The 57671-nt window shown below is 33.5% G+C and carries 56 protein-coding genes (1 of these 56 only partly in view); 22 read left to right on the top strand and 34 right to left on the bottom strand.

Annotated elements, in window-relative coordinates:
• From ABD745_RS09705 to ABD745_RS09650, 12 genes are all read right to left on the bottom strand, one after another.
• A protein-coding gene (locus ABD745_RS09705) for a four helix bundle protein (RefSeq protein ID WP_344828665.1) crosses the window boundary here: on the bottom strand, positions 1–243 show its 5' portion. It extends 120 nt beyond the left edge of the window; 243 of the gene's 363 nt are visible here — the first part of the coding sequence; it begins with the start codon at positions 241–243; the stop codon falls past the left edge of the window.
• 64 nt (positions 244–307) lie between these two features.
• Complete coding sequence (locus tag ABD745_RS09700; RefSeq protein WP_344828662.1) at positions 308–721, bottom strand: PaaI family thioesterase; 414 nt, start codon at positions 719–721, stop codon at positions 308–310.
• 2 nt (positions 722–723) lie between these two features.
• Complete coding sequence (locus tag ABD745_RS09695) at positions 724–1038, bottom strand: hypothetical protein (protein WP_344828659.1); 315 nt, start codon at positions 1036–1038, stop codon at positions 724–726.
• A 100-nt stretch (positions 1039–1138) separates the two neighbouring features.
• The gene (locus tag ABD745_RS09690; RefSeq protein ID WP_344828656.1) at positions 1139–2269 is read right to left on the bottom strand and encodes a 3-hydroxyacyl-CoA dehydrogenase NAD-binding domain-containing protein; all 1131 of its coding nucleotides are present in this window, start codon (positions 2267–2269) and stop codon (positions 1139–1141) included.
• Between the two features lie 111 nt (positions 2270–2380).
• Positions 2381–3181 carry an enoyl-CoA hydratase/isomerase family protein gene (locus ABD745_RS09685; RefSeq protein WP_344828653.1) on the bottom strand — a complete coding sequence of 267 codons (801 nt, stop codon included), beginning with the start codon at positions 3179–3181 and terminating at the stop codon, positions 2381–2383.
• A 126-nt stretch (positions 3182–3307) separates the two neighbouring features.
• On the bottom strand, positions 3308–3772 hold the full coding sequence (gene paaD / locus ABD745_RS09680; RefSeq protein ID WP_344828650.1) for a 1,2-phenylacetyl-CoA epoxidase subunit PaaD: 465 nt from the start codon (positions 3770–3772) through the stop codon (positions 3308–3310).
• Positions 3773–3980: 208 nt separating this feature from the next.
• On the bottom strand, positions 3981–4730 hold the full coding sequence (paaC, locus tag ABD745_RS09675; protein ID WP_344828647.1) for a 1,2-phenylacetyl-CoA epoxidase subunit PaaC: 750 nt from the start codon (positions 4728–4730) through the stop codon (positions 3981–3983).
• Positions 4730–5011, bottom strand: coding sequence for a 1,2-phenylacetyl-CoA epoxidase subunit PaaB (gene paaB / locus ABD745_RS09670; RefSeq protein WP_034679196.1), 282 nt, complete (start codon positions 5009–5011; stop codon positions 4730–4732). Before paaB ends, paaC begins: the two co-directional genes overlap by 1 nt.
• Before the next feature lie 111 nt (positions 5012–5122).
• Complete coding sequence (paaA, locus tag ABD745_RS09665) at positions 5123–6061, bottom strand: 1,2-phenylacetyl-CoA epoxidase subunit PaaA (RefSeq protein ID WP_034679304.1); 939 nt, start codon at positions 6059–6061, stop codon at positions 5123–5125.
• Between the two features lie 99 nt (positions 6062–6160).
• A complete protein-coding gene (locus ABD745_RS09660) occupies positions 6161–7246 on the bottom strand; it encodes a 2Fe-2S iron-sulfur cluster-binding protein (RefSeq protein WP_344828633.1) in 1086 nt (361 codons plus the stop codon).
• On the bottom strand, positions 7243–8562 hold the full coding sequence (locus ABD745_RS09655; protein WP_344828630.1) for a phenylacetate--CoA ligase family protein: 1320 nt from the start codon (positions 8560–8562) through the stop codon (positions 7243–7245). Before ABD745_RS09655 ends, ABD745_RS09660 begins: the two co-directional genes overlap by 4 nt.
• A gap of 380 nt (positions 8563–8942) precedes the next feature.
• Positions 8943–9521: a TetR/AcrR family transcriptional regulator gene (locus tag ABD745_RS09650; RefSeq protein WP_344828627.1), complete on the bottom strand. Its 579-nt coding sequence runs from the start codon at positions 9519–9521 to the stop codon at positions 8943–8945.
• A 563-nt stretch (positions 9522–10084) separates the two neighbouring features.
• On the opposite strand from ABD745_RS09650, the gene clpB reads away from it, so the two are divergent.
• Positions 10085–12679: an ATP-dependent chaperone ClpB gene (gene clpB / locus ABD745_RS09645; RefSeq protein WP_344828624.1), complete on the top strand. Its 2595-nt coding sequence runs from the start codon at positions 10085–10087 to the stop codon at positions 12677–12679.
• A gap of 132 nt (positions 12680–12811) precedes the next feature.
• Here clpB and bamJ read toward each other — a convergent pair whose 3' ends face one another.
• Entirely contained in the window at positions 12812–13516 is a 705-nt protein-coding gene (gene bamJ, locus ABD745_RS09640; protein ID WP_344828621.1) for a BamJ family beta-barrel-assembly machinery protein, read from the bottom strand.
• A 192-nt stretch (positions 13517–13708) separates the two neighbouring features.
• Here bamJ and ABD745_RS09635 point away from each other — a divergent pair, with 192 nt between their 5' ends.
• Genes ABD745_RS09635 through ABD745_RS09620 form a run of 4 tightly spaced genes read left to right on the top strand, consistent with a single transcriptional unit; the run spans position 13709 to position 16342 of the window.
• On the top strand, positions 13709–14254 hold the full coding sequence (locus tag ABD745_RS09635) for a hypothetical protein (protein WP_344828618.1): 546 nt from the start codon (positions 13709–13711) through the stop codon (positions 14252–14254).
• 38 nt (positions 14255–14292) lie between these two features.
• On the top strand, positions 14293–14940 hold the full coding sequence (locus ABD745_RS09630) for a hypothetical protein (protein WP_344828615.1): 648 nt from the start codon (positions 14293–14295) through the stop codon (positions 14938–14940).
• On the top strand, positions 14919–15704 hold the full coding sequence (locus tag ABD745_RS09625) for a sensor histidine kinase (protein WP_344828613.1): 786 nt from the start codon (positions 14919–14921) through the stop codon (positions 15702–15704). Before ABD745_RS09630 ends, ABD745_RS09625 begins: the two co-directional genes overlap by 22 nt.
• Positions 15701–16342, top strand: coding sequence for a response regulator (locus tag ABD745_RS09620; RefSeq protein ID WP_047401379.1), 642 nt, complete (start codon positions 15701–15703; stop codon positions 16340–16342). Before ABD745_RS09625 ends, ABD745_RS09620 begins: the two co-directional genes overlap by 4 nt.
• A gap of 77 nt (positions 16343–16419) precedes the next feature.
• Here ABD745_RS09620 and gwsS read toward each other — a convergent pair whose 3' ends face one another.
• From gwsS to ABD745_RS09540, 16 genes are all read right to left on the bottom strand, one after another.
• A complete protein-coding gene (gwsS, locus tag ABD745_RS09615; protein ID WP_344828609.1) occupies positions 16420–17490 on the bottom strand; it encodes a grasp-with-spasm system SPASM domain peptide maturase in 1071 nt (356 codons plus the stop codon).
• 163 nt (positions 17491–17653) lie between these two features.
• A complete protein-coding gene (locus tag ABD745_RS09610; protein ID WP_344828606.1) occupies positions 17654–18547 on the bottom strand; it encodes an ATP-grasp domain-containing protein in 894 nt (297 codons plus the stop codon).
• 16 nt (positions 18548–18563) lie between these two features.
• On the bottom strand, positions 18564–19607 hold the full coding sequence (locus ABD745_RS09605; RefSeq protein WP_344828604.1) for a hypothetical protein: 1044 nt from the start codon (positions 19605–19607) through the stop codon (positions 18564–18566).
• A 60-nt stretch (positions 19608–19667) separates the two neighbouring features.
• Positions 19668–19907: a P-loop NTPase family protein gene (locus ABD745_RS09600; protein ID WP_344828601.1), complete on the bottom strand. Its 240-nt coding sequence runs from the start codon at positions 19905–19907 to the stop codon at positions 19668–19670.
• A 338-nt stretch (positions 19908–20245) separates the two neighbouring features.
• Positions 20246–21286: a hypothetical protein gene (locus ABD745_RS09595; RefSeq protein ID WP_344828598.1), complete on the bottom strand. Its 1041-nt coding sequence runs from the start codon at positions 21284–21286 to the stop codon at positions 20246–20248.
• 60 nt (positions 21287–21346) lie between these two features.
• A complete protein-coding gene (locus ABD745_RS09590; RefSeq protein WP_344828595.1) occupies positions 21347–21580 on the bottom strand; it encodes a hypothetical protein in 234 nt (77 codons plus the stop codon).
• A 266-nt stretch (positions 21581–21846) separates the two neighbouring features.
• On the bottom strand, positions 21847–23709 hold the full coding sequence (locus ABD745_RS09585) for a M1 family metallopeptidase (protein ID WP_344828593.1): 1863 nt from the start codon (positions 23707–23709) through the stop codon (positions 21847–21849).
• A gap of 219 nt (positions 23710–23928) precedes the next feature.
• Positions 23929–24756, bottom strand: a complete 828-nt coding sequence (locus ABD745_RS09580; RefSeq protein WP_344828590.1) for an endonuclease/exonuclease/phosphatase family protein — start codon at positions 24754–24756, stop codon at positions 23929–23931.
• A 140-nt stretch (positions 24757–24896) separates the two neighbouring features.
• Entirely contained in the window at positions 24897–27095 is a 2199-nt protein-coding gene (locus ABD745_RS09575; protein ID WP_344828587.1) for a M1 family metallopeptidase, read from the bottom strand.
• Between the two features lie 77 nt (positions 27096–27172).
• Positions 27173–27367 (bottom strand): hypothetical protein, encoded by a 195-nt coding sequence (locus ABD745_RS09570; protein ID WP_344828584.1) that lies wholly within the window; start codon positions 27365–27367, stop codon positions 27173–27175.
• 4 nt (positions 27368–27371) lie between these two features.
• Positions 27372–28628 (bottom strand): S8 family serine peptidase, encoded by a 1257-nt coding sequence (locus tag ABD745_RS09565; protein WP_344828581.1) that lies wholly within the window; start codon positions 28626–28628, stop codon positions 27372–27374.
• Positions 28629–28639: 11 nt separating this feature from the next.
• Positions 28640–29218: a hypothetical protein gene (locus tag ABD745_RS09560; protein ID WP_344828578.1), complete on the bottom strand. Its 579-nt coding sequence runs from the start codon at positions 29216–29218 to the stop codon at positions 28640–28642.
• Positions 29218–29958, bottom strand: coding sequence for a hypothetical protein (locus ABD745_RS09555; RefSeq protein ID WP_344828575.1), 741 nt, complete (start codon positions 29956–29958; stop codon positions 29218–29220). The genes ABD745_RS09560 and ABD745_RS09555 overlap by 1 nt, the downstream gene beginning before the upstream one ends.
• Before the next feature lie 14 nt (positions 29959–29972).
• Positions 29973–30842: a DUF2589 domain-containing protein gene (locus ABD745_RS09550; RefSeq protein ID WP_344828573.1), complete on the bottom strand. Its 870-nt coding sequence runs from the start codon at positions 30840–30842 to the stop codon at positions 29973–29975.
• A gap of 300 nt (positions 30843–31142) precedes the next feature.
• Positions 31143–32024, bottom strand: coding sequence for an SDR family oxidoreductase (locus ABD745_RS09545; protein ID WP_344828569.1), 882 nt, complete (start codon positions 32022–32024; stop codon positions 31143–31145).
• A 155-nt stretch (positions 32025–32179) separates the two neighbouring features.
• Entirely contained in the window at positions 32180–32590 is a 411-nt protein-coding gene (locus ABD745_RS09540) for a DUF1573 domain-containing protein (protein WP_344828566.1), read from the bottom strand.
• Between the two features lie 158 nt (positions 32591–32748).
• Between ABD745_RS09540 and ABD745_RS09535 the strand changes: the two genes are divergently transcribed.
• The 3 genes from ABD745_RS09535 (at position 32749) to ABD745_RS09525 (ending at position 37285) form a co-directional block, all read left to right on the top strand.
• Positions 32749–33999, top strand: a complete 1251-nt coding sequence (locus tag ABD745_RS09535) for an ATP-binding protein (RefSeq protein ID WP_344828563.1) — start codon at positions 32749–32751, stop codon at positions 33997–33999.
• Between the two features lie 13 nt (positions 34000–34012).
• Positions 34013–34693, top strand: coding sequence for a response regulator transcription factor (locus ABD745_RS09530; protein ID WP_344828560.1), 681 nt, complete (start codon positions 34013–34015; stop codon positions 34691–34693).
• Positions 34694–34987: 294 nt separating this feature from the next.
• Positions 34988–37285: a GH92 family glycosyl hydrolase gene (locus ABD745_RS09525; protein WP_344828558.1), complete on the top strand. Its 2298-nt coding sequence runs from the start codon at positions 34988–34990 to the stop codon at positions 37283–37285.
• A gap of 201 nt (positions 37286–37486) precedes the next feature.
• On the opposite strand, the gene ABD745_RS09520 is transcribed toward ABD745_RS09525, so the two are convergent.
• Positions 37487–38824 (bottom strand): dihydroorotase, encoded by a 1338-nt coding sequence (locus ABD745_RS09520; RefSeq protein WP_344828556.1) that lies wholly within the window; start codon positions 38822–38824, stop codon positions 37487–37489.
• Between the two features lie 202 nt (positions 38825–39026).
• Here ABD745_RS09520 and ABD745_RS09515 point away from each other — a divergent pair, with 202 nt between their 5' ends.
• The 8 genes from ABD745_RS09515 (at position 39027) to ribA (ending at position 46073) form a co-directional block, all read left to right on the top strand.
• Complete coding sequence (locus ABD745_RS09515; protein ID WP_344828554.1) at positions 39027–40445, top strand: lipopolysaccharide biosynthesis protein; 1419 nt, start codon at positions 39027–39029, stop codon at positions 40443–40445.
• Positions 40446–40586: 141 nt separating this feature from the next.
• Positions 40587–41603 carry a sugar phosphate nucleotidyltransferase gene (locus tag ABD745_RS09510; protein ID WP_344828552.1) on the top strand — a complete coding sequence of 339 codons (1017 nt, stop codon included), beginning with the start codon at positions 40587–40589 and terminating at the stop codon, positions 41601–41603.
• 111 nt (positions 41604–41714) lie between these two features.
• Entirely contained in the window at positions 41715–42563 is an 849-nt protein-coding gene (lolB1, locus tag ABD745_RS09505; RefSeq protein ID WP_344828550.1) for a lipoprotein insertase outer membrane protein LolB1, read from the top strand.
• Positions 42560–44125 (top strand): peptidoglycan DD-metalloendopeptidase family protein, encoded by a 1566-nt coding sequence (locus tag ABD745_RS09500; RefSeq protein ID WP_344828546.1) that lies wholly within the window; start codon positions 42560–42562, stop codon positions 44123–44125. The genes lolB1 and ABD745_RS09500 overlap by 4 nt, the downstream gene beginning before the upstream one ends.
• A 29-nt stretch (positions 44126–44154) precedes the next feature.
• A complete protein-coding gene (locus ABD745_RS09495; protein ID WP_344828543.1) occupies positions 44155–44370 on the top strand; it encodes a twin-arginine translocase TatA/TatE family subunit in 216 nt (71 codons plus the stop codon).
• 15 nt (positions 44371–44385) lie between these two features.
• Positions 44386–45000, top strand: coding sequence for a DUF4254 domain-containing protein (locus ABD745_RS09490; protein ID WP_344828540.1), 615 nt, complete (start codon positions 44386–44388; stop codon positions 44998–45000).
• Positions 44997–45455, top strand: coding sequence for a hypothetical protein (locus ABD745_RS09485; RefSeq protein WP_344828537.1), 459 nt, complete (start codon positions 44997–44999; stop codon positions 45453–45455). Before ABD745_RS09490 ends, ABD745_RS09485 begins: the two co-directional genes overlap by 4 nt.
• Positions 45456–45476: 21 nt before the next feature.
• Entirely contained in the window at positions 45477–46073 is a 597-nt protein-coding gene (gene ribA, locus ABD745_RS09480; protein WP_344828534.1) for a GTP cyclohydrolase II, read from the top strand.
• Between the two features lie 77 nt (positions 46074–46150).
• Here ribA and ABD745_RS09475 read toward each other — a convergent pair whose 3' ends face one another.
• The gene (locus ABD745_RS09475; protein ID WP_344828532.1) at positions 46151–46675 is read right to left on the bottom strand and encodes a hypothetical protein; all 525 of its coding nucleotides are present in this window, start codon (positions 46673–46675) and stop codon (positions 46151–46153) included.
• Positions 46676–46792: 117 nt separating this feature from the next.
• On the opposite strand from ABD745_RS09475, the gene ABD745_RS09470 reads away from it, so the two are divergent.
• The 5 genes from ABD745_RS09470 (at position 46793) to ABD745_RS09450 (ending at position 51910) form a co-directional block, all read left to right on the top strand.
• Positions 46793–48487, top strand: a complete 1695-nt coding sequence (locus tag ABD745_RS09470) for a glycoside hydrolase family 3 protein (RefSeq protein WP_344828529.1) — start codon at positions 46793–46795, stop codon at positions 48485–48487.
• Between the two features lie 45 nt (positions 48488–48532).
• Positions 48533–49681, top strand: coding sequence for an N-acetyl-alpha-D-glucosaminyl L-malate synthase BshA (bshA, locus tag ABD745_RS09465; protein ID WP_344828526.1), 1149 nt, complete (start codon positions 48533–48535; stop codon positions 49679–49681).
• Positions 49682–49905: 224 nt separating this feature from the next.
• Positions 49906–51171 (top strand): DUF2851 family protein, encoded by a 1266-nt coding sequence (locus ABD745_RS09460; protein WP_344828524.1) that lies wholly within the window; start codon positions 49906–49908, stop codon positions 51169–51171.
• A 2-nt stretch (positions 51172–51173) separates the two neighbouring features.
• The gene (locus ABD745_RS09455; protein ID WP_047401349.1) at positions 51174–51395 is read left to right on the top strand and encodes a PspC family transcriptional regulator; all 222 of its coding nucleotides are present in this window, start codon (positions 51174–51176) and stop codon (positions 51393–51395) included.
• Between the two features lie 2 nt (positions 51396–51397).
• Positions 51398–51910, top strand: a complete 513-nt coding sequence (locus ABD745_RS09450) for a GNAT family N-acetyltransferase (RefSeq protein WP_344828520.1) — start codon at positions 51398–51400, stop codon at positions 51908–51910.
• A 161-nt stretch (positions 51911–52071) separates the two neighbouring features.
• Here the strand turns inward: ABD745_RS09450 and ABD745_RS09445 are convergent, their stop codons facing one another.
• The 3 genes from ABD745_RS09445 to ABD745_RS09435 form a co-directional block, all read right to left on the bottom strand.
• Positions 52072–52806, bottom strand: coding sequence for an SIMPL domain-containing protein (locus ABD745_RS09445; protein WP_344828517.1), 735 nt, complete (start codon positions 52804–52806; stop codon positions 52072–52074).
• A gap of 97 nt (positions 52807–52903) precedes the next feature.
• Positions 52904–53680, bottom strand: coding sequence for a carboxypeptidase-like regulatory domain-containing protein (locus ABD745_RS09440; RefSeq protein WP_344828514.1), 777 nt, complete (start codon positions 53678–53680; stop codon positions 52904–52906).
• A gap of 11 nt (positions 53681–53691) precedes the next feature.
• Positions 53692–54438: a peptidase associated/transthyretin-like domain-containing protein gene (locus ABD745_RS09435; RefSeq protein ID WP_344828511.1), complete on the bottom strand. Its 747-nt coding sequence runs from the start codon at positions 54436–54438 to the stop codon at positions 53692–53694.
• Between the two features lie 182 nt (positions 54439–54620).
• Between ABD745_RS09435 and ABD745_RS09430 the strand changes: the two genes are divergently transcribed.
• On the top strand, positions 54621–57671 hold a 3051-nt coding region (locus tag ABD745_RS09430; protein WP_344828508.1), incomplete at its 3' end, for a UvrD-helicase domain-containing protein.

The raw sequence follows: 57671 nt of genomic DNA, 5'->3' as shown, positions 1-57671 counted from the left end.
ATAAAGCCAATATTTGGTTTCTTCCAATTCTTTAGCTGAAATTTTTATCTTATTGATAAAATCATTTTTACTGTGAGGATTTTGTGCTTCAAATGCATTTGCACCAATGCTTGTTCCGGAGCGTAACAATTGTTTTGCAATAACAAACTTTCTTTTTTCTTCTAACAATTCACAAAACTCAATTATATCTAAAGAAAACTGAACTGTTTTCTGAATCAATGGATTATTTTCAAAATTTATCATTCGTGTTAAGATTATTTATTTCATCATTGTTAGATTGCTATACTGATACATTGTTACATTAAAATTACAATTCTGTAATTTTCTTTCCAATTTTATACACTGTTCCGACAAATTTTGCAATCAGTTCTTGATTTTGATTGGTAATTTTAATGTCGTAAACAGCGGTTTTTCTGGTGTCGTTTACCAAGATACTTTCTGCTCTGAAAATATCGCCTTCTTTTCCGGCTTTGGTAAAATTAATGGTACAGTTTAATGCAACTGCTGCATCTCCGGCGTTGTTGGACGAAAATGCTAATGCAGAATCTGCAAAAGCAAACGTAACCCCTCCGTGAACCGTTTTAAGCCCATTAATCATCTCCTTTTTGATGGGCATTTCCAGTAAACAATAATTTTCTTTGACTTCAATCAGCTTGATATTCATCCATTGGGAAAAATAATCCTGATCGAACATATATTCTGCAACCTGTCTCGGATTCATTTTTAATTAATGCTTGTTATTTCTTCATATAATTCATCAACCAATTTGTCATAAATACTCATGGTTTTACCAAGAATTATTTGCTCGTTTGAAAGATTTCCGGAATTTGACGGATTTTCGGTTTGATAAGAAGCATTTAAATCAATACCGTCTTCATTAGCTAATCTTTTAACCAACTCTTTATACTTTTCATTAAATTTTGCCAATAGCCCAAGTCTTTCCTGATAATCTTCTATCGAAGAAAGTTCCCGAATTATATATTCTTTTTCAATGAGAAGCCTTGTTTCTAATTCGGCTCTGAATCCGTCTATATCCATTTTTAATGTAATAATTTAACAATGTAACAGTTTACCAATGAGATTCTTCGCGTTGCTCAGAATGACAAACAAATTGCTACATTGTTAGATTGGTATATTGTTACATTTTACGAAGTAAAGGGCTTTGTCTGTACCTTTCTTCCTGATATTCTTCGTAAAGATTCTGCAGGGTTTCGGAGATTTTTGAAAAACCGATTTCTTTTCCCCAAGCCAATAATCCTTTTGGATAATTTACGCCTTTTTGCATTGCTAATTCAATATCCTCATCGTTGGCAACGCCTAATCTTTTTGCTTCAACTGCTTCATTAATCAACATTGAAATAATTCTCAAAAATATTTGTTGATACAGAGCATCGTCTTTTTGAGCGACAGGCTTTTCTGTACCTTCAGAATAATCGTAAAACCCTTTTCCTGTTTTTCTGCCGTGAAGTTTTGCTTCGGACATTCTTTGTTGAAGAAGAGACGGTTTATATTTCGGGTCGTAGAAGTAATCTTTGTAAACTGTTGTTGTTACAGAAAAATTTACATCAACACCAATTAAATCCATTAATTCAAAAGGTCCCATTTTGAAGTTTCCTAAAGTCTTCATGGCTTCATCAACCTGTTCGGGAGTAGCAATGTTTTCTTCAACAATTCTCAACCCTTCACCATAGTAAGGACGTGCGATTCTGTTAACGATAAATCCGGGGATATCTTTAGCAATAACAGGAGTTTTGCCCCAATCTTTCATGAGATTGTAGATTTTTTCCGCTAAAGATTTTTCTGTTAATAAAGATGGAATAACCTCAACTAAAGGCATCAAAGGAGCCGGATTGAAAAAATGAATTCCGATGAAACGCTCCGGCTTTTGTAATTCCGCACCGAGAGAAGTGATGGAAATGGATGATGTATTGGAACCAATAACACAGCTTTCTGAAACGTGTTTCTCTAATTCTGTGAAAACTTTGGTTTTAATTTCTTTGTTTTCGATGATGGCTTCAATAATTAATTCACAATCTTTGAAGTCCTTCAATTCTGTAGCAATGGAAATATTCGCTAAAATTTCTGACATTTTTTCTGCCGAAATTTTTTGTTTATCAACCAGTTTGGTCAATGTTTTTTCCAAACCTACGGTTGCCGTTTCTACTTGTTTTGCGTTGGCGTCATAGACCCAAACTTTGCATCCGTTCGTTGCGGCTACCTGTGCGATGCCAATTCCCATAGTTCCGGCACCGATAATTCCTATATTCATAATGTAACAGTGTATCAATGTAACAATGTAACAATTACGTCCTGTCATGCTGAGTCTGTCGAAGCATCTCAATTGGTAAACTGCTACATTGGTACATTGTTATATTAATTCCTATTTTCCTTTATAATTAGGTTTTCTTTTTTGTAAAAAGGCTTGTACACCTTCTTTAAAATCTTCTGTTTCAGCAGCTTCCTGTTGAAGATCACCTTCTAATTCAAGCTGTTCTCTCAATGTGTTGTTGTAAGATTGAGCGAAGGCTTTTTTAGTTAATTTAATAGCTGCAGTCGGCATATTTGCCATTTTCTCAAGAATTTCAATTGATTTTGGAGCAAATTCTTCTTCATTGAAAACTTCTGCAACCAAACCGTAAGATTTTGCTTCTTCAGCAGATAATCTTTTCCCCGTGAAAGCCAAATAATTCGCTAACTGTCTTCCCAATAATTTAGGTAAGAAATATGTTCCGCCAGTATCAGGAATTAAACCAATATTTGAAAATGCCTGAGCAAAATATGATTTATCAACCGCTAAAACGAAATCACAAATCAATGCTAACATCGCACCAGCTCCTACTGCAGGACCATTTACCAATGCAACTACAGGTTTTTTGCAACGTGTAATTTCCGTCACCAAAGGATTGTAATAGTCTACTACAATCTTTCTGATAATATCGTTGTCATGATGTTCGTTGCCTTGTACGAAAGCATCATCCAGGTTTTGACCGGAACAAAAAGCTCTTCCTCTTCCTGAAATGGCAACACATCTTACTGCTTCGTCATCGCTGCATTCTTTAATAAAATCTTTTAGATCTGATAAAGAAGGCTTTGTAAGCGCGTTCATTGTGTCCGGTTGATTCAGATAAGCGATTTTTAACTTTCCGTCAAAATGCGTTTCAATATCGAGTTGTGTATACATAGTATTAATTTTTTAAATTTAATAATGTACTAATTTAATAATAAAAATGTAGCAATGTATCAGTTTACCAATATAACAATATTCTTAGCATTGGTAAATTGTTACATTATTAAATTGCTACATCAATTAGTGGCATTTAAAATAATCAAAAGGCTCTAAACAGTCTAAACATTGATAAGAAGCCTTGCATAATGTAGACCCGAATCTGCTGATCTGTTTTGAATTCATAGAACCGCAACGAGGGCATTTTTTCGGTTTTCCGATGTGATGTTCGTCGGCTCCTTTTTCGGGAGGTGTGATTCCGTACACACGAAGTTTTTCTCTCGCTTCATCTGTCAACCAGTCTGTTGTCCAAATCGGAAACATTTTGGTGACCACTTTCACATCCCAACCGTTTTCTTTCATGATTTTCATGATGTCTTCCTCAATGGTAAACATGGCGGGACAGGCAGAATAAGTTGGCGTAATCGTTACTTCACAAGAATTATCGCTCGTAATTTTCGCTTCTCTTACAATACCCAATTCCACGATATTGATTACCGGAATTTCCGGATCGGGGACTTGAGTTAATATGTTTAATAAATTGTTCAATTTTTTTAATTTAACAATTATTCAATAATTGATTTTCTAATTTTAATTTAACGCAAAGTCCGCTAAGATTTTTTTAACTACTAAACGTTTTTAAGTTCGCAAAGGCATTTCACTTAACTAAGCCAACAAAGAATAAGTAAATTACTACATTGTTACGAACGCTATTTTTAAACCTAACAGGTTTTAAAAACCTGTTAGGTTTGTGTCTCTACCAAGTACAACCCGGATACGCTCTCTGCATATACTGCAATTCGCAAAGGATAAATCCGAAATATTCTGTATGATAACCTGTTCTTGATTTAGGCTGCATGAAAGGATTCGTTGGATATTCTAAACCGAAATCTGCAAAATCTTTTTGTGTAATTGCAAGAAATTCTTCATAAAGAGCATCTGTATTCGGAGCAATATTTAAAGCTACTAAATCATCTTCTCCTTCAGTTTTTGCAAATAAACCTTTGGTATATTCCCAAATATTTTCGATGGCTCTTTCAAGACGCATCTTACTTTCTTCTGTTCCCTGTCCGAAAATTTTCATCCAAGATGCGGCATGCGTGTAATGATATCTTACTTCTTTCAAAGATTTTTGAGCGATGGCAGAAAGTTCTTCGTCAGTTGAATTCGACAAAGCTTCGTACATCAATTTCTGATACACAGAGAAAACATAGACCTTAAGAATCGTCTGAGCATAATCTTCATTCGGAAGTTCAACCCAATGCGCGTTTATGTATTCGTGTTCGTATCTTAAAAATGCTAAATCATCTTCACTTTTACCGTTGTCAATCACTCTTGAAGCGTAAACATAAAAGTTGTTTGCCTGTCCAAGTTCATCCAAAGCAATGTTCGTTAATGCAATATCTTCCTCTAAATAAGGACCTTCACCGCACCACGCAGACAAACGCTGTCCCATGATGAAACTGTCGTCCGCTAGTTTTAATAAATAATTGAATAGTGCGCTCATTACATATTTTTTACATCATTAGGAATATCGTAGAACGTCGGGTGACGGTACAATTTGTCATCAGCCGGATCAAAGAATGCTTCTTTATCAATTCCTTCTGAAGTCACAATATATTTACTTGGAACTACCCAAACAGAAGTTCCTTCTTTTCTTCTTGTATAAACGTCTCTTGCGTTTTGCAAAGCCATTTCTGCTGTTGGTGCCTGTACAATTCCAACGTGTTTGTGAGATAATCCCGGTTTAGTCTGAATAAACACTTCCCACATATCTAAATTTGCCATAGTCAAATTAATTTAACAATGTAGCAATGTAGCAGTTTACCAATGAGATGCTTCGACAAGCTCAGCATGACAGTGATTGTTACATTTTTACATTGGTATATTGTTACATTATTATATTACTTCTTTTTGTTGTTTCTCTGCAAAAGCAATCGCCGCTTCTTTTACCCAAAGGTTTTCCTGTTGCGCTTTTACTTTTGTCTGTAATCTTTTCTTATTACAAGGTCCGTTTCCTTTTAAGATTTCCATGAATTCATCCCAAGGAAGTTCTCCGAAATCGTAATGTTGTCTTTCCTCATTCCATTTAAGATCTTTATCCGGAATGGTTAAACCTAAGAATTCAGCCTGAGAAACCGTAACGTCGATAAATCTCTGACGAAGACTGTCGTTACTTTCTCTTTTTACTCTGTAATTCATAGAGATTTTAGAGTTTGGCGAACTGTCGTCATTCGGGCCAAACATCATTAAAGCCGGCCACCAGAAACGGTTTAACGAAGCCTGAGCCATTTCTTTCTGTTGTTTTGTACCACGACAAAGTGCCATCAGAATCTCATAACCCTGTCTCTGGTGGAAAGATTCTTCTTTACAGATTTTCACCATCGCTCTTGAGTAAGGACCATAAGAATTCCCCATCAACATTACCTGATTCATGATTGCAGCACCATCAACCAACCAACCGATCGCTCCGATATCTGCCCAACTTAACGTCGGATAATTGAAAATACTTGAATATTTTGCTTTTCCTTCCAACATATCGTCGTAAGTTGCATCTCTGTCAGCTCTGATGGTTCCGTTTCCTAAAGTTTCAGTTGCAGAATACAAGTACAAACCGTGACCAGCTTCATCCTGAACTTTAGCCAAAAGAGCCATTTTTCTTCTCAATGAAGGTGCTCTGGAAATCCAGTTGGCTTCCGGCAACATTCCTACAATCTCAGAATGCGCGTGCTGTGAAATCTGACGAACCAATAGTTTTCTGTAATCATCGGGCATTACATCTTTTGGTTCTACTTTATTTTCGTCGTGTACGTATTGTACAAATTTTTCTAAATCCATAATTAAAATTTTTTTAAAAATTTTAAAATATAACAATGTATCAGTTTAACAATGTACCAATGATTGTTACACTGGTAAATTATTACATTGTTACATTAATTATACGTCATAATTAAGCATCACCACATTCGTTGTCGGGTGACATTGACACGTCAGAACGTAACCTCTGGCTACCTCGTCTTCGGTAAGCGCGAAATTTTTCTCCATGAAAACTTCTCCTTCCAAAACTTCCGCTTTACACGTACAACAAACTCCTCCTTTGCAGGCAAAAGGCACAGGAAGATTGTCTTTCAATGCTTTATCTAAGATACTCTCTTTTTTAGAATTAAGATGGAACGAATATTCATCGTCATCGATGATTACCGTTACCATACTTTCTATATTAGCAATTGCTTTGAATTCATCGCTCATTTCCTCAGAATTTTCGTCATCAGGAGCGGTAAAATATTCAAATAAAACCTGAATGGCAGGTACTTTTTTATCTTTCTTTAAATAATCTGCGATCCCTTTAATCATTTCTGCAGGTCCGCAAATGAAGAATGTAGATTCTTTAACATCAATATCTGTATATCTTTCGAACAGTTGATCTAATTTTTCAGGAGAAATTCTTCCTTCAAAAATCGGATCTTCGTGCTGTTCACGACTTACTAAATAAACAACTTTCAGTCTTCCGTTAAAAGTTTCAACCAATTTATCGATTTCAGCCTTTTTCATCACATGATTCATGCTTCTGTTACTGTAAAACAAGTAAGCATTAGAATTTGGCTCTTGGTAAAGACTTTCTTTAATATTTGACAACACTGGAGAAATTCCGCTTCCCGCCGCCAAACCAACGTAAGTTTTCACGTTTGTCGGGTGATAAGACGTATGAAAACCGCCCATCGGAGGCATCACTTCAAGAACTTCATCCATGTGAAGATGCTCGTTGAAATAACCTGAAACTTTCCCGTTTTCTAACAACTTAACCAATACTTCCAGCGTGTTGCTTTTTTCACTTGGAGCATTGCAGATAGAATAAGAACGGCGCTCTTCGTTTCCGTCGATCATCATTCGGAAGTTAAGATACTGCCCCTGCTTGAATCTGAATTTATCTTTCAGTTCCTCAGGAATTTCAACGGCTACATTCACAGCATCGTTGGTATCTTTCTGAACCCTTACAGTTTTTAATTTATAAAATGAATTCATTTTGTTTTTAGTATTCTATTAATTTTTCCACCTTCGCATTTAGGCAAACTGTCCTGAGCATGAATTTTCACTTTTGTGGTGATCCCTACTCGTTTTTTTATTTCGTTTTCTATACTTTTTCCAAAGTTTCCGACAAAAATAGCATAATCATCGGTATTTATTTCAATTTGTTGCGCCTTCACAAATTCATCATCGATTTCCAGATCAATATCCAATGCAACACACATTTGTTCTTTCTCAATCGGTGTTAAATAATAATTCGGAACCACTCCTTCCACATGAGAAAACGCTTCTTCAATCTGACTCGGATACACATTTACGCCTCTTACGATCAGCATATCATCGGCTCTTCCAAGAATCGGCTTCATTTTAACCATTGTTCTTTTTGAGTTTTCCTCATAATAAAGACTTGTGATATCGTTCGTCCAATAACGTAAAAGCGGCATTGCTTTTTTAGTTAAAGTCGTAATCACCAAAACACCTTCTTCACCAAACGGAACAGGTTTTTTTGTAATTGGATCTAAAATCTCAGGATAAAAATGGTCTTCCCAAATGTAAGAACTGCCTTTCTCCTCAAAATCCTCCATCGAAACTCCTGGTCCGATAATTTCACTTAAACCATAAATATTGGTCGCATGAACGCCCAATTTTTCTTCAATATGATGTCTGATCAATTCCGTCCAAGGTTCTGAGCCTAAAACGGCATATTTTAAACTGATTTCATCTGCCGAGATTCCTCTTTTGGCAAATTCATCAGCGATTGTTAAAGCATAAGAAGGTGAACAACAGATCACTTCTGGTTTGAAATCTATAATTAAATCAACTTGTCTCGTTGTCATTCCTCCCGAAATCGGAAGAACGCTCATTCCTAATTTTTCAGCTCCGTAATGAAGTCCAAGTCCGCCTGTGAAAATTCCATATCCATAAGCGTTGTGCAACTGCATTCCCGGTTTTGCACCGGCTGCATTCAACGATCTTGCTACTACTTCACTGAATAAATCAACGTCTTCTTTTGTATATCCTACCACCGTTGGTTTCCCTGTTGTTCCGCTTGAACAGTGAATTCTTTGCAATTCATTCTTCGGAACAGTAAATAAACCAAACGGATAATTATCTCTTAAATCCTGTTTGTAAGTAATCGGCAGTTTTGAAATATCTTCAATTGTCCTTATTTCCTCAGTTGATATTCCTAATTCATCAAATTTTCCTTTATAAAAATCTGATTTCTCCTCAAGATAACCCACCAAGTTCACCAGTCTTTCCGACTGAAGCTGTCTCAATTGGTCGAGCTGTAAGTATTCAACTGAAAAATCCACATTCATTGCTAACTAACATTTGTTAGGTGTAAATTTAAAAAGAATTTGGAACATGACAAAATTTTTATGATTTTCGTCATATTTTGAATGATTCTAAATAATTTCGAGGTTGAGGTTAAGGCCTAGATTGAGGCAAACCTTTGCATCAAGATTGTCATTCTGAAAAGAGTGAAGCAGAGTGAATAATCTATTAATATAAAACTTAAATTAGATTTCTCCTTCGTCGAAATGACAAAGATTCTGTTTATAAATATCCACAAAGTTTGTCATTCAGAGCGAAACGTAGTGGAGCGTCGAATCTAAACATAGTTTTTACAATAACAGTCGAGATTCCTACGGAATGACAAAGATGATCTTATAAAAAGCTTATTAAATAAAAATTACTGTTTATGATTTCCTAAAAGACCAAAAAGTATTTTATCCCTTATTTCATCAGTAATATCGGTAGTTGATTCAACATTTCTTTTGAACCAGAAATAAGAATTATTTAAAGTATGAAGAATGAATCTTGTGGTAAAAGTTGGTGATTTCAGTTCCCAGTTTTCAGCTTGGTAAATTTCAGAAATCAGTTCTTCAACTTCCTGTTGATATTTTTTTCTTAATTCTACAAATTCGGGAAGCCTTTCCTCCAAATGTTTCCATTCATTAGAATAAATATGCGTAACATCACGGTTTCTGAGAACTATAGATAAATGTTTATCGATGAATAAATTCAGTTTATCTTTTGGGTTGATGTCCGTGCTTTTTACAGTTTGAAGTTCGGTAAAGAAATCATTAGCGATTCCGAAGCAGATCCATTCCAGAATTTCTTCCTTTGAACGGATGTGTGCATATAAGGAAGCCGCTTTAATATTGAGTTTTGTTGCCAAATCCCTCACAGAGCTGCCCATATACCCTTTCTCTTTGAAAAGTTCTACGGCAACGTCTAATATTTTCCTTTGTTTTTCTTTAAGTTCCATCAATGAAGGCAAAAGTAACTATTTTGATTTTAATATTTGATTTTGAGGGTATAATTTTTAACGCAATTGACGCAAAGTTTTATTTAAAGTTTTTGTATATCTTCGTTCGCGAAGGCATTTCACTCAGCTAAGAGAGGGTTATCAATAGGAACGGGCTTTAGCCCGTTTTCAAGTTTAATGATATTCAAAAGGCTTTAGCCAAAACTTAGAATCTCTTTTTTAAACCACCCCGTCAAAAATTCTTTGAATTCTCGTCCTCCCTCCAGAGGAGGAGAATTTTCACTCTGCTTGATTTATCTATGCTATGACGACTTTTCCATCATTTTAAATATTTTTTTAATTATCGGAAATTTTGTCAAGTTAATTTTACGTTAAAAATACAATATTCGGAAATTTTGTCCATATTTTTTATAAATTTAATAACTGAACGGTTTTTGCAATAAAGTAATCGAATTAAATGATAAATAATTGATAGCATTAAGAAGCTAAACCTGAAAATTTAGTTTCTTGATGTTTTTTAAAAGAATTAACTAGACTTAATCATTACAAAAAATATACACAATATGAACTTAAACCAATATACAGTAAAATCACAGGAAGCCATCCAGGCAGCACAGCAAGTTGCAATGGAGTTTGGCAATCAAAGTATTGAACCTCAACATATACTTGAAGGAATTTTTCAGGTAGATGAAAATATATCGCCTTTCTTATTAAAAAAATCTGAAGCAGATGCGGCTTTGGTAAGAGAGCGTAACCGTGAAAATTTAGAAAAACTTCCGAAAGTACAAGGTGGAAATATTTATCTTTCTCAATCAGCAAATAAAGTTTTGCTTGACGCTCCCAACATCGCTAAAAAAATGGGTGATGAATTCGTAACGATCGAACATTTATGGTTATCACTTTTAGAGACCAATTCAGAGGTTTCTAAAATGTTGAAAGATATGGGCGTAACCAAAAGTCTTTTGGAAGGCGGAATTAAAGAATTAAGAAAAGGAAGCAAGGCAACCTCTGCAAGCTCAGAAGAGACCTATCAATCCTTAAATAAATATGCTAAAAACTTCAATGAATTAGCAGCCGAAGGAAAATTAGATCCAGTAATCGGTCGTGATGAAGAAATCAGGAGAGTTTTACAGATTCTTTCGAGAAGAACTAAAAACAATCCTATTCTGATCGGTGAACCCGGTGTTGGTAAAACTGCCATCGCGGAAGGAATTGCACATCGTATAATTTCCGGAGATATTCCTGAAAATTTGATAGATAAAACTTTGTATTCATTGGATATGGGAGCTTTGATCGCCGGTGCAAAATATAAAGGTGAATTTGAAGAAAGGTTAAAATCTGTCGTGAATGAGGTTATCAAATCAGACGGACAAATCATTCTTTTCATTGACGAAATCCACACTTTGGTAGGAGCCGGAGGTGGTGAAGGTGCAATGGATGCTGCAAATATTCTAAAACCTGCTTTGGCAAGAGGAGAATTAAGAGCGATTGGTGCGACAACTTTAAATGAATATCAAAAATATTTCGAAAAAGATAAAGCGTTGGAAAGACGTTTCCAGAAAGTAATGGTGGAAGAACCGGATACTGAATCTGCAATCTCAATTCTTCGTGGAATCAAGGATAAATATGAAGCTCACCACAAAGTAAGAATCAAAGACGAAGCGATTATTGCCGCAGTAGAAATGTCTCAGCGATATATTTCGGACCGTTTTTTACCGGACAAAGCGATTGACCTTATCGATGAGGCTTCGGCTAAGTTGAGAATGGAAATCAATTCAAAACCAGAAGAGCTGGATGTTCTCGACAGAAAACTAATGCAGATGGAAATTGAATTGGCAGCCATTTCAAGAGAAGGCAATCAGACAAAAATCGACCATTTAAAAGAAGATATTTCGAAAATTTCTGAAGAAAGAAATGAAATTAATGCTAAATGGCTGAAAGAAAAACAAAAATCTGAGGATTTAACCCAGATTAAAAAAGATATAGAATCTCTGAAATTGGAAGCAGAAAGAGCATCAAGAGCAGGAGATTACGCAAAAGTTGCTGAAATTCAGTACGGAAAAATAAAAGAAAAAGAAGATGCTTTGCAGAAACTCGAATTGGAGATGCAAAACCATCAGAATGAATTGATTAAAGAAGAAGTAACCGCAGATAATATCTCTGAAGTGATTGCAAAATGGACAGGCATCCCTGTTACCAAGCTGCTTCAATCCGAAAGAGAAAAATTATTACATCTTGAAACTGAACTTCATCACAGAGTTGTTGGACAAGACGAAGCCATTCAGGCAGTTGCAGATGCGATCAGAAGAAACAGAGCGGGATTGAGCGACGAGAAAAAACCAATCGGATCATTCTTATTCTTAGGAACGACGGGTGTTGGTAAAACTGAGCTTGCAAAAGCATTGGCAGAATTCTTATTCGACGATGAAAACAATATGACCAGAATTGATATGAGTGAATATCAGGAGCGTCATTCGGTGTCGAGATTGGTGGGAGCACCTCCGGGATATGTTGGATATGATGAAGGTGGTCAATTGACAGAAGCGGTAAGAAGAAGACCTTATTCAGTTGTACTTTTGGATGAAATTGAAAAGGCTCATCCTGATGTTTTCAATACGTTATTACAAGTTTTGGATGACGGTCGTTTGACGGATAATAAAGGCAGAGTCGTGAATTTCAAAAACTCGATTATCATTATGACTTCGAATTTAGGTTCGCATATCATTCAGGAGAATTTTGAAGATATTACCGAAGAAAACCAGGACGAAATTGTTGAGAAAACTAAAATTGAGGTTTTTGATTTGTTGAAACAGACTTTACGTCCGGAATTTTTAAACAGGATTGATGAAACAGTATTGTTCCAGCCTTTAAGAAAAAAAGAAATTGGAAAAATCGTTCAGTATCAATTGAGAGGTTTCAATGATTTATTAGCAAAACGTAATATTATCATGACTGCCACTCAGGATGCTTTGGATTATCTGATGAATAAAGGATATGATCCTGCTTTCGGAGCAAGACCTTTGAAGAGAGTCATTCAACAGGAAGTTCTCAATAAACTATCAAAAGAGATTTTGGCCGGAACCGTGAATGACGGCGACAGAATCACTTTAGATTATTTCGAAGAAACAGGTTTGGTTTTCAGACCTTCTGAAAAATAAGTAGTTTTTTTTCATATATATTATTTTTGAAGAATTTCCGCAGACAAAAAATCTGCGGAAATTTTATTTGTAACACGTCAGCCGTAAAATAAGCAAATTGCATTGTCGCCGACCTTACAATCAGCAAAATTTCTATTTTATATTCACTAATTCTACATCAAAAATGATGGTAGAGCCTCCAGGAATCGCTGGTCCGGCACCGTTATCTCCATAAGCCAGCTCTGAAGGAATGTAAAATCTGTATTTAGATCCTTTGCTCATGAGTTGGATACCTTCTGTCCATCCTTTGATTACCGCGCCCAGATTAATATCCATTGGTGCACCTCCATTTTTGTCAGTAGAGTCGAAAACAGTTCCATCCAGAAGCTTTCCAGTATATTTTACCTGTACAACATCTGACGTTTTTGGTTTTGTTTTACCATCACCTTCCTGCAACACTTCATATTGTAGACCTGAAGCTGTAGTTTTCACTTTAGGATTACTTTTATTTTTTGTAAGAAAATCCAGACCTTTTTTCTTATTTTCATCTGCTTGTAACCCCGCTACAGCTTGCTTTTTTTCATGTTGCTTCTGCATAAACTCCTGCATAAAGGCATCCATTTCTTCAGCCGGCATCAACTTTTTTTTTCCATCCATTTCTTCTTTAATAGCCCGAGCCAAAAGATCTGCATCTACTTTGAAGCCTTCTTGTTTCATATTTTGAGCAATACTTAAACCTATATAATAAGAAGCTTTTTGGTCATCCGTGTATTTGCTATCTACTTTAATCTCATCTTTCTTAGCACATGAAATACTAAATGTTGCTATGCAAAATAATGCGATAGTCTGTCTTTTCATTTGATAATTTTATTGTTTATGATTAATGAATTAAATAATCGTTGCAAATCTATCCAAAATCTTTATAATTTTAATTAAAATTTACAATCCGTAAAAACCCCATAAATAAACAGGAAAAAACCGTGTGGTAAGAACATAATTTTTACCGAGATTTGCAATACCAACTAACATTTTACCTATAAAACTAGCTTTATGAAAACAAAAACTAACTTAGACGTTGAAACATTAGAGTTAAACTCTGTGCCAAACACGATGACTTGCGAGTTTATCCAGACTCTGGTAGACAATTACAGAAAAAATCATTTAGTGTTCGTGAAAGACAAATTAGGAATCGATGATGCACATTCTATCCATTTTGATCTGGCGACACTGAAAAAGTTTATATCTGATATTGAAAACGAAACACTGAAAAACAATCCGAACGTTACAGATCAGGATTTGGGAATCAGATTTTATTATGCAGCTTATCCGACAGTTGACAATTGGAGCATTATGGAAAATACTCCAATCGGTACAGAATATGCTGAAAGACATACCTTAGTTTTAGTTCCTACAATGAAACAGGAAGACGAGAATGGAGAGATGTTAAGTTATGACTTCAATCCTTTAAGCACGAGCGGAGAAGGTGAATTTTTAGCAATGGCATCAGCAAGAGATTCTGGATTACAGGGCGATGTGATTTGCCAAAATCATGGAAATCTTGTTCCTCCTGACAGCACAAAAACTGAATCATTCTAAGAAAATTATATTAATTAAAAAATAAAACAAACACAAAAATGACTGATTTCCAAAGAATTGTACAAGAATTAATGTTCTGGAGCGAAGGTCTCGCTGCTGTAATTTCTCTTTTATATTACAAGCGTATTAAAAATCAATATTGGAAATTCTTTGTTTATTATCTAATTTTTGTGTTTTTGTCTGAAGCCATTGGAAAATGGGGAGATCTTTTGATAGAATATAATAAACAGGCGTTTTACAATTATTTTGTAATCCCCATTGAGTTTATATTTTTTTATTGGTTATATGCTGCTAAATCATTCAATAAACCAAAACTTTTTTTCGCTTTATCATTTATTTATCTTCTCTCCTTTATTCCCAGTGAATTAATGTTTTCTACAGATAAAGTAATGTTTTCTCTAAACTATACTTTAGGATGTCTTATTTTGATGATCCTTGTGGTCATGGAGTATTATAAGCAAATTAATTCTTCCAACATCTTGGATTTTGATAAAAATAGGATGTTTTATATCAATATTGGAGTGACTTTGTTTTATATTGGAACTTTACCATTTTGGACATTCTTTGAATTACTAAAACCATATAGAGAAATTTATAATATTTATTTTGCTTATTTCTTAGTATCGGCGGTTGTCATGTATCTATTATTCTCAATTTCATTCATATGGGGAAAACAGAACTCTTAATAACGATCATTCTTTTCAACATATTTTTTGTGTTGTTTATGGCTGCCGTGATGGTTTACATCCGGAAATACAAGCAACGTAAAAAGGAATATTTAAATGAAATCGAAATAAAAAACGAGATTCATCAGAAAGAGCTTCTTGCCACCCAATTGGAAATCCAACAGGCAACCATGCAGCAGATAGGGCGAGAACTTCATGACAATATCGGACAAAAATTAACCCTCGTAAGCCTTTACACCCAACAGCTTTTATATGAAAATAAAGTTCCTGAGGTAAGTGAAAGAATAGAACAGGTCTCACAGATCATCAACCAGTCTCTTCATGATTTGAGGAGCCTTTCAAAAACTTTGACTGACGATAATATAAGTCAGAAGGAAATCGTAACTTTAATTCAGGAAGAAGTCGACAATACCAACTCGTTTAAAAAGTGTAAAGTAAGTTTTAAACATAATTTTAAACAGCTGGATTTGGGATTTGCCCACAAAAATCTTTTGCTCAGAATCACTCAGGAATTTATTCAGAACAGTATAAAACATGCCAATTGCAAAAATATTTTCATTAATCTGAATACTTCTGAAGAATCTCTTTGGGAACTGAATATTAAAGACGACGGTATCGGATTTGATAAATCGAACATAAAATCAAACGGGATCGGTCTCACCAACATGAAAAACAGAGCCGAAATAATCGGGGCCAATTTCAGCCTTGAAAGTCAGAAAAATTTGGGAACTACGCTCAATATTATTTTAAAAAGACAGTCATGAAAAAAACGATAGTGATCGTTGACGATCACGTACTTATCGCAAAAGCTTTAGAAGGAATCATTGATAATTTTAAAGAATTTGAAGTCATCTATGTTGCAGAAAACGGCAAAGACCTCATCCAGAAATTTGAAAATAACAGCAAAATTCCGGATATTATTTTAATGGATATCAGTATGCCGATTATGGATGGTTTTGAAACGGTGCTGTGGCTTAAAGAACATCATCCCAACATTAAAGTAATGGCTTTAAGCATGCAGGGTGACGATAAAAGTGTCATTAAAATGATCAAAAACGGAGCAAAAGGTTACCTGCTGAAAAACACTCATCCAAAAGATCTCGAAAATGCTCTTACAAAACTGAATTCGGATGGTTTTTTCTATCCCGAATGGGCATCGAAAATTATTTTTTCCAATATGAATAATGAAGAATCTGTCAACAGCATAAGAATTTCAGACCGAGAAAGAGAATTTTTAAGATATACCGTAACAGAGCTGAGTTACAAAGAAATCGCCGATAAAATGTGCTGCAGCCCGAGAACAGTTGAAAGCTACAGAGATCAGCTTTGTGATAAATTAGATCTGAAAACTCGCGTCGGATTGGCTGTTTTTGCCATTAAAAACGGTTTCGCAGAATCTTAATTTACAAAACACATTCACTTATATTTTTAACTTAAATGAACTCCTTTCTTTTTAATTTGAGAAAGGAGTTTTATTTTTTACAGACCATAATATTTAATTGCTTTTTGCTTTAACGGATTTGTACTCCATTCTTCCCATTCTCCCGTATAAGGATTATAACCACATTTTAAAGGCTTCGATATATCTAATCCTTCATTATTCGTGTGAGTTTGTTCTGTATAAGCTCTACAATCTGTGCAGATATATCTGAATTCGCAATCTTTGCAAACTTCTGTACTATCTTTTGTGAGATTCCAGTATTTTTTAAATTCCGGATGTTGTAAAGCTTCTTCCAAAGTCGTATCTTCAATATTTCCAAAATTTTGCGGCATAGATGGGCAGTTTTTAATGTTACCTTCTATGTCAATTGAAATTTTCTTATGAAGACAAGAATTGTGTTGTTTTGATTCTAAATAGAAATTGCGATTGAGGTTAATATTTTTTAAATCAATTAATCCACAACCTAGAGGAATTTTGATATTATTGGTAATAATAGTAAAATAAACGTGGTGTAATGTTTGGAAGTCTCGTTTGTCAGATGAATGTAATATAAAGTGAAGAAATTTATTCGAGATTTCAAAATGATTTTCTTTAATGAATAATAACAGATTGGTATCGTATTTTACTACTATTGATATTTCATTGATGTTAGATTCATTAAACTTATATATATTAGAAATTGTTTCCATTACTTCATTTAAATCCATATTTAAAAATCTGATTTGCAGATATTTAATTTTTAAATTACAAATCTGCCTTATTAAATCATCATTAAAAATATATGAACTATTAATGTCTAATATTAAATAATCAACAAAAGAAGGGGTTTCATTAAAATGAGATGTACTTCTGAAGCTTAACAGCTCTTTTTTAGAATTTATCATAAACCCTAAATTGTTATTTATGATAAAATTAATGTATTCTTCTAAAGTTTCTAAGCTATTACTATCTAACTGTTTTTTTAACACAGCATAGTTTTGATACTCATTTGATAGTAAATCATAAAAAGCATTCGGAATGAGCTTTAAAAATCCTGAATTGGTATCTAAAATAATAGAGTTTTTAGCACCCTTAGTAATTTTAACTGAATCAAATAATTTTAAAAACATATCTAATACAAAAGGGAATAAGGTTTTGGTGAACGGTATATTCTTGTTTTACTGCTCTTTTTTTCTGTATTTTCTGAATATTTTACTTTGGATATATTATTGCTTTTTTTCCATTCCTGTAATGAAAATTCAATCCCTTTCAAATGTAATATCTCTTTGTCTTTCATAATAAGTCTGCAATATATTTTTCAATCTGATAATTACCATAATAGCTCACTTGGTGAAATTGTCCTAATGGATTTACTTCTAAAAAATAGTACTCATTACTAGACTTTATTAAATCTATTGTACCACATTTTAAATCCATTATTTTTGCCATCTTATGAATTTTTCTCTGTATATCAATTGGAAGTTTACAAGGAAGATATTTTTTTTCACTGTCTTTTATGTTCCTAATATCAATATTATCTGAAAAATCAAAAGTACCAATAGCCCAAATTCTCTTTTCAAAGAAAAAAGTTCTTATTTCATAGATTTTATTGACTCTTTTTTGAATAAGAGAAGGAATAATATTTTCTTTCCTGTCTTGGATGTGACTAATGTTTATTTCATGGGTATAATTTAGATACAATTCATTTTCAACAAAAATAGGTTTTATTTCAGAAACAGATTTAGTAATATATTGTTGGGTAAAATCTATTTTTGAAATATCCCTTCGTTGTGACAAGATATAAGTATCTGGTATTTTTAAACCTAAAGATTTTGCTAACAGTAAAACTTCTAATTTATTGACTTCTTTGGTGAAAAGGTTGCCAAATATATTTGTTCCGTTTATCTTTAAATAATGATAAATAAATCCTGTTATTGATTTGAGTTCGGAATTATAGAATTCAAGTAAATTATTATCTATTTCTTTTGTAGTAATATTGTAGTATATACCACCATTTCTATAAAAGACAGATTTGAAATTACTCAATTCGTATTCAACATCATTTATGGAAATTTTATATATATCATTTTCAAAATCAAAATATACTTTTGTTATTTGTTGACTCTCATTAAGACGAACAAATTTTTTATTTTGATATGACAGCCATGAACATATCTCATCAGTCATGGTGTCGTTGTCGGTACTAATGAGGAGTATCATCTAATTTAATGAGATTTTTTTTCATAACATTAGCATCATTATCATTTTTAAAGTTAAATCCTTCTATTGCAATGCTGGTAAAAACATAATCTTTATTATTTAGAAAAAAAATACTTTTATGAACTTCTTCCTCTGTTGTTGATAAGCCTATCAATTTTCTTTTTCTATTAATTTCCTTAATTTTAATATCTATTTCTGCTGCTCTCTTTTCAGGTAAAATTGCCTCGGTTATATAACAACAATCATTTTTTCCATCATTTGCTATAAATTGGTAAATTTTGAAAAAAGAGTAGTTATAAGTATTATTATTTAAATCGAGTAGAAAACCTGCAATATCAGGTCTTATTTTCCCTTTATTGAGAGCTTTTATTATTTCATTAGAAAAATTCACTTGTTGATGGCTGTATAAATTTGTAGCCAATTGATGCCAAATAATAAGATAAAAGTCGTGAAAATACACTTGGCTTTTCATTTCTAATCCTATATTATATTCATTAGGAAATCCTTTCTTTTGAATAATTTTAAGCAAATTATTGGCTGCAATACTGTCATTTTTAGTAAGTTCTTTTTTGTAAGCCTGATAATTTCCACCTGATAATTTTCTGTAATATTGATCTATTCTGAATAATGAATCTAAACTCTTTTTATAATTTAAATCTATTGCATTTTGACAAGGTATTGTTTTGTACTTTTTAGTGTTATTAAAATTATTTGTCACAAAATCATTGTCAAAGTTCTTTCCTAAGCATTTTAAAGCTTGATAGTTTGTATAAGCTGTCTCTAAATCATTTGTCTTTAAAGCAACTGTCATACTATTTTGTAAATCTTTTGCATGTGGTTGTTTAAACTCTCTGAAAGCCTCTTTATATAAGTGATTTGCTCGAATTAAATTATTATTAAGAATCTTATTTTCTGCTTCATTGGTTAATTCATAATATCTAATAAGATTTTTATCTTTTAGTTCAAAATTTTGAGATTTACATAATAAACTTAAAAATAAAAAAATGTATAAAATTAATTGTTTCATAGTATAGAAATAAAAAGAGAAGTTTAAAACTTCTCTTGAAAATATGTTCTTCTTAATATATTAACACGGTTTGTCAATAGCATTAAGATTGCTGTAGACATAATTTCCATTATCATATAACACATCACTTGAATATGACAGGCATTGTCCATTCCAACACATTTCTCCAGCACCTGTTGATTGAGTACCTTCAATAGTTACAAAATTTTTTACTGGAGCTCCTATTCCTCCTAAAATTTTTTCCAACTTTTCATTTTTTAGCTTATAGTTCGCCAATTTTTCGAAACTTTTTGTTTTCATAAAAAATAATTTTTAAATGTTAATAAATACTCAAGACTAGCCGAAGTCTCGTTCTTAATTACAATATTAAGACATAATTTTATTATGATTTATTTAACAAATAAACTCTTAATTAACTAAAACAAAAATAAAATAGAAGAATTTTAATTAAAAAAACAACTAAAGTGAAAAATAAAAACAATTCATAACTATCAAACGAATTAAATTTATTTTATTATGATAAATAATACAAAAAACCGCTGTAAAATTCACAGCGGTTTTCATTCAGACGAACAAATTCTTTATTTTGATATGATAACCAAATACAGATTTCATCAGTCATGGTATCATTATCTGCACTAATGAGAAGTATCATTGATTTTTATCGTACCAATTTTAAATTTTTCTATGTCTTTAGGATCTTTAAAAATCCATCCATCAAGTACATTTTCTGAAAATGTATAGTCTTTATTATTCAACAAGAAAATACTTTTACGCACTTCTTCTTCGGTAGTTGATAATCCGATTTTTTTTCTTTTCTCATTAACGTTCTCAACATTATGCTTTACTTTATCATCTCTATTTTCAGGCATTAAGTTTTTTGAAATATAGCAACAGTCCATTGTACCATCACCGTTTCCAAATTGATAAATTCTAAAATATGAATAATCGCGTGTATTATTATTTAGATCCAATAATTTTCCTGCAATATCAGGTCTTATTTTTCCTGCATTTAAAGCTTTTATTATTTCATTAGAAAAATTAACTCTTTGTGGACTGTATAAATTACTTGCTAACTGATGCCAAATAATGAAATAAAAATCATGAAAATACGCTATGCTATTCATTTCTAATCCGATATTATACTCATTAGGAAAACCTTTTACTTGAATAAGCTTTAATAAATTTGTAGAGGTAATACTGTCACCTTTAGTAAGCTCTTTTTTATAAGCCTGATAATTTCCACCTGATAATTTTCTGTAATATTGATCAATAGTAAACAACGAATCTAAAGTTTTTTTATATTGTAAATCAATTGTATTTTTGCAGGGTGCTATCTTGTACTTTTCAATATTTTTAAAATTATTTGTCACAAAATCATTATCAAAGTTTTTTCCTAAGCATTTTAAAGCTTGATAATTAGTATAAGCTGTTTCTAAATCATTTACTTTTAATGCGACTTTCATACTATTGCTCAAGTCATTTGCATGTGGTTCTCTAAAAATAACAAAAGCCTGTTTATATTTTTGATTTGCGTTATCCAGATTATTATTAATTATATTCCTTTCAGCTTGGTTAATAATTTCATAATATTTTATAAGATTATTATCCTTTAGTTCAAAATTTTGAGCTTTTAGAAAAATGCTTAATAAGGAAAATACAAATATCAATTGTTTCATAGTACATATGTGAAAAGAGAAGCTTATAAATAAGCTTCTCGATTAAAGTTTAGTTTTTAGTTAGCAAGGCTTGTCTATAGTCTGTCCTATATACATTGTTTGTTTATCAGGAAATTCCACATCAGACGTATAAGCTAAACATCCAGTCCCACCACCGGGCATATCTACACACATTTCTCCACCTCCTGTCACACTGAAATTAATAATTGGAGCAGAAAAACCTCCTAAAACAGTGTCTAGTTTTTCATTTTTCAGTTTACAATTTTCTAATTTTTCTAACATTTTTGTTTTCATCAAAATTATTTTTAAATGTTAAATAAATACTCAAGACTAGCCAAAGTCTCGTTCTTAATTACAATATTAAGACATAATTTCATTATGATTTATTTAACAAATAAACTCTTAATTAAATAAAACAAAAATAAAATAGAAGAATTTTAATTAAAAAACCAACCAAAGTGAAAAATAAAAACAATTCATAACTATCAAACGAATTAAATTTATTTTATTATGATAAATAATACAAAAAAACCGCTGTAAAATTCACAGCGGTTTTTCATTTATAGATTCTTTAAATTATCTTTCGGCGTATAATCCATAAAAATACCACCATCCAGATTCACAGATTTTACTTTTTTCTTGATCGGAACTGTCAACATGGTCTGCTTCTGCTCCTTTTCCCAAACTGAAGGTGAAAAATGCAGTTTTTCCACCGTCCCATCTTCATAGCTGATTTCTGTATCGAAAGGAATCGCAAAACCACCAATATTATCAACATTTACCGTCAAAAGGTCATTCATTTGAGAGACATTCGTTACTTTCAGATCGATATAATTATTAGTATAGAACCAATTGTTGAAGAACCAATTCAGATTTTTCCCTGAGCCTGTGCTCATAGAATTAAAATAATCCCACGGAATCGGATGTTTCCCATTCCAGTTATCCATATAATGGTGTAATGCTTTTTTAAACAGATCATCGCCCAAATAATCTTTTAAAGCCAGATAAGACAACGAAGCTTTTACATAAGAATTGTTTCCGTATCCTGCCCCGCTTACCTGTGTGCTCATCGTGATAATCGGCTGATCCTGCTCTGATGAAGGATCATTGATCCATCTTTTCACCCTGAAATTCTGATAAAATTCTTTAGCTTTTGCTTCACCGTTTTCATCAATTCCAATTAAATATTCCAAAGTCGTTGCCCAACCTTCATCCATGAACGCATACCGCGTTTCATTGATTCCCATGTAAAAAGGGAAATAGGTATGTGCAATTTCATGATCTGCCGTCAATCTCGCATCCTGAAAATCATCCGGAATACTTGTATCGTTGATCATCATCGGATATTCCATGTCTGCATACCCCTGAATCGCCGTCATTGCATTATAAGGATATTCCACTCCCGGCCATTTTTTCGAAAACCAGTCCAGATTATACTGCATCCATTCAACGTAATGTTCAAAATCTTTTGCGTCCGCTTTATAACCGGCCTGAACGCTCGCTCTTTTTGATTTCAGCTGAACACTTGCTGCATCCCAAACATAATGATTGCTCAATGCAAAACAGAAATCCGTAATGTGACTGGCTTTAAATTTCCAGACATTCCATTTATTTTGTTTCGTCACTTTTCCTGACTTCATTTCGTGCTCTGTTGCCACGTGAATCACTTTGTCACTTTTTAATGAAGATTTATATCTTTTTAAATATTCAGGCTGAAGAACCGCATCAGGATTTAAAAATTCTCCTGTTGACCAAACCACAAAATTTTTCGGAGCGGTGATCGCAAAATTATAATCATTAAAATCATTGTAAAACTCCTGTCTGTCTGAGTGAGGAAGCATATCCCAACCGTTGTAATCGTCATAAACAGAAACTCTCGGGAAAGAATATGCGATATAGAAAGTCTCAGGATCGATCTGCCCTTCTCTTCCACTTTGTACGGATAACGGATATTCCCATTCTATTTTAATTTCTGCTTTTGTCTTTGATTTTAAAGCAGAATTCAATTTTACCTTTTCAACCGTTCCCCAATCGTCACTGTCAACCGTATATTTTTCACCATTTACGATAAATGATTTAATATGTAAACCCGACGACAAAAAATCTTTGGAAACCGTTCCTGATCTTGGAGATTGTGGTTTATGTAAATTATTAACGAATCTTATGGCTAATTCATTCAGATCATTTGGGCTGTTGTTGGTGTAAACAATTGTTTCTTTTCCGGAAACTATCTTTGAACCTGCATCAACCTTTACCTCAACATTATAAATCCCTTTGTTCTGCCAATAATTTTTACCCGGAGCACCGGACAAGTCGCGTGTTCCGTTTTCGTATGCTTTCTTAATATTTCTCGGCATATACAGTTCCTGAGCGGAAAATTGCCATGAAACCAGAAGCAATAAACCCAAAACCAATCTTTTCATTAAAATCTTTTTATAATAAGTACTTATTTAACATAAAAGTAACAAAAAACGGCAATAAAACTATTACCGCTTGTATAATTTTTCATATTGGTAAAAAAGATCCTTCGGCTACTTCGCTCAGGATGACACCGGCAAATTATAGAGCAACTAATAACGGTTGGTATTCGCAATGTCATCCTGAGCGCGAAGCTGTCGAAGGATTTATAATTTTTTTTCTTTTTAAAATGTCAAATCCACCAACACCGGAAAATGGTCCGACGGATACAAAAGATTTTCTCTTCTGTCATTAATGTGTCTGTGAGATTTTATTTTAAATCCCTTCACAAAAATATAATCAATTCTGTCTTTCGGAACTTCATTCACATTAAATCCCGTAAAAGTTCCTTTCGGACCGTAATGCTTCGTTTCTGAATGATAGAAAGTATCCTGTAAATTTTGTGAAATAATTTTTATCGGTTCTGAATCTTCCGTTAAATTAAAATCACCGCTTAATGCAACAGGTAAATTTTTAGGATTGATTTCCTTGATTTTTTTTAAAATTAATTCGGAAGATTTCACTCTCGCTACATTTCCAATATGGTCAAAGTGAAGATTCAACGCCATGAATTCCTTCTTCGATTTTTTATCCCTGAAAACTGCGTAGGTACAAATTCTGTTCAAAGCAGCGTCCCAACCTTTTGACGGTTTCTCAGGTGTTTCAGAAAGCCAGAACGTCCCCGAACTCAAAACCTGAAGTCTGTTTGTATCATAAAAAATAGCAGAAAATTCACCTTTTTCTTTCCCATCATCTCTTCCGACTCCTACATAATCGTAATTCTTCATCCCATTTTTAATATCTTTCATCTGATCCGGAAGTGCTTCCTGAACACCGAAATAATCGGGATGATAATACGTCAGTAAATCTGCAACATCCTGTTTTCTGTTGGTCCAAGAATTTTCTTTATCGGAATCTACATTCAGCCTGATATTGAAACTCATCACCTTAAGATTCTGTGAAAACCCCAGCGCAAAAAGCATGAGGAAGACGATTGAAAATCTGAAATTCATTATTTATCAATTTAAAAATTAAAACAAAAATAAAACTTCTGCATCAGAGAAAAGCTATGAATACGAAAGTTTCCTGTTAAATTAAATTCATAAAAAACTCCGGAAATTTTCCGGAGTTAATATTTATCTATTTCAAAAAATTATTCTTTATTAAATTTAAACTCTCTTGTACCTTGTTTAAAAGTAATAACTTTTTTATCCTGGCTGAAAGTCATTGAAATCTGTGCCTGATCGAATGTAAAGGTATTATTTCCTGTATATTCAAGAGCAAATTCCGGCTGACCTGTTGCCTGACCGTACAATTGATTATTTTTTTCAGTAAATGTAATTTTTAACGGTATATCCTTACTTCCATATGTTCCTGTGAAATCTTTAACATTAATCTTTTCCATAGGTTTTGCCTGTGCCGAAGTCCAAAGATTATTTTTAGAATCTACATCAGGAATTTGAGAATTGGGATCCAGTTTTACCTGATCAATTTCTTTGGTTGAATTGATTTTGAATGTCCATTCTTTGTTTCTTTTCCAAACTTCAATCGGTAATTTTACGATCTGTTCCGTTCCGTCTTTAAATTTCACCTGAACAGTCGTAGGCATCGGCAATTGACCGATATTTTCAACCGTAATCTGAGCTCCGTTTTTGAAATCTCCGTTCACATATTTCACGTTTTTCACAGCCTGATCGATTTTCCATTTGTTGATAAACCAGCCTCTCCAGAACCAATTAAGCTCTTCTCCAGAGACATTTTCCATCGTATGGAAAAAATCCCAAGGTGTCGGATGTTTGAAAGCCCATCGTTGAATATAGGTTTTGAATGCTTTATCAAATTTTTCAGGTCCGAGAATCGATTCTCTTAATATTTGAAGTCCCATTCCAGGTTTGAAATACGCCAAAACTCCGATGCTGTTTTCCCTCATATTATCGGGGCCTACCATGATTGGTTCAAAACCGTCGTTCATGATGTAACCTCCCATCTGAGCGATATTTTTCTTTTCGAAATATTCACCTTTATTGAAAGCTTCCGTTGAAAGTTCATTGATAAACGTGTTGAAACCTTCATCCATCCAAGCGAATAATCTTTCATTAGAACCAACAATCATCGGGAACCAGTTGTGTCCGAATTCATGATCGGTAACACCCCAAAGTTCGCCGCCTTTAGAATCCATGTGACAGAAAACGATTCCCGGATATTCCATTCCGCCTTCGTTTCCGGCAACGTTGGTTGCAGCCGGATAAGTGTATTCATACCATTTTGCAGAATAATGCTCGATTGCAGCTTTTGTATATTCCGTAGATCTTCCCCACGCTTTTTCTCCGGCACTTTCTGAAGGATATGCTGAAATCGCCATCGATTTTTTACCACTTGGAAGATTAATTTTCGCAGCATCTAAAATAAATGCAGGAGAAGACGCCCATGCAAAATCTCTTGCCTGATTGATTTTAAATTTCCATGTTTTTGTTCCTGTCTGCGTATTTTTTCCGACTTCAGATTCTGAGTGAATTGTTACGGTTTTATCACTGTTTTTTGCCTGCTCCCATCTGTTGTTTTCTTCTTTAGAATAAACCTCTTTTGCATTCAGTAATTCTCCTGAAGCTACTACATAATGATTCGCAGGAACCGTAATATTTGCGGTAATATCACCATATTCCAGATAAAATTCTGACGCTCCCAGATAAGGAAGAGTATTCCATCCCAATACATCATCATACACGCACATTCTCGGATACCATTGAGCAATCGTAAAGATCTTCCCGTTTTTCGTATCCTGAATCCCCATTCTGTCGGATCCGTATTTCGGGGAAAGGAAAGAGTATTCAATTTTAATTTTTGCCACACCTCCCTGAGCTTTTAATTCTGTAGGAAGATCGATCTGCATTCTGGTGTCGGTGATCGTATATTTTACATCTTTGCCATCAAGTTTTACAGATTTGATCTTGTATCCACCTTCAAACTCTTCACCATGAGCTCCATTTCTGCTTCCTGACTCCGGAACTACTGAATTTCCTCTTGAATTTTTTTCAAATAAATTCTGATCCAATTGTAACCATAGAAATCCTAATTTATCTGTACTGTTATTCGTGTAAGTAATTTCTGCTGTTCCTGTCAACTCATTTTTAGCTTCATTAAGATTTACATCCAGCTTATAACTTGCTGAATTCTGCCAGTAAGCATATCCCGGCTGTCCGCTTGCTGACCTTGTAGGCGTACCTGTCTGTGTATAAAAAAATGGCTTAAAAGCTTCTACATAGTCATATTTTGGTGTTTCCTGGGCCAATGCAGATTGCGAAAAAAGCACAACTGCAACGGTTGAAATAAGATTTGGAAGTTTAAAATTCATATTAAATTTTTTAATTAACAAAGTAAACAAAAATAAGACTTCTCCAAATAGAAAAGCCTTACTCGCTAATTATATTGTTAAATTATTTTGTCTTCTTCAACAGAGAGGAAATACTCCGGAAAATCTTTTTCGGAAACCGGCAACTCACTTTCGAGTTTTACTACTCCGATGGTTTTATAGTGAGTCACCAGTTTTATATTTTTCTTTTGAAGTTCTTTTTCAAGATCTTTAAGATTGATACTCTTTTTTAAAACTGCTAAATATGTTTTCATCTTTTTATGCTTGTATTAATCCGCTTCCGATGTCTCTGTATTTCAATCCTTCGATCGGTTTTGCTTTGATTTCCACTAATTCCCAAATTTCTTTTGCAGATTTTTCAGGAAACTGTTCCATGTACAATGCAACAAGTCCGGAAACGTGTGGTGTGGCCATGCTTGTTCCGCTCATCGCATAATAATTACTGCTTTTATTTTTTGAATTTTTAGGATAAGAACTGATAATATCAACTCCCGGAGCACAAATATTCACATTTCCACCCGTTGAAGGATTCAATCCTGCATTGGAAAATTTAGCCACTTTCATTTGCCCGTCGATGGCTCCGACTGCCATAATCGAAACTGCGTTTGCCGGAGATGAAACAGGTTTTGGAACAGAGGGTCGACTGCTGTCGTTTCCTGCCGCTGCGATAATAACACAATTATTTTCCAACGCTCTTGCTCCGACAGTTTCAAAAAGTGGCGAAGGTGCATCGTTCAATTTTACTGCAGAAGCCAATGAAAGCGACAAAATCCTGAATTTCTTTGTAATTGCCCAATCTATCGCATCAATCACGCTGCTTGTTGTCCCTCTTCCCGCATCAGAAAGGACTTTCGCTATTTTTAAATTGGCTTCTTTTGCAATTCCGTAACGTTTTCCGTTGTCGAGCCTTATGTTTCCGGTGGCAACTCCCGCGCAGTGTGTCCCGTGACCGTTCGGATCGCGGTTCCAGTCTTCTCCGCTGATGAAAGATTTTCCTTCGATTTCTCTCCCTGAAAAATCAGGATGTGATAATTCAAGACCAGTATCTAAAATACAGATATCAACACCTTTTCCCGTATACAGGGAATTTCCAAGACCCAAAGCTTTTAAGCCCCATTCCATTTCTACCAAAGGTTTTTGTGGCAGAGGTTTATTTATAATATATTTTTCCAGCTCGGTGATTTTGTCGGCAATTTCTGCAGACTGTTTTTTCAATTCATTAATAATTGATAATTCATCAGCCGAAAAAAATTCTCTTTCTTTTTCAAAATAAACGATCGGATTCGAATCGTTTTTTACAGCACTTTTCAGTTGTGCCTCATCCATATTTTCTACAACAAGGATTCCCAGATTTTTATATAAAACCCCGTTATCATTATCTATCACATCATATGAACGATTTTCTGACGATAAAAATTCTGATGAGGTAATGGTCACTTCCAGTTCATTCTCCACTTTTTTGAGGGAATTTTTCTGTTGATCATCAAGAACAACAATGTATCTTTCTTTTTCCATGGCGGTTGTTTTTAAAGTAATTTCAAAAGCACTTTTTCCAAAACAAGGAAAATATCTTCCGAAATCATGCTTAATCTTAGCTTTTTATTAATTCCGGAAATCTGCGTATTTTGATTGACGAGCGAATTCCAGAATACTTCTATTTTAGGAACAGAATTCAGATCGTTAACAATCTTATCATCCAGAATTCCGTTTTGATATAAAGAAACTACTAATCCGGAAAGAATTTCTTCGGCTTCATCCAGTTTCTTTTTCTCTTTGGCATACATTTCCATTAAAAATCCGTGAATACTTTCCATCCCGTTGAATGAAAATCCCCAAAGCAGTTCGCGTTTTCCGCTGGCAATTTTTTCCATTTGCACAGGATTAAAACCTCTTTTTACGGTGGAAATCATATTCATAACTTTCAACACTTCGGATTCGTAAGTTGTATTTCCTTTGGTTTTTAAATAGTCTAAAAATTCATGAAGAAATGCTTCAAACTGCCCATCAAAATCGAAAGACTTCGACAGATAAAGCTCCTGAACTTTATTAAAATGTTCCAGCAATTCCTGAATTTTCTGTATCGTATGATGAACGAGTTCCTGCATTACTCAAAAGTTATTTGTTCGATTGTTTTCCCGTCTTTATCCTGATAAGATACGATTCTGATGCCCTCTTCTTCCATTTCTACATGAAGATTGATGAATAATTTATCCTTGTCTTCTGCAGAATTGGTATTTGGATCGATGTAAATATTGTTTAATTTTGAATTGATTAAACTGTATCTGTTCAAAACATTCGTATAAATTTCTGTTAAAACCTGTGATTCTTCTTCTGTAGAAGTTCCGTCGATTGGTCTTTCTATCGGCTTTTGTGGAATTGTCGGAATCGAAGGATTAGCAACAATCGCTCTTGCAGGCGGAATTTTTATACCCGGAGTCTGCGTTGTTGTTTCAGTCTTTGAAAGCCCGCCTGTTTCAAGTCTGCTGTTTCCTCTTACGTTATTCAATAAATATTTAAAATCTTCAGTCTGAATATTTCTTATTGAAATTGGTTTAATATTTAATTGTCTTTCTTTATTCACAAGAAGAATTCTCTCATTCACATCCTGAATCAGCTTTGTTTCGTTCAGAGGGAAATTTTTATCCGCATCAGAATCAATATCAGTGATTTTGATGGGAATATCCATTTTCACGCTCGGGAGGGAATATCTCGGAACTTTAAAAAACTTTAAATACTCGTGCTGGGCATACTCTTTTGCAATCTCGATCGCATTTTCGTCTGCTTTTTTACGAGCCTGAATTATCTCGTTGTTGAGATAATTCAGGTAATCTGATAATTTAATCATTTCTCGTAAAAGTTTTATTGAGCAAGCAATCCAAGAACTTTCTCCAATCCTGCAGGCATTTCGTCATTCGTAGCCTTTACTTTTACTCCAAGAGAATATTCTTTTTCCACTTTAATTCCTGTACTTGAAGTTCTCTTGTAAGAAACATCCACATTGAATTTTACTGGTCCGAAACCTCCTGAAGCTCCGGCTTTGATACCGAATTCGTCGCTTACGTCTTTTGTATATGTTGAATTTAATTTTACGTTAAAATCAACCTCGCAAGTTTCAATTCTGAAGCTTGGAACGTTCAATAGCGCGATGAAAGGAACTGAAATTTCAACTTCCTGTTCCATTGTTGGCTCTTCATCCGGAGTATCAGTTTCGTTTTTGTAATTCGGGTTTGGTACATTCTTTTTGTACTTGAATTCTGCCATACGAAGCTTGTCTTCTTCTCCGTCTTTTTCGAAACCCACTTCTTTGATGAAGTTTACTGTACTGACCGAAGCGTTTGACTGAGCCGTAACACAAGCATTAAGCGGTCCGCCGATGATTTTTGCGAAATCGATGCTTCCCAATTCGGCTGCGAAATCTGCACTTTCTGCTCCAGAAGTTTTGAAAACCTCATCATCTGCTGCCATTCTTCCAGCGATCATTTTCAATACTTCTGAAGAAACTGCTGCGAAAGATTTTTCCCATTTGCTATCGTAGTTTTTCTTGAAATCTTCGATAATGCTTAATAATTCTTTGTTTGAAAGACCAGCTAATTCGGAAATTTCGATTCCTGAAACTTTCTCATAAACTGCAGGTGTCAATGATTTTTCTAATCCTGTTAAAAGGTCAATTAATTCATTTTTTGTTTTCTTGGTGTAGTTTGCTTCCAACACCGACTTTAATGTTTCCATGTTTTTTGGTTTGTTTTGGTTATTAAAATTTTGTACTGCAAATTTATGTCGCACCGCAGTGACGTATCTCAGTAATTCACCTAAACCTAAACCCGTAAAATCACCCAAATAAAAAAAGTAGATTCCCGATTGAGAATCTACTTTTCTGTTTATTTAAAGGCTTTTGTAATTTTTATTTTGAAAAACCGTCTTATATATTGTCGTTTTGTCATTCTGACGAAGGAAGAATCTAAGCAATATTTTTAGCGATTCTCCACTCCATTCATTCAGAATGACAGTGAAAACATTCGTGCTTAATAATTAATTTGATTTTTTAGCTTTAATCATTGCTTCCAGAGCATCCCACATTTCCTGAGGAATATCTTCAAGCATATTGAATTCTCCTGCACCTTGCAACCATTCTCCACCGTCAATTGTTACAACTTCACCATTTACAAAAGATGAAAAATCTGAAACCAGATAAGCGGCAAGATTTGCCAGTTCCTGATGTTCTCCTACTCGCTTGAGTGGATTTTTTTTAGCTAAATCAAATTGATCTTTCATATTTCCCGGAAGCAATCTGTCCCAAGCTCCTTTTGTAGGAAATGGTCCCGGTGCAATTGCATTAAATCTGATATTATATTTCCCCCATTCAACAGCGAGCGATCTTGTCATTGCTAAAACTCCTGCTTTTGCACAAGCTGAAGGAACAACATAAGCCGAACCTGTCCAAGCGTAAGTTGTTACAATATTTAAAACTGTTCCTGAAGTTTTTGAATCGATCCAGTGTTTTCCAATGGAAAGTGTACAGTTTTTTGTTCCTTTCAACACAATATCTAAAATAGAGTCGAATGCGGAATGCGTCAATCTTTCTGTTGGAGAGATAAAGTTTCCAGCTGCATTATTTAGAAGTATATCAATTTTTCCGAATTCTTTTAAAGCCGCTTCTTTCATCGCTTCTACCTCATCCCAATTTCTTACGTCACATGCAACGCAAAGCACTTTTCCACCAGTTTCTTCTTCCAATTCTTTTGCAGTTCCCTGTAATTTTTCCAAATTTCTGGAAGTGATTACCACTTTTGCTCCCAATTGAAGAAAATATTTGGTCATCGCTTTACCAAGGCCGCTTCCACCGCCTGTGACGATAGCTACTTTATCTTTCAGTGCATCTTCACGCAACATCGGTTGTGTATATAGATTCATATATTTTAATTTTTCTTAAAAATAATAAATATTGAGATGCGGTGCTTTAAAATAAATTAAGAAATGATGCTACAAATAATTGTTTTAAATAAAAACAAAAAACAGCCTGACAATAAATTACCAGGCTGTTTTTATATTGAACAAGATTAAATTAATTATGAAGCTACAACTGTTCCTTTGAAAGAAAGAGTTTTTGGAGTTTTACTATCGCTTGTTGTAACGTTAACCGTTTTCATAAATGCACCTGCATTTGCTGCATTATAGCTTGCTTCTACAAATCCTTTTTTCCCAGGAAGGATTGGAGTTTTTGTATAATCTGCTGTAGTACAACCACATGACGGAGCAACATTTTCGATAATGATCGGCTTTTTTGATGTATTTGTAAATTCAAATCTGATTACTTTTGGTTTTCCCTGAGGAATGTTTCCCACATCGATAGATTCTGATTTCCAAGTAATGTCTGCAAGGATTCTTACAACAGGTGAATGGTCAGTTGGAAGTACATTTGCATAAAATGGAGAGAATGCCAAAACAGCTAAAAGAGCAGTAATTTTTAAATTTTTCATGATATAAATTTTATTAATGGTTAAACCAATTATTATTTTTGATATAGCAAATGTAAGAGGATTATTTATTCCACATGTTAACCGCTATCAAACATTTGTTAATAAGTTGTTAATGATAAAAAAATAATAGATATTTTTGGATAATATTGCTTCTGTAAATGGAAATAAAGAAACTCAATATTATTATCACTCTCGGGTTTGTTGCTATTATCGGAATTTTAATAGCCCAGCTTCTATGGACACGACAGGCGTATAATCTTGAGAATAAAAAATTTGACCAAAAGGTAAATATTGCCTTACTGGAAGTTGTAGAAAAATTGTCCGGAGGCGAAACTTCTTTTACGGAAAGCCCCGTTCAGAATATTTCCAATGACTATTATGTCGTTAATATTAATAATGAATTTCATCCGGAAGTTTTGGAGTATTATCTGAAAACTGAATTTACACGTTTTCAAATAAATACCGATTATGTTTATGCATTATACAATTGTCATAGTGATAAAATGATCTATGGAAAATATATTTCAACCCATCAGGAAAGTCCTAATAATAAGGTTATTAAATTTCCAAAGCATAAAAATTTAGTCTATTATTTTTCAATTCGTTTTCCGGATAAAACAACCTATTTGATAAGTTCATTAAGGTTCTGGTATTTGCTCACTTTTGCCTTGATTATTATTCTTTTGGTGTATGTTTATTCAATTTACACGATTATTCAACAAAAGAAATTTTCCGAACTACAACGGGATTTTATCAATAATATGACGCACGAGTTTAAGACTCCTCTTTCTTCAATACTTTTGGCTTCCGAAGCATTAACAAAACAGGATATCGTAAAAGAAAACCTAAAGCTGCAGACTTACACTACCATCATCACCGATCAAAGCAATAAACTTAATAATCATATTGAAAAAATATTGAACATTGCAAAAAACGATGCTTCCGGATTGTCTTTAAAACCTCAAAGAATTGTTTTACTACCTTTTCTTCAGGAAATTGTTAATACCATCAAACAAAAGAATGAAAATATTTCTATTGAAGTAAATATTGACAGTAATATTTCGATTAGTGCGGATGAGTTCCACTTTACCAATATCATTTACAATATTTTAGATAATTCAATTAAATATTGTGAAAGCGAGCCTCATATTATAATTTCTTCCATTAAAGATGCAAAAGGCTTATATCTAAAATTCAAAGACAATGGAATAGGTATTCCTTCTAAAAATATTCCTCATATTTTTGATAAATTTTACAGGGTTAATACCAAAAAAAGTGACGAAGTAAACGGTTTTGGATTGGGTTTATTTTATGTAAAAAAGATTGTTCAGCAACATAACTGGAAAATTTCAGTTGAAAACAACAGCGATAAAGGGATTACTACCACTCTGTTTTTACCATTTAAATAATAATGTGCAAATCATGGAAAAATCAAAAATTCTATATGCAGAAGATGACAAAACGATAGCCTTCCTCATTCAGGACAGTCTGGAAAGTTATTATGATATTTCCTCTTATCAAGATGGGAAATCTGCGTTGGAAGCATTTAACAAAGAAAATTTCGATATTTGCCTTTTAGATATCATGATGCCTGAGATGAATGGTTTTGAACTCGCTCAATGTATTCGTGACAAAAATTCTGAAATCCCAATCATTTTTATTTCCGCAAAAGCTTTAAAAGAAGACAGGATTAAAGGACTAAAAATTGGTGCCGATGATTATCTGGTAAAACCTTTCAGTATTGAAGAACTTATCCTGAAAATTGAAGTTTTCCTGAAACGCTCGAAAAAAACAGAATCTTTTCCACAAAAATACAAAGTCGGAAAATACAATTTTGATCCTAAAAATTACACTTTACAGGATATTCATAATACCATTACCCTTACTCAAAGAGAATCTGAACTGCTTTTGTATTTTATCCGCAATAAAAACACGGTTCTAAAAAGACAGGACATCTTGAAGGCAATTTGGGGAGATGATGACTATTTTATGGGGCGAAGTCTGGATGTATTTATTTCAAGATTACGAAAAGTATTTGTCGATGAACAAGATGTATTCATTGAAAATCTTCACGGAATTGGTTTCCGCTTCTCTGAAAAATGATAAAATTTTCTTGTTGGGAAATCGCAAAGACACAAAGTTTTTTTGAATTGAGTCCTGTTTTAAGGCGCAAGGATTTTATCTACGATAAAATTTAATATTGTATAATTTGCCGGAAATCTTTTGTCACACTGGGCCTGCCGAAGTGTTTGCGTTTTATAAAGATTAATGAACCTTTGCGTCTTGCGATTTTCCAACAGACATTAAACTTCCAACTATCATTTTAAACAATTAAAAACGATAAATAATTATTCTTTGATTTTATCTAAATTTACTCTCCGAAATAATATCCATATAATGAAAAGGTCAGGAACTACTCTTTTTCTATTTCTTTTATTTTTCAGTTTACATTGTAAAGCTCAAAAATTCGAAAAACTACATCAATATGTCAATCCGTTGATCGGGACAGAAAAAATGGGACATACTTATCCCGGAGCGACCGCACCTTTCGGAGCAGTACAGTTAAGCCCGGAAACTGACTCTATTTCTTACGAACTCAACGGAAAATACAATGGTGATGTTTATAAATACTGCGCAGGCTATCGATACGAAGACAAAACCATTGTAGGTTTCAGTTCTACACATTTCAGTGGAACAGGACATTCCGATTTAGGAGATTTTCTGATTATGCCGACAGTCGGGAAATTACAATTGAATCCCGGAACTGCAACCAACCCGGAAAATGGTTATAGAAGCAGATTCTCCCACCAAAACGAAAAAGCAGAAGCCGGATATTATAAAGTAAAACTTGATGATGATAATATTTTAGCGGAATTAACGGCGACAACAAGAGTTGGGGTTCATCGTTATACTTTTCCAAAATCTGATCAGGCGCATATTATTTTGGATTTAATGGCAGGAATTTACAATTATGATGGTAAAAATGTCTGGACTTATGTTCGTGTAGAAAACGGAAATACAATCACAGGTTATCGACAAACCAACGGTTGGGCAAGAACAAGAACGGTTTATTTTGCATTGAAGTTTTCAAAATCATTTAAATCTTATGGTCAGAAAAATTATGATGAAAAACAGGTTTACAATGGTTTTTGGAGAAAATTTGACCAGACTAAAAATTTCCCTGAAATCGCAGGAAAAAACCTGAAAATGTATTTTGATTTTGATACGAATGAAAATGAAGCCATTGAAGTTAAATTGGCTATCTCACCAGTAAGTCAAGCTAATGCTTTAGAAAACCTAGAAAAAGAAGTTGGAAATTTGTCTTTTGATCAAGTTAAAGCACAAACGCAGGAAACTTGGAATAAAGAATTAAATAAAATCGTCATTAAAGGCTCTGAAACAGAGAAAACAAGCTTTTATACCGCGATGTATCATACTTTTATCAATCCGACAACTTACACAGATGTTAACGGAGAATATAAAGGTTTGGACCAAAATATTCACAAAGCGGAAGGTTTCACCAATTATACAACTTTCTCCATTTGGGATACTTATCGCGCACTTCATCCATTTCTTAATATTATTCAACCGAAACGAAATAATGACATGGTGAAATCGATGATGGCACATTATAATCAATTTTCGATGAAAATGTTGCCAATCTGGTCTCATTACGCGAACGACAATTGGTGCATGAGCGGTTATCACAGCGTGAGTGTGGTCGCAGATGCAATTATTAAAGGAAATTATGACGGAGATCCAAAAGAAGCTTTAAAAGCGTGTGTAGAAACTGCCAATAAAAGAGATTACGAAGGAATCGGGCAATATATAGATTTGGGTTATATTCCTGCTGAAAAAAGCGGAACTTCAGTTTCAAACACGCTGGAATATGCTTATGACGACTGGACAATTGCTCAATTGGCGAAACATTTGGGCGAAACGGAAATTTACAATCAATTCATCAAGCGTTCTGAAAACTGGAAAAATAATTTTGATAAAACCACCGGATTTATGCGACCTCGTTTGGCAGACGGAAGTTTCAAAAAAGATTTTGATTTATTAAGCACTCACGGACAAGGTTTCATCGAAGGAAATTCCTGGAATTACAGCTTCTTTGTTCCTCAAAATCCAGATGAATTAATTCAACTAATGGGTGGAAAGAAAAAATTCGCTTCCAAACTGGATGAATTATTCACTATGCATTTACCAGACGAGTTTTTTGCCAACACAGAAGACATTACAAGGGAAGGAATCATCGGTGGATATGTTCACGGAAATGAGCCGGCTCATCATGTTGCTTATTTTTATAATTGGGCAGGACAACCGTGGAAAACTCAGGCGCAGATCAGACGAATTTTGGAAATGCAATACAAAGCGACTCCCGATGGATTGGGCGGAAATGATGATGCAGGACAAATGAGCGCCTGGTATATTTTGAGTTCTCTTGGTTTTTATCCTGTTGCTCCGGGTTCAGAAGATTATGCGATTGGAAGTCCTGTGATTGACAATGCTGTTTTAAATTTAGAAAACGGAAAAACTTTCGAAATTGAAGCCATTAATCAAAGTCCGAAGAATGTGTATGTTGAAAAAGTTCTTTTGAATGGAAAAGAAATTAAAAATTTTATTTTGAAACATTCTGATATTATGAATGGCGGCAAGTTGAGTTTTTATATGAGTGCTAAGCCTAAGAAATAATTTAATTTTCCAACAGATTTCACAAATTTTCACCGATGATTATATTTTAAAATCTGCGTCATATGGGGAAATCTGAGAAAGGTAAATAACAAAAAAGACTGCAGATTACAGTCTTTTTTTATGAACTTCTATAAGTTTTGGCTAAAGCCAATTTTAAGTAAAAAGAAAAAGCGGGCTAAAGCCCGCTCCTATTGATATAATTTATTCTTGAACTTCAAAAAGCAATCGCTCCCCGAATTTTTGCTCATTAATTTTTCCGTTATCGTAAACTAAGTTTCCGTTTACAAAAGTATGGGTAACTTTAGAATGGAAATTCATTCCTTCCAACGGACTCCAACCGCATTTGTAAAGGATATTTTCTTTGGCAACCGTCCAGTTTTCATTTAAGTCAACCAAAACCAAATCTGCTTTATAACCTTCTCTCACAAAACCTCTTTTTTCAACTCTGAAAAGAATCGCAGGATTATGAGACATTTTTTCAACGATTTTTTCCAAAGAAATTTTTCCGTTTTTATAGTTTTCAAGCATCACAACCAAAGAATGCTGAACCAAAGGCGCTCCCGAAGGACATTTTGTGTAAACATTTTGTTTTTCTTCCCAAGTGTGGGGTGCATGATCTGTTGCAATCACATCAATTCTGTCATCCAACAGCGCTTCCCAAAGCCCGTCTTTGTCTTTTTGCGTTTTTACGGCAGGATTCCATTTAATTAATCCTCCTTTTGTATCGTAATCTTCATTCGTGAAAGTCAGATGATGAACACAAACTTCCGCTGTAATTTTTTTATCTTTTAAAGGAATATCATTTCTGAAAAGTTCCATTTCCTTTGCTGTTGACAAATGGAAAACGTGCAGTCTTGCTCCTGTTTTCTGAGCCAATTCAATTGCTTTTGAAGAAGATTTGTAGCAAGCCTCTTCACTTCTTATCAAATGATGGAATTTCACAGGAATATCTTCCCCATATTCATCTAAATATTTTTGAGTATTTGCCTTAATTGTTGCTTCATCTTCACAATGAACGGCAATCAGCATTTTTGTATTACTGAAAATATTTTCAAGTGTTTCGGGATTGTCGACCAGCATATTTCCTGTAGAAGAGCCTAGAAATAATTTAATTCCGGGAACATTTCTTGGATTTGTTTTCAAAATTTCCTCCAGATTATCATTCGTTCCGCCCATCATAAAACCGTAGTTGGCGTAAGCTTTTTGAGAACCTATTTCGTATTTATCCGCCAATAATTCCTGCGTTACAGCATTCGGAACTGTGTTTGGCTGATCGATAAAACTTGTTGTTCCTCCAGCAATTGCAGCTCTTGATTCTGTTTCAATATCTCCTTTGTGGGTTAAACCTGGCTCACGGAAATGCACCTGATCATCAATTACTCCCGGTAAAAGGTATTTTCCGGAACCATCGATAATTTGGTCTGCTTCTTCAAAAATTTGGGAATCTATTTTAGAAATTAAATCATTTTCAATTAAAATATCGCTTTCAACAATCTGTCCTTCGTTGACGATTTTTACGTTTTTGATTAAGGTCTTCATTTTTTACTTAGAAATTAGATGTTAGATCTTAGAAGTAGAAAAAATTTTGTGTTATAAATTGTGAGTTATAAGTAATCACTAATTTCTAACTTCTAATTTTCAGCTTCTATATAAAAGCAAAATTAAGATTTATGAATGAATTTTAATGTCATGAATAAAAAATCAATTCTTAATTATTTACATTTGCATAAAATTTCACATCTTGAAAAAACTTCTCAACGAGACAATTATATATGGAATTGGAGCGATTATGCCGAGGATAATTGTCGTATTGCTTAATTATTTGTTTATAAAAAACATTAATAACAGTGATTTTGCAATTTTCACCAATCTTTACGCCCTGATTTCCTTCATCAATATTGTTCTTTCTTTTGGTTTTGAAACGGCTTACTTCAGATTTTCATCCGATAAAGACAATGAACAAAAAGTTTTCAACACATCTTTCTGGTTTCTTACAGGTTTGTCATCTGTTTTTTTAATACTCGTTTTATTATTTAATCAACCAATTGCCGATGTTTTTGATTATTCCAACACCCCGGAATTCATCAGATGGTTTGCATGGATCGCCTTCTTCGACAATCTTCTTGTTATCCCTTTGGCTTGGTTCAGGTTTCACAACAGACCGATAAAATATACGGCAATCAGAGTAATACAGGCTATTTTTCAAAGTGCTTTTGCAATTGCCTTATTCCTTTATATTCCTCAGGAATTTTCTCTTAAATTAGGTTTAAAAGAAAAAGTAGCCTATCCTTTTTACAGCAATTTGGCAGCAAGTTTCTTAGGAGTTTTGCTTGTTTTACCTATTATTTTAAAAATAAAATTTCAGTTTTCAAAAGATCTTTTTCTGCAAATGATCAAATATTCATGGCCGATTATGATTGCGGGTTTGGCATTTATGGTGAATGAAAATTTTGATAAATTCATTCAAAGATTTTTAATTGAAGATTCTGATGCAGGAGCTTATGGCGGTTGCTACAAAATGGCAGTTTTAATGACTCTTTTTGTAACAGCCTATCGAATGGGAATCGAACCGTTTTTCTTTAAGCAAATGCAAAATGAGAACGCTAAACTTACTTATGCAAAAGTGACGGAATATTTTTCTTTTTTCGCTTCAATAGTTGCTTTGGGAATCATTGCTAATGTGTCCTGGTTAAAACTTCTTTTGGTTCCGAATAATTCTTATTGGATTGCTCTTAATATTATTCCGATTATCGTTATTGCTAATTTATTTTTCGGAATTTATTACAATCTTTCAACCTGGTATAAAGTGACCGACCGAACCAGAGTCGGAACTTATATTTCCTGGACAGGTGCTATTGTTACTATTATTTTGAATTTTGCCCTGTTAAAAGAATATGGTTTCATGGTTTCAGCTTGGGTGACGTTGGCTGCCTATTTTATTATGATGGTTCTTTCTTATTGGCTAGGTCAAAAATACTATCCGATCCCTTACAGAATGAAGAAAATTTCTTTTTTCATTATACTTTTAGCAGCATTCAGCTATGCAATTGTTGAATTTTTTGACTATAACTTATGGATCGGAAATCTATTATTTTTAGTCTACGCAGGAATTTTGATTTATTCTGAAAAAAATATGTTGCTGTCTAAAATCAAAAAATAAAATTTCATAATAAATCTGACAATAATTCTAATTTAACCAAATACTTAAAAAGATATAAATCATACCACATCAATGATTTTAATTCCTATCTTTAACTTTATTATTAAAACTAACTAAACAAAAAACATACTTATATAATTTATGAAAATTATTGTTCCTATGGCTGGACGCGGTTCCAGATTACGTCCACATACACTTACTGTCCCAAAACCTCTTATTCCTATCGCAGGAAAGCCAATTGTACAAAGATTGGTGGAAGATATTGCTAAAGTTGCAGGGGAAAATATTGAAGAAGTAGCTTTTATCATCGGAGATTTTGGTCCTGAGATTGAAAAATCTCTTATTCAGATTGCCGAAAAATTAGGAGCAAAAGGAAGCATTTATTATCAGAACGACCCTCTTGGGACAGCTCATGCCATCAAATGTGCAGAGCAATCGATGAGCGGAGATGTCGTTATTGCTTTTGCAGATACACTTTTCCGTGCAGATTTTATTTTAGATAAAAATTCGGACGGTGTAATTTGGGTAAAAAGTGTGGAAGATCCTTCAGCTTTCGGAGTTGTAAAATTGGATAACTACGGTTTCATCACAGATTTCGTTGAAAAACCTCAGACTTTCGTTTCAGATTTAGCAATTATAGGTATTTATTATTTTAACAGTGCTGAAAAATTGATGGCTGAAATTAATTATATCATGGATAATGATATTAAAAATGGTGGTGAATATCAATTAACAACAGCTTTAGAAAACTTAAGAGCAAAAGGTGCAAAATTCTCACTTGGAAAAGTGAATGATTGGATGGATTGCGGAAACAAAAACGCAACCGTAGAAACCAACAGCAAAATACTGGAATATGAAAGAGAGGAAATGTCTCACTTCCCCGCTTCCGCTGTTATTGAGAATTCATTGATCATTCAGCCTTGTTTTATTGGGGAAAATGTGAAAATTTCGAACTCAAAAGTAGGTCCCGGAGTTTCGTTAGGAAACAATACGATTGTTGTGAATTCAAATATTGAAAATTCTTTGGTTCAGGAAAACACAAGAATTAATCATGGAAATCTTTCCAACTCGATGATCGGAAATTCGGCACAATATTTCGGGGTTGCAAGAGAAATTTCTTTGGGAGATTATTCGGTTTTGGATTTTTTATCCAGATAACTCAGAACAGAAAATATTTAACCAAAATAAAGTATATTCAAGCCACACAAAATGTTTGTGTGGTTTGGCGTTAATATTGCAACGTATTTTTAAAATTGAAAAGGTAAATACATGAAAAACTGGATCATAGTACTATTATTACTTTTAGTAGTGACTTCTTGTAAAACAAGGAATTCTGCCAGAAAAAAAGATAATACTGTTAAAATTGATAGTGCTTACGTTTTAGAAGACAACAAAAAACCGATAGATATAAATGAGCCGGTAAGTGATAAACTTGCATTCTATGAACATGTAATTCCACAACCTCAGTTTGAACAAATAAAAATAAGCAGTAAAGTCAATGTAGAAACCGGAAGTTTTGTCCCTACGCTTGATGCTACCATTTATATTGAAAAAGATAAAAAAGTCTGGATGAACCTTACGGCATTTTTGTTCACCGTTGCCCGTGGAATCGCCACTCCGGAAGGAATAAAAGGACAGGATAAAACATCAAAAGCGTATATTGATTCTGATTTTGAGTACCTTAATAATTTATTGAACGTTAACTTTATCGATTACAAATCCTTAGAAAAAATTCTGCTGGGAAGAACTTTTGTTAAGATTAATGATTCACAATTTACGCTGACAAGAAATGCTCAGGGTTTTAAAATGGCATCAAATGTTAATCAAAAAATCGTAACAGACGAAAAAACAAGAGAATACAAAATAGTTTTACAATATGATAAAAACTATGATTTGCTGAGTGTGAATCTAAAGGATGTTTTGTCTCCGGATGAAATGGATGTTTCGTATGAAAATTGGGAAGAAATCAATGGAATCAGGCTTCCACGAAATGTTAAAATAATTATAAAAGGCTCAAAAAGCAGTCAGATTTTAATGGAAAATACGAAATTTGACTTTTCGAGGATGGATACACCCTATTCTGTACCATCTAGTTATAAGAAAATTGAGATTAAATGATTAAAAAATTTAGCTTTTTAATAGGTATTTTATTGTTCGGATTCCACAATGGGCAGGCTCAGAAGAAGGAACAGTTGCAAAAACAAAATGCCGAACTTAAAAAACAAATTGCACAAATAAACAACGATTTAGCAAAGACCAGAAATGAATCTAAGCTGTCTATTGCTTATCTTGATAACGTTAATAAAAAATTAGCGTTAAGAGAAAAAGTCTATAACAATACACAGAAGGAAAAAAGATTTATTGAGGATGATATTTACCTTCGTCAATTGGAAATCAACCGCCAAAACAAAGATTTAAAAGTTCTCAGAGAGAATTATGCTAAAGTTTTGGTAAATGCCTATAAAAACAAAGGGGTACAAAATAAAGTTACCTTCATTCTTTCTGCCAAAAATATGGGAGAAGCAATCCGAAGAGTTCAATATTTAAAACAATACTCGGATTATCAGGACAAAAAGGCTGCAGAAATTACAAATGCAGCAGCCAAAATCAAGCAATCAATTACTCAGAAGCAAAACTCTGTAAAAGAGAAAGCAAATCTATTGGTAAATCAGCAGAAAGATTTAACAACAATCAATGCTGAAAGAGCTCAAAAAGAACAGCTGGTATCAGATTTCAAGAAAAATGAATCTAAATTATCAGCAGAACTTAGACAAAAACAAACTCAGTCTAAGGCATTGGAAGGACAGATAAGAAGCATCATCGCCGAAGAAATAAGAATAGCTAAAGCGGAAGAAGAAATAAGGAAAAAAGCAGAAGCCGAAAAAATCCGTTTAGCAAAAATAGCCGCTGAAAGAGAAAAAGCAAGAATTGAAGCCGAAAATAAAGCAAGAGCTGAAGCTTTAGAAAGAGAAAGGATTGCTGCAGAAGCAGAAGTAAGAAAAGCTTCAGAACTAGCGGCAAAAAGAGCTGAAGAAGAAAGAAAAAGAAATGATGAAGCCGCAAAAAGCGAAGCTACAGCAAGAGACGAAGCAAGAAAGGTTGCCGCAAAAAAAGCGTCTGATGAAGCAACTGCAAAAGCAAAAGAAGCTTCAGTAAAATTAGTCGCAGCAAAAGCAGCTGAAGCAGCATTAGAAAAGAAAAAAGAAGACGACAAAAAAGCTGCAGAAACCAAAGCAATGACCAATTATGGTGTTACTACCGTAGCCGGAAGCAATTTTGCAGACAATAAAGGAAGATTAGGATATCCTGCTGATAGAATAGGACAAATCACTCACCGTTTCGGAAGACATCCTCATCCGGTTTTTAAAAATATTGATGAGGAAAACAACGGTATTAAAATTTCCGTATCATCCGGAACACGGGCAAAATCTGTATTCCCCGGAACCGTATCTTCTGTTATAGCAAGTAGTGACGGTACTAAAACAGTTATGTTGAAGCACGGTAATTACTTCACGATCTATTCCAACTTGGGCAGTGTAAGCGTTTCCAAAGGACAGCAAGTTTCTGCCGGAACTATTTTAGGTGTGGTAGGTCAGGATTTTGACGGAACATATACCCTTGATTTTCAGGTATGGAACGGAGGTACACCAGTTGATCCTTTAGGTTGGGTTTCTTATTAAAAAAGACTAACTTTGTAAAAAATTTAGAAATGAATACACTAACAATATTGTCATTATCTTGGCAACATATCTTAATCGTAGCAATACTTCTTGTATTACTTTTCGGAGGTAAAAAAATCCCCGAACTAATGAGAGGTGTAGGTTCCGGTATTAAAGAATTTAAAGATGCCATAAAGGAAGAAGACAAACCAGGCTCTGAGAAAAAGACTTCTTCAACTGACGTTAATAATCCTTCTGGCAACTAAAACTTCTTAAAATTGATGAATTTTACAGAAACTGCATGGAAAGTCTTCAATCAATCTATTGAAGATTATCACGTGTCTGATGACGTTAACACTCTAATTAATAACCCGTTCGAAAAGGATACTTTGGAACGGATTTTGTATGCTAAAAACTGGATTGATACCGTTCAATGGCATTTGGAAGATATAATTAGAGATGAAAATATTGATCCGACTGAAGCTCTTCATCTGAAGAGAACCATAGATGCATCAAATCAGAAAAGAACTGATTTGGTAGAATTTATCGACAGTTGGTTTCTTAATAAGTTTGAAAATATAACTCCTAAACCGGAAGCAAAAATCAATACTGAAACTGTCGCATGGGCGGTAGACAGGTTATCAATTCTTGCTTTAAAGGTTTATCATATGTCGTTAGAAGCAACCAGAGAATCAGCTTCAGAGGAACACAGAGCCAATTGTCAGGCAAAATTAGATGTTCTTCTTACACAGCACGAGGACCTGTCTGTTTCTATTAATCAGTTGCTTACTGATATTGAGAACGGTGATGTTAAGATAAAGGTGTACAAACAAATGAAAATGTACAACGATGAAAGTCTTAACCCAATCCTTTATCAAAAGGAGCAACAAAAATGAAACGATTAATTTTTTTTGGAGTAATAATTATTATAACATCTTCTTGCGCAACGGAAAAACCAAATTTTTCGCCGCTGTCAACTAGCTTTTATAGTGAGACCAAAGGTTCCGATTCAGACAGAGGAACAAAGAACAGCATTGAAATTAATGTAAAAGAAAATGTGAATGCTTCTGAAATTTCTAACCTGATTGCTACCTTCCCACAGTTTAAAAATACCGGTTTAAATACTGAAATTACAACATTAAAGTACAGTTTGCAGAACTATCTATATGCAATCGATGCCAATAATGTGACCGGAAAAAACAGAGCTGTAAAAGACTTTGAAAAATCTTATAAAAAAATTCAAAAACTGAGACAAAATCTTAATAAAGATGATGACGAAGTTCTCAACAGATATCTGGTAAGATTAAAAACCAACATTTCTGCAATCGAAGATTCTATAAAAGGAAATTAAAAAACTAATTTAGGACTATTAATGATTAAAATTCAGGCGGAATCCAACGTTCCTACGGAACACGGCACTTTCCGAATGATTGCTTTATCCGAAAACGAAAATGACTGGATGCCTCACATGGCAATTATCGCAGAAAATACAGACTTTGCAAAACCTGTAAATGTGCGTTTCCATTCAGAATGTATTACCGGAGAAGTTTTCCATTCAAAAAAATGTGAATGTGGGCAGCAACTAGACGCTGCAATGAAATATATCCATGAAAATGGAGGGATTATAGTTTACCTTCGACAGGAAGGAAGAAATATCGGGATCATTAATAAATTAAAAGCATACTCCCTACAGGAAAAAGGATTTGATACTGTAGAAGCCAATTTAAAGCTTGGACTTCCTGCAGATGACAGAAACTTCGGAGTAGCAATTGATATTTTAAATTTATTAGAAGTAAAAAATATCAACCTTCTTACCAACAACCCCGAAAAGGTAAAATATGTAAAAGAAAGTAATATTCATCTGAACTCACGGGTTCCTTTACAAATTCCGGCAAACGAAAACAGTAAAGGTTATCTGCAGACAAAGAAAGATTATTTTGGTCATTTACTCGATGATAATGACAACTAAATAAAAAGCAAAAGCTCCGGAATTTCTTCTTCCGGAGCTTTTTTTGTAATTATAAAAAACTGAAAAGATATATTCTCTTAATTAAATTTTATAGTCTTTACTTTAGACTCATCAATATTATAATATTTAATAACTGCATTGTAATCCGTAAGATCAATTGAAGTTTTTCCTGCACTTGCCGGAACCAATACCACTCTAAATGTCTGGTTATTTAAATATTGCGTTGTTTCTGCAGCTGACATCTGTGTAGATTGATTAAAATTCGCTGATGTACTGATATTTACTTCTTGCGTGTTAAAATTAAAATTATAATCTAATTCTCTGCCTGTCGTTGGTACAGTTACATTATCTAAATAGTAAGTTTTAGGAATACTTTGCCAATAATTTCCCACTTTTCTATATACTAAAACAACATCTGTGTTCTGAATATTTATATCCATAGAAAGCGTAAAACTATTAGAAGATGAAAATGTTCCTGTAGCATCCTTCATGATCGAATAGGTATCATTATCCGTATATGGAGTATTATCATTGTTGTCATCACAGCTGAATATGAATAAGCTCACAAAAGCTAATAGTAAAATTGGAAGAAATTTTTTCATTTTATAAAAGTTTAGTTGTTTATTATTTATAAAGCATATTCAAATCATATACCAAAAAATTCAAAAACATTGTTTTCATCATTTTTTTAATTGTATTTTTGTTCTTATTCAAAAATTATGAAGAAACTAGTTTATACTTCGCTCTTTATTTTCTTATTTCTAAGCTCAAAAATCACAGCCCAATATCAGCCTAAAAACATTTCCAAAGAAGATTTGAAAAAGGCAAATCAATGGGTTGATAAAACGTATAAAAACCTCTCACAGGACGAAAAACTGGGACAGCTTTTCATCATAGCTCTTTACACCAACAAAGGTGAAAATGAGATTAATAACGTAAGAAATATCGTTATTAATGATAAAATCGGAGGTCTGATTTTAATGCAGGATGATGCCGCTAAAGAAATTAACCTTGTTAATGAATTCCAGCAAAAATCAAAAATTCCTTTGATGATCGGAATGGATGCGGAATGGGGAGTTTTTCAGAGAATTGCTACGGCTCATAAGTTTCCTTGGGCAATGACCCTGGGAGCGATTCAGGATAAAAATTTAATTTACCAGATGTCTGCCAAAATCGCCGAAGACTGCCACAGAATGGGAATCAATTGGGATTTTGCGCCAGTTGTAGACGTAAATACCAATCCTGACAATCCGATTATCGGAAACAGAAGCTTCGGTTCTGAGGTAAATAACGTGATTAATTCCGCACTCTCCTATTCAAACGGACTTCAGGATAATAATATTTTAGCCGCGATAAAACATTTTCCCGGTCATGGTGACACGAATACAGATTCTCACCTAGATTTGCCTGTTGTTTCACATAATTTAGAAAGATTAAATAATATCGAAATTGCACCTTTCAAAGCTTTAATGAATAAAGGAATTGGCGGTGTGATGGTTGCTCATTTATACGTTCCGGCTTTAGAATCAGGAAAAGGAATTCCTGCTTCGGTTTCTAAAAATATTATAACCGGATTATTGAAAGATAAATTAGGATACAAAGGCTTAATTATCACAGATGCCTTAAATATGGGAGCTGTAGCCAATAAATATAACCCGGGAGAATTAGATGCAATGGCTTTCAAAGCAGGGAATGACATCATGCTGTTTTCCCAAGGTGTTGCCAATGGCAAAAAATTAATCCAAAAAGCAATTGACAACGGAGAAATTTCTCAATCCAGAGTTGAAGAAAGTGTGAAGAAAATTCTTCTGACAAAATATTTCTTAGGTTTAGATAAATATTCACCGAAAAATCCTGAAAACATTAATTCAGATTTAAATAATGATTCTCATAAAGTTTTGGTTCAGAATTTATATTCAAATGCTTTGACTTTATTAAAGGATAATAAAAAATTACTTCCATTAACAGGAAAACAGGTCTATTATGTTCCTTTGGAAGAAGCCCCTTTTCAAACTTTCGCCAATCAATTGGGATCAAACGTAATTATTAAAAAAGCTGATGAGATCAATACAATTCCAGCAAATTCTACGGTGATTGTTGGTTTTCATAAAGATAATTCAACGGCTTATAAACCTTATAAAATTGCAGACGCTTCGAAAAAAGTTTTAGCTGATTTAGCAAAGAATCAAAATATCATTCTCAATGTTTTCGGAAGTGCTTATGCATTGAAAGATATTGATATTTCAAAAGTTTCGACAGTCTTGGTTTCCTATGAAAATAATGATGATTCCATGACGGCAACAGCGAATGCTTTAAACGGAAAAACAAAAATCTGGGGCAGGCTTCCTGTCTTGGTTAATGATAAATTAAAGGCAGGAATGGGAATCGATTTGAACCCGACAACTGTAAAATAAAAGTGTGAATTAAAATATTTACAACATCAAAACAACAATAAACTAATGAAAATAGGCATACTTTGCTATCCAACATATGGAGGAAGCGGAATCGTGGCAACAGAGCTGGGAATGTCTCTGGCCAATAAAGGCTATGAAGTGCATTTTATAAGTTCTGCCCTTCCCGCAAGATTAGATATCACCAATCCGAATATTTTCTTCCACAGAGTGAATGTTCAGACCTATCCGCTTTTCCAATATCAGCCTTATGATATTGCGTTGAGCTCGATGATTTACCGTGTTGTGAATCTTTATAAACTCGATTTGCTTCATGCCCATTACGCGATTCCTTATGCATATGCAGCTTTTACGGCAAAACAGATGTTGCAGGAAGATAACAACGATATTCCTCTGGTAACGACTCTTCACGGAACGGATATTACATTGGTCGGGCAACATCCGAGTTATAAACATGCGGTGGAATTCTCCATCAATCAATCAGATGCAATTACTTCTGTTTCTGAAAGTTTAAAAAGAGATACACTACAGTTTTTTAAAATAAAAAAGGAAATTCAGGTGATTACCAATTTTATAGATAATTCTGAGTTTGATGAATGTAATGAATGCCAAAGAACCCAATTTGCCAATCCTGATGAAAAAATATTAATCCACGTTTCCAACTTACGTCCGGTAAAACGTGTTGATGAAGTATTGCAGATTTTCAAAAGCGTTCAGAAAAAGGTAAAATCAAAATTAATCATCATCGGTGAAGGTCCGGATATGGAAAAAGTCAACCAGTTTCTGGAAGAAAACCCTGAACTGATTTCTAAGATCCGTCTGCTTGGAAAAGTAAATGATTTATATAGAATTCTTCAGCTTTCAGATGTGTTTCTATTGCCTTCTGAGCAGGAAAGTTTCGGTTTGGCGGCGTTGGAAGCAATGGCTGCAAATACTCCTGTTATCAGTTCAAATGCAGGCGGAATTCCGGAAGTGAATATTCAGGGAGAAACAGGATTTTTGGCAGAAATCGGAAATGTAGAAGCGATGAGTAATTATACTATCAAACTTCTGAGCAATGAAGAACTTTTAGAAAAAATGAAGAAAAATGCCAAAGAACAGGCGATAAAATTCGATCTGAAAAATATTCTTCCTATTTATGAGGAAATGTACAGAACAACCATCGAAAATTTTAAAAGCGAGTTAACGAAAGCATAGAAATTTTCTTTTACATTAAAATATAATGGCTGCATTCATAATGATGCAGCCATTTTTATTCTCAAAATTCTTTTTATAAGTTAATATTTTAAACTCAAATCTTTAATTTTCCTAAAAATATAAACATATTTTCATCTTTTAGAAAGTAATTTTCCGTATTGATTTGATCTTTAAATCTTTGAAACAAAATATAGTAATTTTATTATATATTTGTTTCAACACTTATGACGGAAAAACTACTACAATACCTCTGGAACTACAAAGTTTTCAAACATTTCGACTTCAAGGATCTTGAAGGAAATGCTATTGAAATATTAGATTTCGGAAAATGGAACACCGATTCCGGTCCGGATTTCTTAACAGCAAAAATTAAAATCAATAACATTATTTTCATTGGAAACATCGAACTTCATATAAAAACCTCTGACTGGATTTTTCACAATCATTCTCAGGATCCGAATTATCAGAATATTATTCTTCATGTTGTTTATCAAAACGACTGCGAAATTGATGAATTGAAAAATAAAAATATTCCAACATTAGAATTAAGAAATTATATTGACGAAAATATTTTTTGGAAATACGAAAAATTGGTAAGCGGAAATCAATTTATTCCTTGTGAAAACATTTTTAATCCGAACAAAATTCCGATCAATTTTCATGAGGAAAATGTGTTAAAAAAACTGGAGGAAAAATCTCTGGAATTTGAGAAAAATTTAGAACAATTTAAAAATAATTTTGAAGCAGTTTTATTTCACAGCCTTGCCTATTCTTTTGGTTTAAAAGTGAATGCTTTTATGTTCAGACAAATTGCGGAAAGTATCGATTTCAATATCATCAATAAAATCCGACAAAACGAAACTCAGCTGGAAGCATTATTATTCGGAATTTCTGGCTGGCTGGAAAACCCTGAAGATGAACAAATGCAAATATGGAAACGTGAATTCGATTTTCTTAAAGCTAAATTCAATATTCCTGATTTAATAATCCGTCCAAAGTTTTTAAGATTAAGACCTCCGAATTTCCCGACAATTCGTCTGTCACAATTAGCGAATCTTTATCATCAGCATCAAAGTTTGTTTTCAAAAATTATCCATGCAAAAAACCCAGAAGAATTATTTACAATTTTAAAAAATGTAAAAGCTTCGGGATATTGGGATAATCGTTTTAATTTCGGAAAAATTTCAAAGGTTGATCAACCGAAAATTTTGAGTAAAGATTTTATTGAATTAATTATTTTAAATACCATTTTACCTTTAAAATATACCTATCATAAATATCACAACGAAGAAATCGCTGATGAAATTTTAAACTTTTACAAAAATCTTTCGGCAGAAAAAAATTCAGTTATTGAAGACTGGAAAAAATTAGGTTTGAAATTTAAGACCGCTTTAGAAAGTCAGAGCTTTATTTATCATTTTAAAAATTCATGTGAAGAAAAAAATTGCTTAAATTGCAGCATTGGATTTAAAATTTTAAAAGAAAAATAATCATGTTTGACAATCTGCGTCACAAAATGGAGAGAGAATGGTTTGGGGTACTCACCAGAATGGGTGCTAAACTGGGAATTCCTGTATCTAAACTGAGAATATTTTTCATTTATTCTACTTTTGCAACGGCTGGCTTTTTCTTTTTAATCTATTTAGGCTTAGCATTTACACTTTGGGTGAAAGATATTTTCATCACCAGAAGACCCAATGTTTTTGATTTATAATCATGGAATTTTTACAAATTTCTTCTCCTGAAGATTACAGATTTCAGGAAATTTTCGAATCCTATTGTTCAACTTTTCCGGAAGACGAAAGAAGAGACTGGAATAAATTGTCAACGCTTTTTTCAAATCCAAAAGTGAAAATAATTTCCGTTTTGCACGAAGCAAAAAATATCGGATACCTCATCATTTGGGAACTGAGTAATTATACTTTTGTAGAACATTTCGAAGTTTTTCCGGCATTCAGAAGCCAGAAATTAGGATCCCATATTACAGGATATTTATTTGAAAATTACCCCCGACTTATTTTGGAAATTGAACCTGAACATTTGGGAGATGATGCCAAAAGACGATATTCTTTTTACCAGAGAAATGGTTTTAATCTGATTGATGAAATGTATGTGCAGCCAAGTTACGGAGAGGGGAAAAAACCTTTAGACTTGTGGTTGCTGGCAAATTACTCTCCTGAAAATCTGGAGGAAGTCAAAGACGAAATTTATGATATTGTTTATCATTAAAATTTAAATCCGAAGTTATTATGCTTTGGATTTTTTTGTGTTCCCACAGATTTCACGGATTTACACAGATGTTTATATTATATTTCATTTTTAAATTATCCGCAATCATCTGTGTAAATCCGTGAAATCTGTGGGAGAAAAAATTTAAACTCAGAAAAATATCAGTTTACCTCATATTCCAGCTTAATTGTAATACTTGCTTCTTTATCTTTCGAAGCAGTATTGAAAGTTCCGCCGTAAGAATAATCTTCATTGGAATTCGGAGCTGTGATCTGGATAACTCCCATTGTTGCTTTTTTCAGATTTCCTAAACTGCTTCCTGAATTTTCGGCAATTTTCTCAGCTCGTTCTTTGGCATCTTTTGTTGCAGAAGCAATCATTTCCTGTTTTACAGTTGCCAGTTTGGTGTAAAAATAACTTGGAGAAGATGATGTAAATTCAATTCCGCGGTTGATAATTTCCGTAATATTTCTGGAAAGGTTTTCAATTTTTGCCACTTCTTTGCTTTCAATAGAAACTGTTTGTGTAAGATTGTATCCTGTGAATTCGTTCTGAACGTTGTTTCCGTTGGAGTCAGTATAATTTTTAAACTGTTTCTGAATGTCAACAGAAGAAAAAACTATTTCATTTTGCTTAACTCCTTTTGACAGTAAGTAATCATTAATCGCTTTTCTATCTAAAGCCAATTCGTCGTAAGCCGATTTCAAATCAAAATTATTTTTAGAAAAACTTCCCGACCAGGTAATGAGATCAGAGACAAATTGTTTGGTTCCTAAACCTGTGACAGAAATCGTATTTTCAGATTTATTTCTGTTTTTAATGGCGTTTCCAAGAAGTCCGAGACCGATAATGAAACCTAATGCTGCAATTGCAATCGCAATAATATTTTTGTTCATAAAACTTTGTGAATTTGTTTGTTATAATAATTTCAATTAATATTCAGTGAAATCATTATATCAATTCTCATTCCAAATTTTAAGATTTTATTAACATTTATTGAGAAGATTTGCTTTCTTTTATTCTTTTAACAAAAACCGGAATTGCTTCATCCATTCTCGACAAAGCTCCGGTTAAATTTTTGGCTCTTACAAAGGTTCTTGTTTGCAGTTTATTGACAAAAGAAAATTCAATAAACTCTGAAATTCGTTCTTTAGGAATCCCTTCTTTGGTAAAATATTCATCTTCCACCCGATCTCTTATCCACAAAATATCTTCCTGCAAATCATCATATCGATATTGGCGTTTCATTCTTCTGGCATCACCGCTAATGAGATCATACATTCCCTGAATATTGAGCTGCCCCAAAATTATCGGGATTAAAACCTCTTTTACCTCTGCCGGTCTTTCTCTCATTTTTCCGACAGGTTGCGGAAGCCCGACCGCATCTTCTACAATTTTACCTTTATCAACTTTTGCCACGGCTTTAGAATCTTTTGTAATATCGCCGGTAATTTTAGAAACTTCTACTTCTTCAATTTCCTGAGCAATTCTTATTAATGTAATACTTAATTCTTTATTGAGTCCGTAACTGGCTTTCATTGAAGCTCTTTCAAAACCGCTTCTTATAAACCTGATTTCATCGCTTGGTGATGCTTCAAGAGAAAAAGTGCCATCAGCTGAAGTATATGTTTTTTTGTCCGTAGAAATATTCATAACAGTTACCGCTGGTAAACTGATCCCATCTTCATCGATAATTTTTCCTGTGATTTTCTGTTGCGAAAATATATTCACAAAAAGAAAAAGCAAAATAATTAAAAATCTTAGCTTCATTCCAAACGATCTTATTTTTGAGTCTGCGGAGCTCTGTAAGACGAAATTCTTATCAAAACGGCTCTTTGAAATCTCATTAAATCGGCATCACTGCAAAATCCGTATTTCAGAATATTCTTTCTTTCAAAACCTCCTGCGAGAACATAATAAATGAAATGCTGAATTAATGATCTGTCAATCTTCAAATCCGTAAAGTATTTTTCTCCCAAAGCATACGTTAGGTAATTGGCAAAATCTAAATCATCCCATTTGTTTTTAACCTTCCCGATAGAAAACCCCTGACCTTTCGGTTGTACAAATTCTCCTGGTCTTGCAGCCAAAACCCTCGGATCAGATTTTTGAGACATATAAAGAGCTAAGTCACTTTTCAGCTTTTGAACTTTTCTAGGTGGATTCAGATTTTTTGCATCGATTTTGATATCACCCGTAATTCCCTTTTTAATTTCAACTTCTGCAATTAAAGTTGCCGCCCTTACTAAAGTCACATTAATCGGAGAACCGATATTTTCTTTTGTAACTTTTTTATTGGAACGTTCATAGCCGGTTTTTACAAAACGAAGTTCATCACCCGCTCTTCCGGAAATCATGAAATGTCCGTCCCGATTCGTTGCAACCCTTTCATCGGTTCTGATATTGATGACAGTAACATCGGGAATTTCAGCATTATCTTCTGAAATGATCTTCCCGAAAATATAATCCTGAGCATGAATATTGATGAAAAATATAAATGAAAAGAAAAAAAATAGTTTAAGTTTCACAGGTTATTTTTTATTAAGCAAAACTAAAATTATTTTTAAATATTACGGCAAGTTTAACCACAGTTAACGCGTTTTGGCATTTCTTTTAGACTTTTAATTAGAAAACTGTTAAATAGCACTTGAATATTGTTAAAATTTCACTCAAAATTTAATTAACTTGCACTTTCAATTCTACTCAAAAAATGCAAAATTCTTATACAGTTATCAATGCTTCAGCAGGTTCGGGAAAAACATATGCTCTCGTTCAGCGGCTTTTGATGATCTGTCTTCGATATCCTAATCAACAGCAATCAATAAGGAATATTCTGGCACTGACTTTTACCAACAAAGCTGCCAATGAGATGAAGGAAAGAATTTTGACCTGGCTGGGAAATTTTTCCGCCGATCATTTTGCTGAAAACGGAGATTTAAAAAACATTCAGAAAGCATTTGAACAGGAAGGTCTGAAAATCACAATTGATGAGCTTCATCAACGTTCAAAAAAAATGTTGGATTATGTACTTCACAATTACTCAACCTTAAATATCGGAACGATTGACCGTTTTAATTCGCGATTGGTAAGAAGTTTTTCTTATGAATTGGGTTTAGCGAAAAATTTCAATCTTGAAATTGAGGCGGAGCCATTTTTGATTGAAGCGGTTGATAAAATGCTTGATCAGATTGGAGAAAATGATGTTATTTCTAATTCTTTCATGGATTATGTGGATTACAGCCTTGAAAATAATGAAAGAATTAATTTAAATAAAAACCTTTACGATTCGGCGAAAGAATTTGTGAAAGATATCCATTATGAACATCTTAAAAACAACAAAGATTTCGACAACACAAATTATGAAAATATAAAAAATACGCTCCGAAAAGAAATTGTATTCAATAAAAAACAAGCTGTTGAACTTGCCACAAAATCTATTGAATTATTCAGATCAAGAAATATTGAAATTGAAGACTTTGCACAGGGAAAAAACGGCATAGGAGGATTTTTCACTAAGATTTTAGATTTTTACAATCAAAAAAGGGCGGGATTTCCTTTCCCGACGACTGCGGAAGAATCGGTTGTGAATAATTATAGAAAAGGAGCCGCAACAAAATCAAAAAGTAAAGAACCGGAAATTTTTGAAATCCTCGATCAGTTGCTGGAAAACAGAATGCAGTTGATTCTTTTATACATCGAAACGCAGAAAAAAGAGAAAATCTTATCTGCACTTCTTCCTTTGAAAGTGAATAAAGATATTCAGGATGAATTGAAAAAAATCGAGGAAGAAAATGACTTGGTTTTACTTTCAAAATTTAATATTTTAATTAACGAAAATCTTAAAAATGAGCCTTCTGCGTTTATTTATGAAAAAGTAGGTTCACAGTTCCAGCATTATTTCTTTGATGAATTTCAGGACACTTCTGAGCTTCAGTGGCAGAATTTTGTTCCGTTGAGAGATCATTCTGTTTCCACCGAAAACACATCATTTACATTGGTTGGAGATCCGAAACAGAGTATTTACCGTTTTCGTGGCGGGGAAAGTAAACTGATGCTGGATATTATCAACAAAAAAGAATTTTCTCCTAAACAAGCCGAACTTCTGGTTTTGAAAGACAATTGGCGAAGTGCAAAAAATATTGTTCAGTTTAATAACGAGCTGTATGAATTTCATTCAAGGGAATTAGCAGAAGAACATAAAAATATTTTTGGAACAGATGCCGAACAAAACCCAAAATCATCGATTGAAGGTCGGGTAAAAGTAAATCTTATTGAGAACTTAACCAACGAAGATTTTTACAATGATACTTCCGAAAGAATGCAGAAAGACATTCAGGAAAGTCTGGATAATGGTTTTAAATTTTCAGACATTACAATTCTTTGCCGTGGAAATTTTGATATTTTCAGTTATTCTCAAAAACTGGGAAATCTGAAAGTCATTTATAAAGGTGAGGAAACGAATATCAAAACCATTTCCGATAAAGGTCTTACGCTGGAATTATCCAATACTTTAAAAGCGGTCATTGAGTTTCTGAAATGGGAAACGAATCCGAAGAATAAACCTAATCTGATCATGATGATGTTTTTTCTGAATAAATTGGGAAGAATTCACATGGCAGATTTTACTCTGGAAATGACGAAAATTCTGGAGATTGAAACTCATGAGGAAATTTTGCAATTCATTCAACAGAAATATTCTTTGAAACTGAAACAGGAGAATTTTCCGAGATTTAATTTATATAACTTTGTAGAATTTTATATTAACGAATTTTCGGTTGAAAATAAAGAAACCGATTTCCTTCTCAACTTTCTGGAAATGCTTTTTAACTTTACACAAAATGCAGGTGCGAGTACGAAAGAATTTTTGAAATACTGGGATGAAGAAGCATCGACTTACACGATTCAGGCTTCTGAAAATATCGATGCTATTCAGATTATGACGATTCACAAAGCAAAAGGACTGGAATTTCCGATTGTTTTTATTCCGATGATTAATAAAAATCGTGATGCTGAGTTTACCAATTGGTTTGATACAACAAATGACAGTGCTTTGAAGTCTGTAAATATCAATCAGTTCAATAAAAATCTGGAAGTTTACGACGAAGAAATTCTGAAATTCAATAAGCAAAATTCTTATAAAAACTTTGTAGACAGACTGTGTCTGCAGTATGTTGCAACAACAAGACCAGTTGAACAATTGTTTTTTTATATACAAAAAGCAAATAAAACATCGAATAATCTTGAGCTGCTAGAATTTCTCCAATCTAAGAACACTGAAAATCTTGATGGATTTGATTTGTACGAAATCACTCCTGAAATGTTGAAAAAGCATTCAAAAGATAAAATGTCACATTTTGAAACAAAAGATATTCAAAATCTGAAAAACGTTAACGAAAAAAATACTTCAATAAAAATCGCTACACCTTCGAAAAATTATCAAGTAAGAATTGAGAAGGTAAGAATCGGTCTTTTTGTGCATGAATTGCTTTCAAAAATCAATACGGAAAAGGACATTGCAAAAGTATTGGAAAGTTATGTTCTGGATGGGCAGATTACGATTGAGGAAAAAAGTGAAATCCAGGAAACTCTAGAAGAAATTATTAAACTCCATTCTGAATTTTTTGATGAAAAATGGGAAGTCTTAAATGAAAAAGACATTATGATTTCGGAAAACGGAGAAAGCAGAATGTATCGCCCTGACCGAATTCTGAAAAATGATGAAGGTTATATTATTGTCGATTTTAAAACCGGAGAAGAAACT

The sequence above is a fragment of the Chryseobacterium ginsenosidimutans genome, from assembly GCF_039536845.1.
GTDB classification, from domain to species: Bacteria; Bacteroidota; Bacteroidia; order Flavobacteriales; family Weeksellaceae; genus Chryseobacterium; species Chryseobacterium ginsenosidimutans_B.
Note: the sequence above shows the minus strand (reverse complement) of the source record. Positions and strands in the feature narration are given on the sequence as shown.

Coding starts and splice junctions, on each gene's coding strand:
- ABD745_RS09475 (WP_344828532.1), bottom strand. CDS start 46,675: ATGAAAAAATTTCTTCCAATTTTACTATTAGCTTTTGTGAGCTTATTC.
- ABD745_RS09500 (WP_344828546.1), top strand. CDS start 42,560: ATGATTAAAAAATTTAGCTTTTTAATAGGTATTTTATTGTTCGGATTC.
- ABD745_RS09530 (WP_344828560.1), top strand. CDS start 34,013: ATGGAAAAATCAAAAATTCTATATGCAGAAGATGACAAAACGATAGCC.
- clpB (WP_344828624.1), top strand. CDS start 10,085: ATGAACTTAAACCAATATACAGTAAAATCACAGGAAGCCATCCAGGCA.
- ABD745_RS09575 (WP_344828587.1), bottom strand. CDS start 27,095: ATGAATTTTAAACTTCCAAATCTTATTTCAACCGTTGCAGTTGTGCTT.
- ABD745_RS09635 (WP_344828618.1), top strand. CDS start 13,709: ATGAAAACAAAAACTAACTTAGACGTTGAAACATTAGAGTTAAACTCT.
- gwsS (WP_344828609.1), bottom strand. CDS start 17,490: ATGTTTTTAAAATTATTTGATTCAGTTAAAATTACTAAGGGTGCTAAA.
- ABD745_RS09685 (WP_344828653.1), bottom strand. CDS start 3,181: ATGTATACACAACTCGATATTGAAACGCATTTTGACGGAAAGTTAAAA.
- ABD745_RS09565 (WP_344828581.1), bottom strand. CDS start 28,628: ATGGAAAAAGAAAGATACATTGTTGTTCTTGATGATCAACAGAAAAAT.
- ABD745_RS09545 (WP_344828569.1), bottom strand. CDS start 32,024: ATGAATCTATATACACAACCGATGTTGCGTGAAGATGCACTGAAAGAT.
- ABD745_RS09600 (WP_344828601.1), bottom strand. CDS start 19,907: ATGAAAACAAAAAGTTTCGAAAAATTGGCGAACTATAAGCTAAAAAAT.
- bamJ (WP_344828621.1), bottom strand. CDS start 13,516: ATGAAAAGACAGACTATCGCATTATTTTGCATAGCAACATTTAGTATT.
- paaA (WP_034679304.1), bottom strand. CDS start 6,061: ATGGATTTAGAAAAATTTGTACAATACGTACACGACGAAAATAAAGTA.
- ABD745_RS09560 (WP_344828578.1), bottom strand. CDS start 29,218: ATGCAGGAACTCGTTCATCATACGATACAGAAAATTCAGGAATTGCTG.
- ABD745_RS09450 (WP_344828520.1), top strand. CDS start 51,398: ATGGAATTTTTACAAATTTCTTCTCCTGAAGATTACAGATTTCAGGAA.
- lolB1 (WP_344828550.1), top strand. CDS start 41,715: ATGAAAAACTGGATCATAGTACTATTATTACTTTTAGTAGTGACTTCT.
- ABD745_RS09570 (WP_344828584.1), bottom strand. CDS start 27,367: ATGAAAACATATTTAGCAGTTTTAAAAAAGAGTATCAATCTTAAAGAT.
- ABD745_RS09695 (WP_344828659.1), bottom strand. CDS start 1,038: ATGGATATAGACGGATTCAGAGCCGAATTAGAAACAAGGCTTCTCATT.
- ABD745_RS09690 (WP_344828656.1), bottom strand. CDS start 2,269: ATGAATATAGGAATTATCGGTGCCGGAACTATGGGAATTGGCATCGCA.
- ribA (WP_344828534.1), top strand. CDS start 45,477: ATGATTAAAATTCAGGCGGAATCCAACGTTCCTACGGAACACGGCACT.
- ABD745_RS09485 (WP_344828537.1), top strand. CDS start 44,997: ATGAAACGATTAATTTTTTTTGGAGTAATAATTATTATAACATCTTCT.
- paaC (WP_344828647.1), bottom strand. CDS start 4,730: ATGAGCGCACTATTCAATTATTTATTAAAACTAGCGGACGACAGTTTC.
- ABD745_RS09540 (WP_344828566.1), bottom strand. CDS start 32,590: ATGAAAAATTTAAAAATTACTGCTCTTTTAGCTGTTTTGGCATTCTCT.
- ABD745_RS09460 (WP_344828524.1), top strand. CDS start 49,906: ATGACGGAAAAACTACTACAATACCTCTGGAACTACAAAGTTTTCAAA.
- ABD745_RS09495 (WP_344828543.1), top strand. CDS start 44,155: ATGAATACACTAACAATATTGTCATTATCTTGGCAACATATCTTAATC.
- ABD745_RS09605 (WP_344828604.1), bottom strand. CDS start 19,607: ATGAAACAATTAATTTTATACATTTTTTTATTTTTAAGTTTATTATGT.
- ABD745_RS09650 (WP_344828627.1), bottom strand. CDS start 9,521: ATGGAACTTAAAGAAAAACAAAGGAAAATATTAGACGTTGCCGTAGAA.
- ABD745_RS09625 (WP_344828613.1), top strand. CDS start 14,919: ATGGGGAAAACAGAACTCTTAATAACGATCATTCTTTTCAACATATTT.
- ABD745_RS09490 (WP_344828540.1), top strand. CDS start 44,386: ATGAATTTTACAGAAACTGCATGGAAAGTCTTCAATCAATCTATTGAA.
- ABD745_RS09535 (WP_344828563.1), top strand. CDS start 32,749: ATGGAAATAAAGAAACTCAATATTATTATCACTCTCGGGTTTGTTGCT.
- ABD745_RS09610 (WP_344828606.1), bottom strand. CDS start 18,547: ATGACTGATGAGATATGTTCATGGCTGTCATATCAAAATAAAAAATTT.
- ABD745_RS09590 (WP_344828595.1), bottom strand. CDS start 21,580: ATGAAAACAAAAATGTTAGAAAAATTAGAAAATTGTAAACTGAAAAAT.
- ABD745_RS09555 (WP_344828575.1), bottom strand. CDS start 29,958: ATGATTAAATTATCAGATTACCTGAATTATCTCAACAACGAGATAATT.
- ABD745_RS09470 (WP_344828529.1), top strand. CDS start 46,793: ATGAAGAAACTAGTTTATACTTCGCTCTTTATTTTCTTATTTCTAAGC.
- ABD745_RS09455 (WP_047401349.1), top strand. CDS start 51,174: ATGTTTGACAATCTGCGTCACAAAATGGAGAGAGAATGGTTTGGGGTA.
- ABD745_RS09520 (WP_344828556.1), bottom strand. CDS start 38,824: ATGAAGACCTTAATCAAAAACGTAAAAATCGTCAACGAAGGACAGATT.
- ABD745_RS09580 (WP_344828590.1), bottom strand. CDS start 24,756: ATGAATTTCAGATTTTCAATCGTCTTCCTCATGCTTTTTGCGCTGGGG.
- bshA (WP_344828526.1), top strand. CDS start 48,533: ATGAAAATAGGCATACTTTGCTATCCAACATATGGAGGAAGCGGAATC.
- paaB (WP_034679196.1), bottom strand. CDS start 5,011: ATGGCAAATTTAGATATGTGGGAAGTGTTTATTCAGACTAAACCGGGA.
- ABD745_RS09585 (WP_344828593.1), bottom strand. CDS start 23,709: ATGAAAAGATTGGTTTTGGGTTTATTGCTTCTGGTTTCATGGCAATTT.
- ABD745_RS09630 (WP_344828615.1), top strand. CDS start 14,293: ATGACTGATTTCCAAAGAATTGTACAAGAATTAATGTTCTGGAGCGAA.
- ABD745_RS09525 (WP_344828558.1), top strand. CDS start 34,988: ATGAAAAGGTCAGGAACTACTCTTTTTCTATTTCTTTTATTTTTCAGT.
- ABD745_RS09620 (WP_047401379.1), top strand. CDS start 15,701: ATGAAAAAAACGATAGTGATCGTTGACGATCACGTACTTATCGCAAAA.
- ABD745_RS09440 (WP_344828514.1), bottom strand. CDS start 53,680: ATGAAGCTAAGATTTTTAATTATTTTGCTTTTTCTTTTTGTGAATATA.
- ABD745_RS09510 (WP_344828552.1), top strand. CDS start 40,587: ATGAAAATTATTGTTCCTATGGCTGGACGCGGTTCCAGATTACGTCCA.
- ABD745_RS09660 (WP_344828633.1), bottom strand. CDS start 7,246: ATGAATTCATTTTATAAATTAAAAACTGTAAGGGTTCAGAAAGATACC.
- ABD745_RS09445 (WP_344828517.1), bottom strand. CDS start 52,806: ATGAACAAAAATATTATTGCGATTGCAATTGCAGCATTAGGTTTCATT.
- ABD745_RS09550 (WP_344828573.1), bottom strand. CDS start 30,842: ATGGAAACATTAAAGTCGGTGTTGGAAGCAAACTACACCAAGAAAACA.
- ABD745_RS09595 (WP_344828598.1), bottom strand. CDS start 21,286: ATGAAACAATTGATATTTGTATTTTCCTTATTAAGCATTTTTCTAAAA.
- ABD745_RS09700 (WP_344828662.1), bottom strand. CDS start 721: ATGAATCCGAGACAGGTTGCAGAATATATGTTCGATCAGGATTATTTT.